Raw genomic sequence first — 43,028 nt, forward strand, 5'->3', positions numbered from 1 at the left:
AGAGACGCTATTTTAACAAAAACCTCTTATCAGGTGTCCTAAATTAGTTGACCACTACAATATCGAAGAGCAAAGCAGTTACGGTGTGGCTTGGAATTTTTCAGATGAATTAAATTCTTCTGATTTACCGAGCAAAAACTCCTTTGGAGAATTTTCCAAGAATTTCCAGCTTTCGATCTATAACGTAGATGGTAAGCGCAAAAACACTTTGCAAGACGCAAAAAATACTTTATCGATCAATGAGGTTAATAACAAACCTTACCTTTCTGTGATTGAAAGTGATTTGGTTTTTACTAACTATCATAGTTGTAGTATTGGAGATAGTATCGCAAAGTGGTCACAAAACCATTGGGTCATTAACGATAATAATCAGCCAGATGAAACCCTAGAACTACGCTTGTATCCAGCAACTTATAAAGGTAAATCGCATTTGTTATTAAAAGATATTGATGATCAGTTTAGGTGGGGGCGTTGTGGTGCGCGAGGATATTTTGACGGTATTATATTAGAGCGTGAATAAGTGAAAAAAATCACTCTATTCTCTCAAAATAAACATAAGCTGAACTGAATATCCAATTTAATAAGTCAAACTTTCCTTCTAAATAAAAAAAGACGGCAAGAGATATCCCTCGCCGTCCATTATTTAACATTCATGCTAAAGAGTTTAGATCTGAGCGGCGACTTCAGCCCCATCACGAATCGCACGTTTAGCATCTAGTTCAGCTGCTAGCTTAGCACCGCCAATTAGGTGATATTGTGCGTCTGGTGCATCACCCACGTTTGGCATCAGCTCAACGACTGATTCTTGACCGGCACAGACAACGACGCTATCGACACGGAGTAGCTGGCTTTGACCTTGCGAGTTGGTAACCCAAATACCTTCATTGGTAATTTTGTCATATTGTACGCCAGCGACTTGGATCACGCCGTGCGATTTGATATGCGCACGATGTACCCAGCCTGAGGTTTTGTTCAGACCACTACCCAGACGGCCTTTGCTACGCTGCATGAGATAAACTTGGCGAATTGGTTTAATCGCTGCTGGTCTGACCAGACCACCATCACTCTGATAGTCGGTATCGTTGGTCACGCCCCACTCTTCGCGCCACTCGCTGATAGACTGCGGCTCAGGGCGATAGCTTGGATCTTTTAGTCCCTCAGGACCGATCTCATCCAGTGACTTACCATGATTGGCTGTCAGATACTCACTTACATCAAAGCCAATACCACCAGCACCGATGACCGCGACTGTATTACCCACTGCTTTTTCGCCAGACAGCAGCTCAGCATAGCTCATGACTTGTGGTAGCTCAGCCCCTTCGAGCTTACCTTCTAGACTTCTAGGTACGACACCCGTTGCCACGATGACATGATGGAACTTGGCTTTTTCAAGCATGTCCTTATCAACTTTGGTGTTCAGTTTAATCTCAACACCCAGATGCTCAAGCTCATTGATATAGTAGCGAATAGTTTCAAAGAACTCTTCTTTACCAGGAATGACTTTGGCGTAGTTAAACTGCCCGCCTAGCACGTCTTTTGCTTCAAACAGAGTTACGTCATGACCACGTAAAGCGGCCACATGAGCGGCTGACATACCAGCGACACCGCCACCGATGACGGCGACTTTTTTCGGTTTTTTGGTTTTCTTATAGACCAGTTCAGTCTCATAACAAGCTTGCGGATTGACCAAACAAGTCGAGCGTTTGTTTTCGAACGTATGGTCGAGGCAGGCTTGGTTACAAGCAATACAGGTGTTAATGCGATCTGTCTGACCGTTTTTGGCTTTATTGACCCAATGCGCATCAGCCAAGAATGGACGCGCCATTTGAATCATATCAGCTTGACCAGTCGCAACGATTTCTTCTGCTGTTTCTGGCATGTTGATACGGTTAGCCGCCATCATCGGGATACTAATGTGCTTTTTGATTTCAGCAGTGAAATCAACGAAAGCGGCTCGTGGTACGCTAGTGACGATAGTCGGCACACGCGCTTCATGCCAGCCGATACCAGTGTTCATGATGGTCACGCCCGCTTCTTCTAGCGCCTTAGCCACGGTGATGACTTCATCCATGACGTTACCGTCTTTGACCAAGTCAATCACTGATAAACGGAATAGAATAATAAAGTCTTCGCCAGTCGCCTCACGTACCGCTTTAACCACATCGACAGCGAACTTCATACGACCATGAATATCACCACCATAGATGTCTTTACGCTTATTCACATGGCTTGATAAAAACTGGTTGAGCAGATAACCCTCAGAACCCATGATTTCGACACCATCATAGCCTGCTTGCTTGGCAAGTTTGGCTGAGCGAGCATAGTCTTTTACCGTTTGCTCGATGTTTTTGATGCTCATCTTGCGTGGCTTAAATGGTGAGATTGGTGACTTGATTGGGCTAGATGATACGGCAAATGGATGATAGCCATAGCGACCACTGTGCAATATCTGCATGATGATTTTGCTGTCGTGCTTGTGCACAGCACGGGTGACGCGCTGGTGATTGATAACGTCAGCTTTAGTATTCATCGTTCCGCCAGCAGGCAACAACCAACCTTCGCGATTGGGCGAGATGCCGCCAGTGATCATCATTGCCACGCCGCCCTTGGCACGTTCTGCAAAATACGCCGCCAACTTGCCATAATTATAAAAACGGTCTTCAAGCCCAGTATGCATTGAGCCCATAACCAGACGGTTTTTTAGCGTAGTAAAGCCCAAATCTAGCGGCTCAAATAGATGCGGATAGTGTTCATTGGTGCTAGCGGTTTGGATCGTGTTGGCACTATGGCTGGCAGACATATCATTTTCCTTATGAATAGTTTATGAGGCTACTTTTTAAAAACGGCTTTTTAGAATTAGTGGGCCAAAGGGGTTTAGCATCATCGATATCGTAACACACCGCGATTATTGTCAGCTATGCAGACAAGCGACTGATGAGTGAGCACTATATTAATTGCTATAACGAGCAGGACGGTGTATCAGGTTGTAATGTGGCATACGGTTAAGCAAACACCACAAAACCCAGCCAACATTTTAGGTAGATTATATACCGTTAGCTTAATGTCACCTAAAAATTAGACTAAGGTATAAATCGATAAATATCGACTTATACCTATAACTTCTATGCTAGATTACTGTACTAAAGAACATACTGACGTTAATGTACTGACGCATTATAGAAATACGATAAAGGACTATCATCATGACAGATTTCCATACAGGTCTTGGCAAAAATGCCGCCAACCATCAACCACTTACACCTATTGATTTTATCATTCGCAGCGCGCAAGTTTATCCTGATAAGACTGCCATCATTTATGACGATCTAGAACACAATAACCTCACTCAGACATGGCAACAGACCTATACTCGCTGTCGTCAACTGGCTGATGGTCTGCGCAAACTGGGTATCGATAAAAATGATACGGTCGCTGTTATGTTGCCAAACACGCCAGCAATGGTCGAATGCGCCTTTGGTGTGCCGATGTCAGGCGGCGTGCTCTGTACTTTGAACACTCGTCTTGATATCAATGCGCTTACCTTTTGTTTACAGCATTCCGAAGCCAAGGTCTTAATCTTAGACAGCGAATTTGCTGAACATGCTGAAATCATCGATGAGACTTTTCCAGACTTAATCGTCATTCATTCAACGGACAAGGCTGTCAATGTCGAGCGTTTTGGGCACATGAGTTATGAAGCATTGATAGCCAGTTCAGACAGCTTGGATAATTGGGAGATGCCGACAGATGAGTGGGACGCCATTGCGCTCAATTATACCTCTGGGACGACAGGCAAGCCCAAAGGCGTGGTCTATCACCATCGTGGTGCAACTCTCAATGCTATCTCTAATATTTTAGATTGGGACATGCCCAAACACCCGATATATCTGTGGACGCTGCCGCTGTTTCACTGCAACGGTTGGTGCTTTCCGTGGACCATCGCCGAGCGTGCTGGGGTCAATGTATGCTTGCGAAAAATTGATGCTGATTTGATATTGCAGCTGATTGCCAAGTATCAAGTTAGCCACTACTGCTCTGCGCCAGTCGTGCACAATATGATTGCTGGCGGCAAACCTGAGTATAAAGACGCTATCACCCATACGGTCAAAGGCTGGGTCGCTGGTGCACCGCCGTCTGAAACCATGCTGGCCGCGATGGAAGCAATGGGCTTTCATATCTCGCACGTCTACGGTCTCACTGAAGTATATGGGCCAGTGACGGTTTGTGCGGAGCAGGAAGAATGGAATGAGCTTGATGTGGCCACCCGTGCCCAAAAGAAATCACGCCAAGGCATGACTTCTCACTTGATGGCAGGGTTTGAAGTATTTAAGCAAGGTACTACCGAGCCAGTCGCCGTTGACGGGGAAGAGATGGGCGAGCTGGCGCTACGTGGCAATATGGTGATGAAAGGCTATCTAAAAAGCCGCAAGGCTACCGAAGAGGCATTCGCTGATGGCTGGTTCCGTACAGGCGATTTGGGTGTTAAATACCCTGACGGCTATATCAAAATAATGGACAGACTAAAAGATATCATCATCTCAGGCGGTGAGAATATCTCTAGTATCGAGGTAGAAAACGTCTTGTATAAACTACCTGCGATTGAGAGCTGTGCCGTCGTTGCCGCGCCACATGATAAATGGGGCGAAGTGCCTGTCGCCTTTATCGAAATTCACGCTGGCAGCACTTTGCAACGTGATACGGTGATGGAGCATTGTAGTCAGCACCTAGCAGGTTTTAAAGTCCCAAAATATATTGTCTTTGCCGAAATCCCAAAGACCAGTACCGGTAAAGTGCAAAAATTTGAGCTACGCCAAGCGGCTAAGTCCTTGGCACACGAAACGCCAAAAGTAACTGCCAGTGCGAAATAAAACGGCAATCTATTAAGTCATATCATCAATTAACATCCATCAAAAAGGTCAGCGATATATAGCTGACCTTTTTTGATGGACGCACGCCTATAGTCAAAGAAGGCTAAAACGGGTACAAGGGCAGCCGACTGCAGATTGTACAAATAGTACGTCTAGGGAGGATAACGCCGTAGCCGCTTAGTAGTTCTCTGACCATATTTATGGAAAATTAACGATATTACCCAAGCTTAGGCTCAAGCCATTGATAAACCAGCATTCCTATAATCATGGCAGGAATAAAGACATAGGCTTGCCATTGACCAGTACCGAGCAACACAATTCCTGGTCCTGGGCAGATACCAACCAGCCCCCAGCCGATACCGAACAACATCGCACCGATAAGTAATTTTTTATTAATGACAGTTTTGCTTGGCATATCAATCGGTGTGCCGATCCAGCTGCTTTGTTGACGCTTTGCTAATCGCACACCGAAGAAAGCGACGATCAGACCACCGCCCATCACCAGTGCAAGGGAGATATCCCATGCACCAAAGATATCCAAAAACCCTTGTACCTTTACAGGATCGGTCATACCTGATACCAGTAGTCCCAGTCCAAACAGTAGTCCTGCCAGCAATCCGATTATATTTTTTAGCATCGTCGTATCTCGCTATTATTATTTTTTATTAACCATCATATGTCGTTCGCGCGTGAGCCCAATTATTAGCATTTATCTGGCAATCTGCCATGAATTCGCTATAGCAGGCCTAATACGTGGCGACCGACATAAACGGTCACAATCCCAAACAGCATAAAGGTGACGGTCGCTGCCAATGACCGTGGAGACAGCCGTGCATTACCACAGATACCATGCCCACTCGTGCATCCTGAACCTAAACGCGTGCCAAAGCCGACCAGTAACCCTGCACCAATCAATAATGGCACGGAAGTACTGATAGCTACCTCAGGTAGTGGTCTTGCCAACTGATATAGCAGTGGTGAGATGACCAAACCCAGTATAAATAGCACCTGCCACATCTCTACACGTTTGGGTTTTAGTAGGCTTGAAAAAATACCACTGATACCTGCTATACGACCGATACCTAGCAGTAAGATAACCGTCGCTACGCCTAGCATTAGACCTCCTACCAAGGAGATCGGCGTAAATGCTTGCCAGTCTATTTGTATGCTCATAACGGACTACCTAATTAAGTTTATTAAATACGTACTTGAGTATTAATTTATAAAAATACATTATATTATAAAATATAATAAAAAGGTAAAAAAATACTGAACCTAGCATGACACTAATGGTTCAGTATTTTTTATAACTGTTAGGACTATACTGTAAAGGCTTTAAAAAGGGCAATGAAAAAGGGCAGTGAAAAAGACTTAATAAGCTATCCTATTAATATCTTTATCAGCCCTCTTAATTGGTATCTTTACTGGCTCAGCACTTTATCGAGTGCCGTTTCAAAACGCTCTACTGTGCCATCGATATCAGTCAATTTATCCAAGCCAAATAGACCTAAACGGAAAGTTTTGAAGTTATCAGGCTCGCCCACTTTCAATGGTACGCCAGCCGCGATTTGCACTCCGATTTCAGCAAACGCGCTACCCTTATGCATGTCATCACGATCAGTATAAGAGACGACAACGCCAGGTGCTTTAAAACCTGCAGCAGCGACGCTCTCAACGCCTTTAGCTTCTAATACTTCACGGATACGTTTGCCAAGTGCCCACTGCGCGTCACACAATTTATCAAAACCGATTGCTTTGGCTTCATTCACAGCATCACGGAACTGACGTAAGCTGTCTGTCGGCATAGTCGCATGGTACGCATGACCGCCATTTTCGTAAGCACGCATGATATTTAACCATTGCTTTAGGTCGATACTAAAACTATCAGATTCAGTACTGTCTACTTTTTTGACAGCAGCATCGCTTAGCATGACCAAACCAGCGCCCGGTGTACTGCTCCAGCCTTTTTGCGGTGCGCTAATCAGCACATCGATGCCCAATGCTTTCATATCTAGCCATACACAGCCTGAAGCGATGCAATCAATGACTAACAGTCCGCCAACGCTATGCACAGCCTCGCTCAGTGATTTAATATAGTCATCTGATAAGATGATACCCGATGAGGTTTCGACATGCGGTGCAAATACCACTGCTGGCTTTTCTTCTTTAATTTTGGCTACGGCAACGTCGATATCGACTGGAGCAAACGGCTTCGGCGACTCACTATCGTCGGCACGATTGGCCGTGAGTACTGTAGATGACTTGGCGATTTTGCCTTTTTCTAAGATTTGCGTCCAACGATAGCTGAACCAGCCATTACGAATGATTAGGCAGTCCTCATCATTTGCCAACTGGCGAGCGACTGCTTCCATACCATAAGTACCAGAACCAGGAACGATCACCACTGCGTCAGCGTTATACACAGATTTTAGGTCACTAGATAGGTCGTTCATCACTTGCTGAAAGGCTTTTGACATATGGTTCAGCGCGCGATCGGTGTAAACCACTGAATACTCTAATAAGCCGTTTGGATCGATATCTTGACGTAATGCTGGCATTGAACACTCCTAGTGTATGGTTAGATAATATGCGACATGGATCAGATAGCACTATAATCAAGTGCTATTATTCGATGGTGAGGTCTTGCGCTGTCTAGAGATGCATTGTCTTTAAACGAACAAAAAACAACGGACACTGATGAGGTCTACTAACATTAAGTTAATATATTTGTAGTCATATTACGAGCAAACACCAGCACATATCTTGACCTAAGCCATCCATGAGAGCTTGATATTAGCACTGATACTGAAGGTTGACAACGATACGCTCAGGCAACGATATGACTTGCGCTATCGAGCATTTATTGGTAGGTATTGGTTGATAAGTTTTGACTTATACAGCCACGATGAAAGCATCAATGCCCTCGATGAGCATCTTGTAGTCCTGACACTACGAAGTCTAGCAACTCACTATCGCCTTCACGTGCGGCTTTGCGCATCAGTTTCGATGGTGCATGGGTCAATGTTTGAGTCAAACGTCGCGATAGCTCAGTGATGATATCTTCTGGACTAACATCGTCCTGTTGCAGCTTAGCAATAGATTCATGCAGCAGCTTATCCACCTGACCTTGAGTACACGCGCGGTATTGCTGAATATCTTTACCAACTTGGCGAACCTGAAAGCGGCGATCTATTTCAACCACCAATTGACTCACTAACAGTTCAGCATCCACTGCGGCTTGGCGACGCTGCTCGATATTACCTGCAATCACATGCTGCAAATCATCGACAGAGTACAGATAAACATCATCAATACGGCTAATGGTCGAATCGATATCGCGCGGTACGGCCAGATCTATCATAAGCATTGGCTGATAACGGCGACGTTTTAGCGCTTGTATGGTCATTGTCTTATCAATCAACAAATCCATACTGCCACTACAACTACTAACGATATCGGCTTCTGCCAATACTTGCGGCAACTCCTGTAAAGGTCTAACGTCTACACGGCGATTAGGGCCACGTAGTTCAGCCGCTAACGCTTCGGCACGTTCGGGATTACGGTTACAGATAATAACTCGTCCGACCCCTAGCCCTGCGATATGGGTGGCAACCAAGCGATTCATCTCGCCTGCGGCAACAACCAGTAGAGTACGACTGGGTAAATCATCAAATATTTGTGTGACCAATTTGGCTGCGGCAAAGCTAAGCGATACGGCTTGGGCGCCAACCTGCGTCTCATTACGCACTCGTTTGGCGGCAGCGAATACTTGATCGATGATCCAGCCTAGCTGATTACTGAGTACTTTTTGGTCTTGAGCCAGATGCACAGAGTTTTTGATTTGACCGAGAATCTGCGGCTCACCCAATATCATAGAGTCGAGACCAGCCGCTACTCTTAACCAATGAGTCAATGCATGAGTATCACGATGTACATAGAGATAAGGATCAATATCAACGAGTGGCAATTGCTTGAAGTCAGCCAGCCACGTTTTGATTTTGGTAATATGCGCACTAATCGCAGCAGACGAGATATTCATGCTACTACTAAAAGCATTATTGGATGACTGTCCTGCGGCTTTGACATCTTGCAAATTGGGTAATTGTGAGTCAGATATTTGGCCGTTAGCATGATGCGACGTTGAAGTGTGCGGCACTAGCGCATAGATTTCGGTGCGGTTACAAGTAGAGACGATCACGCTACCATCAGTAAAGGCTTCTATTTGTTTGAGCGCGACATTTATATCGTCACCCACAAGTGCCAAGCGCTCTCGCAGAGCGACTGGTGCAGTTTTGTGATTGACCCCAATGACCACTAATCTCATTATCGATAGACCATAAACATGACGCTCAGTTGCCCCTTACGCTATCTTATTATTTTTAAAAGACAGTTTTTGACGACAGCGCTAAAAAGGAAGACCCTAAAAACCGCCTATTATATCATTATTGCGGGCTTTAATTAACACTCACCCATCTATGATAACCATATCTCTGTATCTGGTCGCAAATGTAACAAATCAACTACTCATACGATTTATAAAATCAATAGCTGGGTTTTGACTTATGGTCAATAATATAATGTTAAATCATTCGCTTACTCTATCTTAACTTGTTATATTTCTATAATATTCAGTTCGACAGACCTATCTATATTTAATTATCTTCAGTATCGTTCTTTGGCAACGTACTCGCTACTAGTAGCATATTCATACGGTCAGACATGCCACTATCTGAGTAACACGGATGCTATTGTTTATCTCATCGGTCTACTCTTATAATGCTTGTCATGGGTATATATTGCCAATATCTAACGTAAAATGATTAAAACAAACTTGCCTTATCTGTGTAGGTAAACCATGGGCGAATACGGCTATCTATGATTTTTTTTGGGTCATTACTTCGGTCACCACATCCCTATAGCGAATACTCTAGCTTCCGTGCTTTATTGCATGTCGCTATTGAGCGCCTGTGTCAACGATATAAGCTAGCGTTGTCTCTAGCTGTGTGCCTGTGTTTGGCAGCCCCTGTCCATGCCAGCCATCCCGATATATTGCTAGAAGCAAAAATTCCTAAAGTATCCGTTGCTACCGATATTAAAGCAACTGCCGATAAACCAGATAATGATAGTGCTCTGTTCGATACACCTTATAATGAAGACACGCTCACCATAGAAAACGTAAAAAATATTAACGGCCTAGCGCCAGCCAGCCTATGGCAGCCTGAGCTTAGTGAACCAAGCTTGTACGCTCTACTGGATGCCGAGTTTGCTGCTGATCGCGATGACAAACGACGTGCGGTCTCTATTTATAAGCAACAGTCTTTTAAAGAAGATGCGACAGCGGTGTTTGAGAGAGCGCTTAGCCTGTCATTGCGTAACGAAAGGGTTGAGGACTCATTACAGTTTGCCAAGACATGGCAGGACCAAAACCCTGACCACGTACCCGCTTGGTTTTATGTCGCACATTTGGCACTACGTGCCCACGACTATATATTAGCGGGTGAAACGTTAAACCGCATCTTGCGCTATGATCCACGCGCAGACTTAAGCGAAATCCTCATAGGTATTTATCCAAATAATGATGATGACAAACGAGAGCTTCTTGCCGCGTTGCAACCACTAGATAGCGAGCAAAATGCCTCATTGTCAGTGTTAAAAGCGGGTTTACTCTATCAGTTTAACGAACCTGAAGTCGCTATCGTTCATATCAATCGAGCGCTAGATCGTCAGCCAGACTACGTGCCCTTTATTACCTTAAAAGCGGATATATTGCGTAAAATCGTGACCGCAGAGACTGTTATCAATTATGTCAGTCAAGCTCGTCTACGCAACCCTGATAGCAAAAGCTTATATCTATATGAGATTCGCTATCTATTAGATGTAAAGCAAAGCGAACAAGCGTGGAAGTTACTGCTTGAGGCGCATAACCGCTTCAGTGATGATTCTGAGATTACCCTGCTAGCAGCTTTAGTGAGCTTGGATATTGAAGAGTACGCTAGTGCTGATGAGCTACTCAATATGCTTGCCAAGAGTCCAGCTTATCTTGATCAAGCCTATTACTATCTGGGTATCAGTGCTGAGCGTCAGCAGTTGTTCGATCAAGCCAAATACTATCTCAATGGCGTCATGCAAGAGGATTTGGTATTAGAAGCGCGTAGAAAGGTAGTGGCGTTTGAATTACTCGATAACGACGTCGATGGGGCAATCGCGACTTTAGAGAAGCTGCGCAAAGATTTTACGGTATTCGCGCCTGACACTTTTGTCATGCAAGCCGATATTTTGTGGCAACAAAACGAGTCGGATGAAGCACTGCGTTTACTAACCCGTGCCGCTCGTAAATATCCTGACAATGAGATGCTACTCTTTGCACGGGCTCAGCTGTTAGATGATAAAGAAGACTATGTCGTTAAGCGCACCCTGCTCAACCATTTGCAGGCTTTAGATCCTAGCAACTTGTCCTATCAGTTGAGCTATGCACAGTTGCTACTGGCAAATGAGCGCAGCTCAGAGCAAGGACTGGCACTAGCGACAGCGATTATTCAGATTCGCTATGATGATCCACGTTATGATAACGACCTACATCTGCAAGCCTTAAATGTCTTGGCAGGCAATGCATTAGCCAAAGAGAACTATCAGCAGGTCATCGACTACCTACAGACACCTTATGATGTGCTACCAACCTTGCGTTCAGGCACGCTGTTATTGCGCGCCTACCAAGGCTTAGGTAACAATGACAAAGTTGAGGCGTTACTCGCAGATTTGCAGCAGCGCTTCTCATTTGGACAGCACAATATCAATGACCGCATACAGCTGTATTAATAGCGCTGATTTTGGATGTGCTATTCGAGCTTTGCGGTTACAGAGATATGATAATTGACAAGGTCTTTATAAAACCGAAGCATTTATAAATTACAAGGTCGTTATAAGAAGTTAACAGCCGTGCATAACCGAGCAACAAATAACGCTTAAGCTAATATCTTTGTTCATCTTTCCATTTTGAGAAACTATTATGTCAGCATCAACCACTTCTTATAAAACAAATAAATTGGCTTTGTTCACTGCTATAACTGCGGCAATGGTCATTACCTCTGGTTGTCAGTCATTAAAAACGGCCAACGCGACCAACCAACCAACGACCACTGTACAAGGTCAAAACGCTGAGCAACCCAAAAAGCTAGAGAACTTCAATATCACCGGTAAAATTGGGGTCACGACGCCTGCGAATGATTCGACCGGTACCCAAGGTGGTAGTGCGTTTTATGCATGGGGTCAGCAAAACGACCGATTTGCCATTGAGCTGATTGGCGCACTTGGTATCGGTAAAACAAACATTGAATACAATGGTCAGACCGCTATTCTAGTTAGCGAAAAGACAGGTACATTGACCGCTGACGATCCTGAAACTTTGCTAAAGAAAGCCACTGGTTGGCAAGCGCCAATTTCACAAATGCCTTACTGGATTTCTGGTCGCCCGGCACCTTCAGACAGTGCACCACAAATGGATAGTCAGAACCGCTTAGTTAGCTCAGTCAATGGTGAGTGGACAGCCAGCTTTACTTATAAAGGTACGGATAAGCTACCTAGTAAAATTAGTGCCGTACAACCACAAGGCAACAAAGTTGTAATGACGATTAACCATTAATCCATCTTTTATTAACAACAGAAAGCCTGCTAAAAACCATCATTGCTAATTAAGATAGCTGCTTATAACTGCACCTTATGATAAAAAAATATGACTGAAAATATGGCCGAACCATCTGCTTCTATGATTACCCGTTTATCACCTGCAAAACTCAATCTGTTTTTGCACATCACTGGTAAACGAGCCGATGGCTATCATAATTTGCAAACGGTATTTCGCCTGCTTGACTGGGGCGATTACTTGCATTTTTCGGTTAGTAACGATGTCGTAATTTCTACTATAGCTAGTGAATTAAGTGCTAATCAATTCTGTCGTCAGCTACTGATATTGGATGGTGCAGAGGCTATCACTATTAGTATAGAAGATAATTTAATTTTCAAAGCGGCACGCGCATTGCTAGCATCTGCCATACAGTCAAATATTTTACCTGAGCAGTTAGCAAAAGTGAATATCACTTTAGATAAGCATTTGCCAATGGGTGCGGGTCTAGGTGGTGGCTCATCTAATGCAGCAACGGCTATGCTGGTGCTCAATGAGATTTGGCAGCTTAATTTTACCTGTGATGAGCTTATAAAGATTGGCGCGACTGTAGGTGCGGATGTACCGATATTTATCTTTGGCCAAGACGCTATTGCCATGGGAATTGGTGAAGAACTGACTACGATTGAGTTGCCTGACCAGCAATATTTAGTACTGACGCCTAACGCTCATGTAAATACTGCCAAACTATTTGCACATTCCAAACTACAGCGAGATATCGCGCCCCTATCGGTTGCAACTATCCAAAACCAATACGCTGACTATGTACAAACGCTCACTACGCCCTATCATAATGTCTTTACCCCAGTCGTCACAAGCCTCGCTTCTGCTGTTGCAGATGCCTTAAGTTATCTACAGGGGTTAGAAGCGCAAACACTCGGCACAGCACGAATGACTGGCTCTGGTAGTGCCGTGTTTTTACCTCTAGATGCGAGTGTGGCTACTAACAAAAAACTTGTGGCGAAGTGGATTGAAGGTGCGCCTTGTAAAGGATATTTGGTGGGGAGTTTGTAGGATACTATTCAAGAATTAAGGTATGCTTAACGCTCCCTTTTTAAAAATTTCACATTATCTATGTGTTCTAGGCGCACTCTACTCAAACTTTGTTAAGGTGCATATCCTATTATTGACATTCCAGCACACGACTCGTTTGCAATATCGCTATATAAACTTATTAAACTAGCAAAGCTCTCCAATTCATATTTATGAACGCAAAAATTTTGTAAGTCTATCGTTTTGAGAGTATTAACAAAATTTTGAGCACTTTTTTGGTCATTAAATATGTAAGGATTATCACTATAATTCTCTAGCACATGGTGAATCAGATTAGCTAACTCTTCTAAGCCTTCATGCCTAACTATTCTTTCAAATATAGTATCCTCATCAAAGAATATAGCGAATTCATCCATATGCGAATCATTAGCAATGTATTGTGCATCAAATTCTTCATAATCCTCAGGAGTGTGTGGATAAGCTAGGTATAAATGAAACCTTAGTAGTTGTTGTCCTTTGTCATACTCTGTTGTCATATTACTTTTCCATAAATAGTTTGTTAGAAAGCTCATCTAGAATTAATAAAGCATAGAGCATATTTTTAATGAAATATAGCATTAGGCGATTAAATTATCACAAAGTTTCACAATCTTGTGATCTCTACCTTAAGAACAATGAATTCATTACTTTAGTTAATATGTCAGATAAAAAACTTTCCAATTTAATAGAACGATAATGACAACTGACCTCAATCATGACTTTGATTGCGAGTCGATATTTTTTATCAACATCAGTACATCATCAATGAATCCTATAAAAAAGCACAAAATGACTTGCAAAATCTGAAAATTTACTTATAATAGGTCGCCACAATAGGGGTATAGCCAAGTTGGTAAGGCATCAGGTTTTGATCCTGACATCCGTTGGTTCGAGTCCAGCTACCCCTGCCATTTTTTAGTACGAAGCGTTAGAAATACAGTGAGTATAAGCGGTTTATAGACAACCTCTTATGCTATTGTCATTGACAACGTTATCCCAGTTTCGGTATAGTTCGCAATGAACACCGCTAGGGAAAGGTTATGTTTTAAACGGTTTATCCGTTTTTTAGATAACTGACAGGTCATGACACCATGTTAAGAACGACTACTTAGTCGCTATTATATATCGGTTGTTCATAGCCTAGACATTACAGGGGTATAGCCAAGTTGGTAAGGCATCAGGTTTTGATCCTGACATCCGTTGGTTCGAGTCCAGCTACCCCTGCCATTTTTTACTGTAATAGTATACTTCAACACCTTCACCACTCTTTTCTTAATTTGAGCAGTTTGACACTGCTTAGCGGTCGCTGCTTGAGTCAATCAATAGGACTTCTGTCATGCCTTATTTGGCGATTTTTACGGGTAATGCCCACCCAGAATTAGCAAAAACCGTAGCCGATCATCTTCACATACCTCTTGGTAAAGCTGACATCACGCGTTTTTCTGATGGCGAAATTGCCGTGGAAATCAAAGAACACGTACGTGGTAAAGATGTGTTTATCATGCAGCCTACTTGTGCACCGACCAACGACAACTTGATGGAAATCATGATGATGGCTGACGCTTTGCGTCGCTCTAGTGCTGGCCGTATCACAGCTGTCATGCCGTATTTTGGTTATGCTCGTCAGGATCGTCGTCCACGCTCAGCTCGTGTACCTATCTCGGCTAAAGTAGTCGCTGACATGCTAAATATCGTCAGTATCGATCGCGTAATGACTGTTGATTTGCACTCAGATCAGATTCAGGGTTTCTTTGATATCCCTGTAGACAATATCTACGGCACACCTGTATTGCTAAACGACCTACAAAAGCAAGACTATGACAATATCATGGTTGTTTCACCTGACGTAGGCGGTGTGGTTCGTGCACGTGCGATGGCTAAGCAGTTAGGCGATACCGACATGGCAATTATTGATAAGCGCCGTGCTCGCGCCAATGAGTCACAAGTAATGCATATCATTGGTGATGTTCGTGACCGTGATTGCGTTATCGTTGACGATATGGTCGATACTGCAGGTACATTGTGTAAAGCTGCCGAAGCATTGAAAGAAAATGGTGCCCGTCGCGTCTTGGCTTACATCACGCATCCTGTCCTATCAGGTAACGCACTGAAAAACATCAGCGAATCTGCATTGGATGAAGTGGTTGTGACCGATACGATTCCATTATCGGCTGAAGCGAAAGCTTGTAGCAAAATCCGTCAGGTAAGTATTGCACCGATGCTGGCTGAAAGCTTACGCCGTATCAATAACGAAGAATCTATCAGTGCGATGTTTGACGCTTAGGTAACGCTTAAGATTGTCCGTTACTAAAAAATCTGTTAAAAAAATGCCAAGTTTTACGACTTGGCGTTTTTTTTAATCACTTTTCGTTGTTTATTGTATATTCACTTTAAATAGCCATTTCACGTAGGTCTTTATTATTGTTAAAGAATCACGTATAATGCGCGCCTGTATTCATCATTAGCTAACCTTTATTATTTTTAGGTATTTTTATACTTAGCGACATGATTGATACTTTCTAAAGTATTGATTATCCAGTGATAGACTGGTCGCAAGTCTGTTATTACTGGTAGATACTTCACATACTCTCTATAGGATTATATCCATGAGCATTAATCATTTTGAACTAAACGCCATTGATCGTGCTGCTGAACTACAAGGTAAAGGTGCGAGCCGCCGCCTACGTAAGCAGAATCTTGTGCCTGCTATCATCTATGGTGGTAACGAAGAGCCAACAGCGATCTCTATCAAGCTTAACGAGTTGGTAAAATCACTTGAATTCGAAGCCTTCTTCTCGCACATTTTGACCATCAATGTTGACGGCGAAGAGCATCAAGCCGTTATCAAAGACTTGCAGCGCCATCCAGCTAAAGGCTTCCCAATGCATGCTGACTTCCAGCGTATTGTGAAAGGTCAAAAAATCCACATGAATGTTCCTGTGCATTTCACTGGTCGTGAAGATGCGCCGGGTACTGCTGCTGCTGGTGTACTATCAACGCTAGTATCTGATATCGAAATCATCTGCCTACCATCACAGCTACCTGAATACCTAGAAGTAGACGTATCTGGTATGGAAATCGGTGATTTGTTCCGTCTATCAGACATCAAACTTCCTGAAGGCGTTGTTATCCATGAGCTTGAGCTAGAAGACGGTCATGACCGTACTATCGTTAACATGCAGCCACCAACAGTAGAAGAAGTTGATGCTGATGCTGACGTTGATGCTGATGAAGTACCAGCAACTGAGCAAAACGACGGTACTGACGAAAACAAAGACAGCGAGTAATATACTATTTCTAACTAGTGCATTATTTTGTGCTGGTTAGTGATACATTCGTTTAGTCAATAAGACAGCAGGTGATTAAAATCTCCTGCTGTTTTTGTAAGTAAGGTTTGAAAATAAACTGTCTATCAGTACTTCAATCCTTACCCCTATTTATCAAATTCAAGCAGGGTGTTTTTATGGCCATAAAGCTTATTGTCGGTCTTGGTAATCCTGGTCAGCAGTATATGTTTACGCGTCATAATGCAGGATTTTGGTTTGTCCATCATTTGGCTCAGCAGTTTAATATCACGCTCTCCCCTGATAAGAAATTTCATGGAGTGACAGGGCGTGGGCAGATTCATGGATCTGATGTGCGTTTACTTATGCCGCTGACGTTTATGAATAAATCTGGTCAGTCAGTGGTGCCTATGGTAAATTTCTATGGCATCCAAAATGATGAGTTGCTGATTGCCCATGATGAGCTCGATATTCCAGCGGGCAGCATCAAGCTCAAAACCGATGGCGGACATGGTGGTCATAACGGTTTGCGCGATATCACGCCGCATATTGGCAACGACTTTCATCGCCTGCGCGTGGGTATTGGGCATCCGGGACACAAGTCTAAAGTCAGCGGACACGTCCTATCAAAAGCTTCCCCCGATGAGCAAATTGCCATTGATAGCGCCTTGAGCGCCGCGTTTGAAGCTTTGCCCCTGCTGTTAAGTGGTGATATTGAAAAAGCTCGCTCTCAGATTAATAGTTTCAAAGGTCCAGAATAATAGGTCGAATGAATAACAGCGCCTTTTATTTTGGCGATATTGTCCCCATTAACCTCTTGATTTGGTTAATTAATAAGTCAGTTGATATCTCATTTTTCTAATGATAGTTTTTAATAGCAGTCACGCTCATTAATATCAGTTACGCTAAGGAAGCAACCTATGCTACTTAATATGCTTAAATGCAAGTTACACCGTGCCCGTGTTACCCATGCCGAGCTTCATTATGAAGGCTCGTGTGGTATCGATGGTGATTTACTAGATCTGGCTGGTCTACGTGAAAACGAATCTATCGATATCTATAATGTGACCAATGGCAAGCGCTTTCGCACCTATGCTATCCGTGCTGAAGCAGGCTCTGGTATTATTTCGTTAAATGGTGCCGCCGCTCATATGGCCGACTTAGGTGACATCGTCATTATCTGTGCCTATGCGCATTTTGATGAAGTGGAAGCCGAAACTTATCAGCCAAAACTGGTCTATTGCAACGAAGACAACACTGTAAAAGACACTGCAAATATCATTCCTGTACAAGTTGCTTAATATGACAGGATGGTGAGGTTTTGGTAAATTTAAGATAAACACAAAGTTACATCTTTGAATTAGCTGCTATTATTACTAAAAATCTCGATGCTAAAAGGAAAGCTGAATCTAAATCAAGATTCGGCTTTTTTTATACCACTTTTATTTATCAAATTCACATTTTTCATCATATACAAGGAAACATACTGATGTGGTTGGCCGCGCTTGCAATACTGATTGGGTTAGCAATTTTAGTTTGGAGTGCCGATGTCTTCATTGATGGGGCAACAGCACTAGCAAAGAAGTTTAGTGTGCCTAGCTTCTTAATTGGTGTCTTAATATTGGGTATAGGCACGTCAGCGCCTGAGATGGTGGTATCAGTACTAGCAGCAATAGAAGGCAGCCCTGAGCTGGCTCTAGGTAACGCTTATGGCTCAAATATCATCAACATCGCATTGGTACTCGGTGCAACCGTATTGATTAGCCCTATTATCATCCGTAGAGGCATCGTAAAACGCGACTTGCCCTTGCTGCTGCTAATTACTGTCATTGCCGCTTGGCAGCTACGTGATGGGACATTGAGCCAAGTTGATGGTATCGTATTGTTGATTTTGTTGGTCGCCGTTTTAGGGCTACAGATCATAATGAGTATACGCGAAGGCTATCATGAGCACGAAGACGATATAGTCGTGGCTAATGCTGACTCAGCGCACTCAAATAACTTAGAGCACTTAAATAACTCAGAGAGCTTAGAAAAGCTAGAACCAAGTGTAACGCGTGGTCTTGTCAGTTTAATTATCGGTATGCTGATGCTCGTAGCCAGCTCACGCGCTATCGTTTGGGGTGCTGTCGAGTTAGCAACGCTATGGGGTCTTAGTGAGCTCATCATTGGTCTAACGATTGTCGCCGTTGGGACCTCATTACCTGAACTGGTATCGAGCTTGTCAGCAGCTCGTAAAGGCGAGCATGATATGGCGCTCGGCAATATCATCGGCTCTAATATCTTTAATACTTTGGCAGTTGTCGGCTTGGCAACGGTCATTGCTCCTATAGCCGCCGATCCAGTGATTCTGTCACGTGATGTAATGGCAATGGGAGTCTTGACGATATTGCTATTTACCCTATGCGTATTTGCCTTTAAAACAAAACGCCAGTTCGGTCGTACGTCAGGTGCTACGTTGGTACTGTTCTTTATGGGCTACACCGCATGGCTGATTCAAAGCGTTAGTATGTAACTGGTTAGGCTAAAGCAACTGAGCAATGATAAGACTAAATTATTACGTCGATAAAATCAGACTACGGTTTTTTCTTACGATTTTTAAAACCGCGCCATAGCCCTTCATGTGCCACTTTTGGCATCTTTAGGGTGATGGTGTTGGACAGCATATCTTGTACTGCCAAACCGCGAGGGTTGAATAGGCAGAACACATAGTTGAATACCAAACCAAGAAACGCACTGGCCAATAAGGCGGCGCGTGATCCGTCAATAAGACTGCCAATAATGCCGAAAATCAGCGGCATCAAACAAGCGGCCAAAATACGTTTAAACGACTGACCCCACGTTAGCCATTGGCCTGCATCATTAATCGTTTTTAATCGCCACGTCTGCATACCTAATGTCTGACCACCACGGCGCCAAAATATCCCATAGAATGCCACGAGTGTCAGTACAAATGACGGCGTCATAATGGCGTTCTGATACCAGAGCGGTAGCGACTGAGCTTGTGAGGATTCAGTACCCGTCTCCATGGTCAACAGTGTACCCACCACAGTCAATATAGTACCGACCAAAAACAGTAATGCCAAAATCAGCATACCATCATAGAGAATCGCCACGACACGAATCATAGGCTTAGCGATGGTTGGCTCTTCGTTAGGATCTTGCTGTACAGGCGCACTAGATTGAGGCTTTGATTTGCGAGTCGTTTTTGACGGACGTTTAGATGGACTTTTTGACATGGTACAAGCTCATAGCAAGCAGTGAATAGTAACGCTATTGTACCGTAAATGGTGGGGCTATCGTACATTATCCTAGATGACTATTTAACATCGTAGATGGCCTAAAATCGTAGATGGCCGTCCAATATCATAGATTGCTCTCCAATATCGTAGATTGCTTTCTAATATTATTAGTTGGCTATCCAATCATGCTACATACAAGAGATGGTCGAAGAATAAATAAGTAGAAGGGTGAAAGTTACAGACATAAAAAAACCGCCAATTGTCATAAGACAGGCGATTATTTTAATATTTTTTAGCTTAAATTAAGCTATTATGCAAATGGTGCGCCTGGAGAGATTCGAACTCCCGACCCCTTAGTTCGTAGCCAAGTGCTCTATCCAACTGAGCTACAGGCGCGTATTTTGCACTTTATCCACTGCGAAGATAATATCTTTTGCAGTAAATTAGGTTGGTCATTATATAGATAATATCGCTTGTGTCAACATCTTTTTTAATTAAAACAAATTATTTTTTGAATTAATTATTAAAATGTTTAACGCAGTATATTGCGTTATTACTCTAATAACAACTGAATAAATGGCGGTGAAGGAGGGATTCGAACCCTCGATACGCTTACACGTATGGTTCCTTAGCAGGGAACTGGTTTCAGCCACTCACCCACTTCACCTAACGATTCAAGACATTTATAAAAAATCTATAAACATAGTATTGATGCTAACAATACGTCTCATGTCGTGGGCGAGTATTATAACAAAGCCAAAACGAATTGCAAGCGTTGTCTACAGATTTAATGCGGCTTTTATCAAAATTATAGATATAAGTACTTATATTGCATTTTTATAAGGAAAATTGCGACATATCATTGCTAAATATAACGACCAAACTGCTTACTAATATTAGGTCTACTCACTCTACCGTCTTATACCTCATCCATAAGCATAAGCATAAGCATAAGCATAAGCATAAGCATAAGCATAAGCATAAGCATAAGCATAAGACTATGATAGATTTTTTAGTAGTAGGTGGCTATAGTATTTGTCACTTACTTTAAAATATCTCAAAAGGAGCTGTTATGCGACCTGTCGTACTGTGTTTTTCAGGATTGGACCCTTCAGGCGGTGCTGGATTACAAGCGGATATCGAGGCCATTGGACAGTCAGGGGCACATGCAGCCATCGCTTGTACGGCGGTCACTATCCAAAGCTCGCAACAGGTGTTTGGCTTTGAGGCTTGTGCGGCATCGTTGGTAAAAGCCCAAGCTACTGCGGTGCTTGATGACTTGCCTGTTAGTGCTATCAAATCAGGTATGCTCGGCACCATTGATAATATCGCAATGTTGACCAAACTATTTGCTGATCAAGTTATCGATAATGATACGCCATTTGTCTTAGACCCTGTACTAGTCGCAAATAGCGGTGGTAGCTTAGGCGATGAAAAAACTCTGGTTAGCGCCTTTAGACAATTGCTGCCCTACGCCACTTTAATCACTCCAAACACTCATGAGCTACGTGCGCTAAGCGGAGAGCAAGATTTGCATGTCGGTGCACAAAAGCTATGTGCTCAAGGCGCTCATGCTGTACTGGTAAAAACTTCACATGATTTTGATAGCGGTGACATCGAGCAGTACTTATATATACAGGGTGAAATGGTTCATAAAAGCACCTTACCGCGCTTAAACGGTGAGTTCCATGGCTCAGGATGTTCACTCGCCAGCTTCATCGCTGGACGCTTGGCAATGGGTGATGCTCTCATCGACGCGGTAAAAGCGGCCGATAGTTGGATTACCCAGACATTGCGGGCAGCTGATGCACCGCATCCTGACGATACTCAGGCTCAACTCATACCAAATCGCTTTGTTCGTTTTTAGCATACCTAACAAGCTATAGCTTACCCAAGTAGCAGACGCAAAAAAGGCGCTCTATAAAAATATAGAGCGCCTTTTTTATGACAGTTTTTAAATTTAATTAGACTTAACCCAAGGTTGGCAACACACTCGCAGCCAAGCCACCGATGAATATCTCCAGCAAATAAAATGCTAAGAAAGCGACCATGGGCGATAAATCGAGCATACCTAAATTCGGCGTGATACGACGAAACGGGGCTAAAATAGGCTCAGCCAAATTAATGATAATGCCAATAATCGGATGCTCAGATCTGGTGAACACCACAATCCAGCTAACGATGATAGAACCAATCACTAGATAGCGACACATGCGTAAAAAGTCTAATAATAAGCTAGTCGTACCCGTAAAGAATAGCGGTACAGGGGCAATACCTTTATGCGTTAATGCGGCCTTTCCAGAGATATCGATTAGACGAATCAAAAACATCAACACGATAGCGGCAATGCTAATACGACCCTGTGCGACAGTCGGGAAAATGCGCCCAAATACATCGACGATATGCGTTGCTTTATAAGCAGGTGCAATCATCGGATTGCTCGCATCCATTCCTGCAAACTGCAACATAAAACGAATAAACACCAGCATCATAGCGAATGTGGTGACCAAATCAAAAATTTGAAATAACATGTTGTTCATGAAGTGCTACTCAATGTGACATTATTAACAGATTCTAGGATGACAAATGTCATTATCAGATGCTGATGATTACATAAGGTGTGTCGTCAGTGGTGACTCACAACACACCTTGTCAGTGTTTACTTGCTCATTTCTTCACTTAACGCTTGGCTACGATCATAGCAAGCTTGCATGGCCTCGCCGATTTGACGACCAATCTCATTGGCTTGCATTGACTCAACCGCTGCTTGAGTAGTACCGTTCGGTGAAGTGACTTTACGGCGTAACTCAGCTGGTGCATCATCACTATTCATCGCCATTTTTGCAGCACCTAACATGGTCTGCATAGCAAGCGCTGAGGCTTGTTCTTTATCTAGTCCTAATGCAACTGCCCCATCGACCATCGATTCAATGAAGTAAAACATATACGCTGGCGCTGAACCTGATACGGCTGTAACGGCATGCATATGCTCTTCGTCATCGACCCACATGACCAAACCTGATGCTTCCATAACGGCTGTTGCTAGCTGCTTCTGTTCCGCTGAGATATTGTCTGTACCGTAGAGGCCAGTCGCGCCCATCTGAATCATAGAAGGCGTGTTTGGCATTGCACGGACGATATTGCTATAGCCGCCCAACATGTTTGATAAAAGATCAGTCGACAAGCCTGCCGCCACTGAAATGACCAGTTGAGTGTCTAGTACGTCAGCAAAAGCACTTACCACTACTTTCATCATTTGTGGTTTGACTGCTAGCACCACGATATCTGCACCGATCACAGCAGACTTTGGATCAGCCATTGGATCAACAGTATTTAGTCCTTTGGCGGCTAATTGCTCACGTGCATCGCTGCTAGGATCGGCGACCGTGATGAGATTTGGTTTGATGCCGCAACCCACAAGCCCGCTAATGAGCGCTTGTGCCATGTTTCCGCCACCAATAAAACTGATTTTTTTATTATCTAATACCGACATACTTGTCTCCTAGTCACAAAATTCAAAAGGTATTCAACTTAACATACTGATATGTAAAACGACACTCAGTTTATCATACTGCCACTATCGCCGTTTGATAAATTCAAAATGTCGCGCCTGACATCAACCTGATAAAAATCAACGAGTCAGCCAACAGATATTAAACTTTTAACGCTTTCTATTTTAGACTAAGCTCACTTTTGATGTACTCAGCTAATTGATTGCTTTTGGCATCGCTATCTGTCTGCTCAGAACTCAAAAGCCAACTCTCAAATGGTGATGCTAGTAATAGAGGAATATCAGTTTCTATTTCGCTTCCATCTTCAGATTTTTTTATAAGGGTGATGCTGACTACCATTAAGCTTTCTCGTAGCCATAATGGAATCCCAAGCGTTTGATACAGTTTTTTTCCTGCTTGTGGCCGCGCAGCCATCTCGGTCTTTAACCGTTGCTTACGGTCTAACGGTGCTACTTTTAACACTATCTGTTGTGCTACACCGTCCACACTATTTTCTAACAATCGTACCAGCGCATATGGCTTTACTTGTAACTGCCAAGTATAACTATCACTACTACGTACGATGAATGATGTTAAATTATTAGCTGAATGACTAGATGAGTTACTAGATAAAGTCAGTACCTGCTCGGTCAGCGGTACGTTTAGCCAAGACAGCCAATCGCTGCTCATACGATAGAGCTGTTGACGATAGCGCCGAATGGTATAAGATGCCTTACGACCTTGCCAAAACAGTTCTGTTTGATGATCTTGGTTATCACGTTGGCTTAGAGTTAACACATCATCGACGAGTTGCTTAGCAGGTGGTAACGGCTCATCTTGACCGAGCCAATAGTGCAATAATTGACGTTGACGATACATGGGTAGCTTTTGCAACGTATCGATATTTAGCACGCGCTGTGCAGGTAAAAGTTGCAGGTCTGTATTTTCTGTCTGCTGCATATCCTGCATAGCTTGAGCATTGACTGTTTCCTGTGCATCACTTAACAGCTGCGCACTACGAGCAATATTATCGATGACATTGTGATTGTATGTAGCCAGTATTGGCATGATGTCGCGGCGTAGCCCACTACGTACGTTATCGCCGCTGTCATTCGTAGGATCATCTATATAAGGCAACTCTAAGCGCTTGGCGTAGGCGCTAATATTGGCTCGTCGTATCGTGAGCCAAGGTCGCCACAGGATATTGCACTGTACGCCCTGCGTTTGCACTCGCCATGGCTGCATACCAGAGAGACCATTGACTCCAGCACCTTGGATTAGTCGCATCAACACCGTTTCAGCTTGGTCATCAGCGTGATGTGCTAATAGTAATACATCGTCCTGATTGATATGAGCACGCATAATATTATAACGCGCTTGCCGTGCCGCCTGCTCATCATGTCCATTAACTTGTGCCTGTAAAATGCAACAAGGTATCTGCTGCGCTTGCGCCCAATTGGCAACATGCTTAGCCCAGTACTGACTATCCGATTGCAACCCATGATCGACATGTAACAGCTGCGGCAAACATGGCAATTTACCTTGTTGATAGAGCTGCACACACAGCGCCGCAAGTGCCAATGAATCACGTCCACCACTACATGCCAGCCAAAGACGACGACCATGCAACTGATCACTATACTCAGACATACTGCTCAATAGTGCGGTTGCTAGTGTCTCATCAACTGGCAAATCAGCGATTGATTTAATAGGATGTGAGATGATTGCGCTGCTGGTCATAGTCAGCCTTATTTTTCGTTATTTTAGATGCTTCATATAATAACAGCCATAAAAAAACGCACCATTAAATGACACGTTTTTATTTTAGCATTAAGACTCAGACTCTAATATGAAAAGCCTATTATTAATAATAGCGACTTAACAATAAAGGCATTATAACAACCAATTAAGCAGGCAGCATCACTTCTGAATTGAAAGACTTTAGCTTTTCATAACGTAGCTCACAACGCTCTTGAGGATCTAAATTTTTGATTTCATCAAGCTGCTCATTAATCAGTGCTTTTAAGGCGTTCATCACAGGTTGTGGCTGCACATGTGCGCCCTCGCCTTCTTCAATGACAGCGTCAATCAAACCCATTTGATAAAGGTTAATGGCGTTCAATTTTAGCGCTTCACTAGCGTCTTGCGCTTTTTCAGCAGTCTTCCATAGGATAGAAGCACAGCCTTCTGGCGAGATCACTGAGTAAATACTGTTTTGTAGCATATTTACTTTATCACCAACACCAATTGCCAATGCGCCGCCTGAACCGCCTTCACCAATGATAGTCACAATTACAGGCACTTTAAGGCTAGAAAATACAGCAATGCTTTCTGCAATCGCTTGCGCTTGTCCGCGCTCTTCTGCACCAATACCAGGATAAGCACCTTGGGTATCTACAAAGGTCATCACAGGAATATTGAAACGCTCAGCCATTTTGACCAAACGAATCACTTTGCGATAGCCTTCAGGGTTGGCCATACCAAAGTTATGAGCAATACGCTCACGGGTGCTACGACCACGATGCTGACCGATTACCATCACAGGCTGACCGTCAAAACGCGCAAGACCACCAAGTATGGCTTTGTCATCGGCAAAAGCACGGTCGCCATGCAACTCATCAAATTCGGTAAACAGCTGATTAACATAGTCCATAAATAATGGACGCTTGGCGTGTCGTGCAAGCTGCACACTATCCCAGACAGTGCTCATAGACGCTTCCCTTTAATAATTATACTTAATGTATTTATGTTTAAGAATAATATCGTTATCCGTGTTCAGATAATGAAAGTACAGTTGTAAACTCAATAGGAGCTATAGTAGCACATCTTAAATAGCATGACATTATCGACAACGCCGCTTTTGTTACGTTAATCTTTAACTCAATACTTACAATGGTAACTGCTCAACCTCTGGAGTCTCGGCCTCTTGGGCTTCAATCACACTAAGCTGTACGCCCCACTTAGCAAACTGGTCAATCTCAGTACGCAAATCTGCGAGCAAGAAAGCATAATGTTCACTGCTATCCGCCAAGGTAATTTGCCAACTGTTTTCAGCGATTACCCTTAGTTCTAGCTCTGGTAGCGCATAATCACTGCGGCTATGATGCGCCAGTACGGCGAGGCGCAACAGTAAGCAAAGGTAAACCAGCTGATCACCACCAATCTGACAAGTCTGCTCTAACATATCGGCTTTGAGCTTGCGGCGATGGTTAAGCATCAGCTGCGCCATGCGTTTTTGATCGACCTGCGAAAACCCTGGAATATCAGAGTATTCAACCAAATAAGCACTGTGTCTATGATAGCTGCTATGACTAATCGCCAGACCTATTTCGTGCAAAAATGCCGCCCGTCTGAGCAAGTCACCGTCATCATTACTGAGGGTAAGTTTATCTTTTACTTGCTCAAACAAATTGCGACTGGTTTTGACCACTTGTTTGGCTTGTTTTTTGTCGCCTGAATACCGCTTAATCAGTGCCAATACACTACGGTCACGTACATCTTCGCTAGCAAAGCGTCCGAGCATGTCATACATGACGCCTTCACGTAACGCGCCATCCGAGTAAGCAATGGTATCAATACCCAATACTTTCATCACAGCACACAGCACGGCGACACCTGCTGGGAAGATCGCTTTGCGGTGCTCTTTCACCCCTTCTAAATCGATATCGTTAACGTTGCCAATTTTCAGCAGTAATCGCTCAAGCTTTTTGACGCCTGCATAAGTGATGCGTTCTTGTTCATCTGCCCAACCTTTTGACACAAGGACGTTGCGTACCGCTTTAATCGTCCCACTTGAGCCAACCACACTACTCCAGCCGGTTTTTTGATAGCGACCATTAATCGCTAAGACTTCTTTACGTGCACCTGAAATCGCACTATTAAAAGCTTCTTTAGTAATCAGGCCGTCAGCGAAGAATTTTTGGGTAAAAGAAACACAGCCCATTTGTAAGCTTTCAGTCAGTAATGGATCGAAATTTTGACCAATAATAAACTCTGTCGAACCGCCGCCAATATCCATAACCAAGCGTTTATCACTACTCTCGTTGGTATGCGAGACGCCCAAATAAATTAATCGCGCCTCTTCGCGGCCCGCGATAATCTCAATAGGTTTTGGCAGGATTTTATTAGCACGGGAAATAAAGTCGTTGGCGTTTTTGGCTTGACGCAACGCATTGGTCGCCACCACACGTATACGCTCTGGCGGTACTGAATCCAAGCGCGCCACAAAGCGGCTTAAACAATCAAGACCGCGCTGTTCAGCAGCTGCGCTTAGAATATTATTTTCGTCCAGACCAGCGGCGAGCTGTACCTTTTCAGACATCGAGACTACTTTTCGCACTTCCCCATGGTCAAGACGAGCAATAGCTAAATGGAAACTGTTGGAACCAATATCGATGGCTGCCATCATTTCATCATCGCCAATTGGCGGATTCGTAAGGTAGTCAATAGGCATAGGACAAGTCGTCACCGTGTTAGAGAGAGTGGATAGTTTACCAAAATCACGTGCTATATAGTTATAAAATCACATGTATAGAAAAAAGTAGTAACCACAAAAATCAGGGCAATTTTGTCATTAAAGCATTTATGCCAAACACTCGCAAGCAATGCAAAGTTGTAGCAGGGATATCGACGACCACCTTATAAACTGACAGGTATCGGCTCAGCATCTAGCGCTTGTGTTACGCATATCGGTTTGCTACATTGAAAGCTATCAATATCATGATAAAAAACCGTTATTTACAGAATTTTTATCCGTACAATTTACTTCAAAAGCCACCAACTAATCGGTTAAAAACCATCTGCAATTAATAGTTATCAACCTCACCAGCAAGGAAGCTAGTCACATGAATCAGACCATCACAAAAGACGCGACCCAAAATACTGAGACCCCTATCAGTAACTCTAAAAAAGACATGGTAAAAACTGAAAATTCGCCCAAACAGGCATTTTATGATTTTTACTTAGATGAGCATCAAAACATAGCTTGTCGCCGCCTACATTTTGCAGGTAGTAGCTTTGGCTTATTAGGACTGGCAAAGTCTGTCAAAACTGGCTCAGCCAAACCTTTGGTAAAGGGCATCGCTGCTGGATATGCCTGTGCATGGGTTGGACACTTTTTCTTTGAAAAGAACAAACCTGCCTCGTTTAAATTTCCACTAAAAAGTTTTGCTAGTGATTTTCGTATGTATAACGATGTCCTGCGTGGCAATTTGAGCTTGAGAGATCGCAAGTTTGATAAAGCACGATAAAGTGTAGTCGCCATATAAATTAAACGACACACTTTATATTCTTCCCAATACGATTATAAATAAGATATCGATAAACAAAAAAAACCAGCAGAGATCACAGGACGATCTTGCTGGTTTTTTAAGCTTTAACTTTTTAGTTAGATAATAACTTACATGGCTAAACTATGCCTTCGCCATTTCTGCAAATATCTCATCAGCCGCTTTGATTGATGCATCAATATCTTCGTCGCTATGTTTGATAGACATAAAGCCTGCTTCATAAGCTGACGGTGCCAAGTAAATACCGCGATCTAGCATACCGTGGAAGAAAGTATTGAATACGTCCATATCGCACTCTGTCACGTCATCGAAATTCTTTGGTGTTTCAGTTGCGCTGTCTTTAACAAAGAACATGCCAAACATGCCGCCCAATTTATTGGTACGCAGATGAATACCATGTTTGTCAGCCGCCGTTTGAAAACCATCAACGAGCTTATCTACTTTCGCTGCCAATTCATCATAAAAACCCTCTGCCGTTAAGTCTTCAAACATGGCGATACCAGCACGCATTGCCAGTGGGTTACCTGATAACGTACCCGCTTGATAGACACCGCCAAGTGGCGCGATGCAAGACATGATGTCTGTTTTACCACCGAAGGCACCAACTGGCAAGCCTGCACCAATGATTTTACCAAAGCAAGTCAAGTCAGGGTCGATGCCGAAATGCGCTTGTGCGCCACCAAGTCCGACACGAAAGCCCGTCATCACTTCATCAAAGATAAGTACCGCACCATTCGCTGTACACTCTGCACGCAAAGTATCATGGAACTCTTGGGTCGGAATGACCATATTCATGTTGCCAGCAATCGGCTCCAAGATAACGCAGGCAATCTCTTCACCCCATTTTTCAAAGCAATCCTTAATCGCTTGCGGATTATTATAAGGAATCGTAATAGTATGCTTAGCAAAATCCGCTGGTACGCCTTTTGACGTTGGTTCACCAATATCAAGCATGCCCGAACCTGCTTTTACTAGCAGACTGTCTGAATGACCATGGTAGCAGCCTTCAAATTTGACAATTTTGTCACGTTGGGTATAACCACGCGCCAGACGAATGGCACTCATGGTCGCTTCTGTGCCTGAGCTGGTCATACGAATCATCTCAACGCTTGGGACGATTTCGCAAATCTTGTCAGCAACAGTGGTTTCGAACGGCGTTGGTGTACCAAAGCTCAAACCATCATCGGCCGCTTTTTTTACCGCATCGATGACTTTTGGGTGCGCATGACCCAAAATCATTGGGCCCCACGAGCCAACATAATCGATATAGGCATTGTCTTCGGTATCATAAATTTTGCTGCCATTGGCACGATGCATGAAGATTGGCGTACCACCGACCCCTGCAAAGGCGCGAACTGGCGAGTTAACACCACCTGGAATATGTTTACGTGCTTGTGCAAAGAGCTGTTCGTTTTTAGTACTCATAATTATTCTCTACTTATAGCGACATTTATAACAACAATGTTTTGTGATTGAGCGTCTGCTTTATATTTGTTTATTATCGAATCTTTCAAGAAGTTTTTACAATTTAAGCTTTTTTGACCACAGAAGACTTAAGCTTCATTGGGCCATAGCCATCAAGTTTGCAGTCGATATCATGACCGTCAGTAGCATCTGGCAACAGGCGAATGCTTTTTGCTTTTGTCCCTACTTTAATCACAATTGAAGAGCCTTTGACTTTTAGGTCTTTAATGACCGTCACCGCATCGCCGTCCTGTAGCTCATTGCCAACGGCATCACGTATGACTGCGTCTTGGTCTTCAGCTTGTGCTGCATCAGTCTCAGCCGCCGTCCATTCATGAGCACACATAGGACATACCAGTAACGCACCATCTTCGTACGTATATTCAGCATCACATTTAGGGCAATTTGGTAAGCTCATTATTTCCTCGGCAGCCATCGTACATTAGGTTAATTGTAGAGCTGATATTGTACCGTAACTCACCATCTTTAACCAATTTGTACGCTTGAAAATCAAACGCTATGCCCAATTTAACACTTAACTCATCGCTTATTGATGACGTTTTTTATGACAGGGTTTTTTGTGGTACTCTTCTTAGCCTCATTTAGATTTATGTGCACAAATACTGTCAATGATAAAAGCGCCCATATAATTTTTATCACTTCGATTTACCCTCTATATTATTAATAAAAGCTCTCACCAGAAGGATAATAACAATGACTCAGTCTTCCAATCTAGCAGCTGTACCGCAGTTTTCGCAGTTAACTATCCAAGGCGAGGACGCCGAAAAATTCTTGCAAGGGCAATTAACTTGTGACGTTACCAAGCTCGGGCTTAGCTATCAGGCTGCCGCTATCGGTAACCTAAAAGGTCGTATTGAGTTCGGTATCTGGATCAAAAAACAAGCAGATAAATATTATGATGTGGTAATAAGTAGCGACTGTGCTGAGTCTTTGCAGGCGCATCTTAATAAGTACGGAGCGTTTTCTAAATTTGAAACCAGTGCACCAGCAGCGATTTATCCTTGTGTGCTAGCAGATGAGCCAACTTTTAGTCACAAAGACGACCATAATACTGCTGAGGATACACAGGCTTGGATGGCATGCAGCCTAGCTACTGGTAATTATTGGATTGTGGCCGCGACTCAAGGTGAGTTTCAACCGCAAGAGCTGCGTCTACATCAACGCGGCGGCATGGACTATGATAAAGGCTGCTACTTAGGTCAGGAAGTCATCGCTCGCATCTACTTTAAATCTGCACCCAAAGCATTTTTGCACTATGTACAAGGCACCGGTGAGATACCAACTGCAGGTGACAAGATTGATAAAATCCAAGTGGTCAATGCGATGAAAAATGACGATGGCTTTACCGCTTTGGTCGTGGCACGTCCTGAACAATTGGCAGAAAGCGATTTGAGCATACTGGACTTGCCAGCTGCCCTACAAGTAGATGTCGCACGCCCAAAATAAAAGCACATCGAATCATGCAAGCGACACAGCAAAGGTGACGGTCGTTCAATAAAGAGTTACCGTCATGACTAACATGAGCATAGAGAATCCTATGACACATATTGCGGTACTCGGAGCAGGCGTGGTGGGCGTGACCACCGCATGGTATCTACGTCAGGCAGGCTATGATGTGACCGTGATTGAGCGCGAGTCAGCGGCAGGTATGCAGACGTCATTTGCCAACGGCGGTCAAATATCGGTCTCACATGCCACGCCTTGGGCCAACCCTGCGACCCCGATGAAAGCGCTCAAGTGGCTGTTTAAGGAAGATGCTCCGCTACTGTATCGCTTGCGTGCGGATAAAGCGCAGCTCAAATGGGCCATGCAGTTTTTGCAAGAGTGCCGCGCCGATAGAGCCGATGCCAATCTAGTACAAATGGTGCGCTTAGGTCTATATTCAAGAGATACCTTACAGCAGCTGCGTGCGGATATTGGCATCAACTATGAACAGCAAACACGCGGTATCATGCATTTTTATACCAATCAGGCAGAGTTTGATGCGGCTATCGAACCCACTGAACGCATGCAAGCCCTCGGTTGTGAGCGCCATGTGATTGATATCAATAATGCTGTCAACTTAGAACCTGCGCTTTACCCAATTGCGCATAAGCTCACTGGAGCAACCTATACCAGTCGTGATGAGTCTGGCAATGCCCATCTATTTACTCAACGGTTAGCGCAGCGCTGCATCGATGCTGGCGTACAGTTTTTATATGATACTGAAATTTTGGCACTAAATACCGATACAGACTCTTCGCGCCCGCACGTGCACAGTGTCACCATTCGCCCAGCAGGTGAAAATGCCCAAACCTTTACGGCTGATAGTCATGTGGTCGCGCTTGGCAGCTATAGCGTTCCTCTCTTAAAACCACTAGATATTCATGTGCCTATTTTTCCAGCAAAGGGATATTCGGCTACGTATACGGTGAATCCGCGCGCACCCCACTTAGCACCTTTTGTCAGTTTGATTGATGATGAATTTAAGCTGGTCACCTCACGACTGGGTGACAAATTGCGAGTCGCTGGTACCGCTGAATTTAATGGCTATAACCTAGATTTAAATGCCACGCGCTGTGAAGCCATCACTCGGCGTGTGCAGCAGTTATTCCCGAAAGGTATCATCGCAAACTCGGTACAATATTGGACAGGACTGCGCCCGATGACCCCATCGAACGTGCCCCTTATTGGTCGCGCACACTGTGGTCAAGTCAAACATGGTAGTCATAATGCTTCAGCGACTTTTGACAATTTATGGCTCAATACAGGACATGGTACATTAGGGTGGACACACTCTTGCGGCTCTGCAAAAGCCCTTAGTTTGCTAATCCAAGGCGAAACCCCTAGCGTTGATTTTGACTTTATTGGTATAAATGCTTAATCGGATAAGCGATAGATTAAAATTTTGTGCAAAAAAGAAGGCGCTTACCTATAGTAAGCGCCTTCTTTTTATTTTAGGACAATTCTTAAGTGATTACGCTATTCATCAAGGTTTATGATGCGGTAGCCAATGCGTCATCTGTTGCTGATTCAAGCGCTTCCAGTTGTACCGGTACACCATTAACTGCCGCATTGCCACTTAATTGGTCAATTAGGGTTTCATCAGTCAAATCATTAACACTGACACCTGCGTGCGCTTGCGCGATCTTTTGCTTAACCCCTTTGCGGCCGTGACCAAAGCCATGCGGGATGCTGACCACTCCTGGCATCAGCTCATCCGTCACTTCTGCTGCAATGACCACACTACTCACTCGAGAAGTTACTCTGACATCTTGGCCGTCTGCAATGCCATGTTGCGCTGCCGTTTGCGGATGCAACATCAATGTACAGCGAGATTTACCTTTTACCAATCGATGGCTATTGTGCAACCATGAATTGTTACTACGTACATGACGACGACCGATTAGCACAATCTCATTACTGTTGTACTGTTGCACCATCTCTTTAACACGTGCCAAATCTGACTGATAAAAATCGACATGAAGATGAATTTGTTTATCGGCGTGTTTGATTGCCTCTGGCAACATACGATGCAACGGACCCAAATCGATACCATGCGGATTTTCGACTAATGCTTCAAATGTCACCTCTTTATGAGGTCCATACTTTAGGCCTTGCTCTAACAAGAACTTAGGACCAAAGGCTTTTGTCGCGGCACGTTCCTTTTGCGTTGCTTCTGGTGCATCTTTGTCTAAGCGCTCTGCTAATCCTAAATAAATCTCCCAGTCATGCTTGGTATCGTCAGTTTTATCAAACAAAGCAGGCGAATATTTGGCGACATTGTGCACGGCAAAGCCGTTAAAAGTAATGTCATAATGGTCGCGCTCTAATGGCGATACAGGCGGCAGAATAATATTGGCATGGCGACTGGTCTCAGTCACGAAATAATCAAGCGAAACCATAAATTCTAACTGAGATAATGCTTCATCCAACTTTTCACCATTTGGCGTACTCAGAACAGGGTTGCCAGCGACCGTAACGAATCCTTTTAACTGGCCTTCCCCTTCTACCAACATCTCATCTGCCATCGCAACCACTGGATACTCACCATTAAAATCTGGCAAGTTGCTGACGCGGCTATGACGTTTACCTAAATAGCCTGGGCCTGAGCTGTTCACAACATCGACGGCAGGATTCGGGAACATGAGTCCGCCAACCTCATCTAAACGACCCGTGACGATATTGATGACCATAGATAGATATTGGCTTAGCAAACCAAACTCTTGCACCGAGATGCCCATACGGCCATAACAAACTGAGCTTTCCGCTTCACAAAACTCTTTGACGATACGTTTGATCTCGGCTGCGGTAATACCCGTGATATCTGCCACTGACTCAGGTGTGTATTGTTCAGCAAACAAAGCAAGTCGATCTATTTCTGGTGCCAAGGCAGCCACTCTAGTATCGAGCTTTGCGTAGCCTTGCGTATAAATTTCATTTAGCATAGCTAATAACAGCAATACGTCCGTCGCTGGACGAATAAAGTGGTGCTCACTAGCGATATCGGCAGTTTCGGTACGTCTTGGATCAACCACTACTACCTTTCCATCGCGTGCTTTAATATCTTTTAGCTTTTGACGCATATTGGGCGCAGTCATGATACTGCCGTTAGAAGCCAGCGGATTGCCACCGATTATAAGCATGTATTGCGTGTTATTGACATCAGGAACTGGAATGCGCAGCATGTGACCAAACAGATGCATGCTAATAATATGATGTGGCAGCTGGTCGATAGAAGTGGCAGAAAAACGACTGCGTGTCTTTAAGCTGGTAAGCAGTTGTTTGATGGTCAACATACCGCCCATGTTATGTACGTTAGGATTACCCAAATAAACACCCAACGCATTTTGACCATACTTTTGCTGTATGGATTGAATACCTGCAGCAACTTTATCCAACGCTTCTGGCCAACTAATAGATTTCCAACCGTCAGCCGTTCTTTCTACCGGCTGACGCAAACGGTCAGGATCTTCATGCAAATCTTGCAAAGCAGTGGCTTTCGGACAAATATAGCCTTGCGAAAAGGGATCGTTTTTATCCCCTTTAATCGACAAGACTTTTTCGCCATCATGTTTTATTTCGACACCGCACATCGCCTCGCACAATGTACAAGTTCTAAAATGCGTTTGCGCTTCGCCTAACGTTGGTGCAGCCGTGGTTGTGGCCATAGTCACTCTCCCTATTGTGTTTTTTGTTCTAGATTTCATGACAATAATTTTTGCTTATTATCACTACTGACTAGTATTGCTTCCGTGCAAAAAATTGGCGAACAGTGCGTCAAAACTGATACTCAACGTGGCAATCGCTTGTTGTCTTGAGTAACGCTGCTGATGACAGCCCAATATCAACTCATGTACCTGTGCCGCCGCCATATCGACGCATAGATTGACAGCACTACGCTCGCAAGTACGATTGGATAATTGCAATCCTTGAATAAATATCTCTGTCCATTCTGCTTGTATGTCGGTGACTAGATTGCCCAGTCCATTGTTCAATGATGACTGGTTTTCTATATTGGCACTAAACCGTGGACGATCCTCAAGCAAGTGCTGAAACAATGCGATATTCTCAAATGCAGCGTCAAAAATCATCATCAGGCATTGTCGACATTGCTGATTAAACTGACCTTTACTCAACACATCATAATCTTTGAGCATATTGACCCATGCCAGTCGCATGGGTGACAGATAATTGTCTTTTAGTTGGGCGCTCAGCACGTTTTGTAGCGCCTCTAAACTCTCAAAATGATTGTAAAAACTGGGCTGGGCGATACCTGCACCTTTGGCAATTTTATTCATGCTCATGCCCTGAGCGCCCTCCAAGCTATACAACCGCAAGGCACTTTTTAATAACGCACGTCGAGTCTTGGCTTTTGCCAGCTCACGTTTAGATTCTACTGGGACTGTCAAATCTTGCGCTAGTACATTCAATACAGAGGTATTCCTATTCGATAGATAATTATATCGACACACCAGTAATTTACCTTAGGTGCTATTGTGCCAAAAAAATGTGATGATAATGGTCAATTGCCGACAGCGAATATCTTAGCTATAAGGTTATAGTCATTTAAACCATATGTCTATAGCCAAACCCATAGTAGAACTCATGCTTCACAAAACAACTATTTCTAGGCCACTATCATGACATCACCTGTATTCTCCCCTTTAGTGCTGCCTTGTGGCGCTACATTACCCAACCGCTTAGCGAAAGCTGCCATGGAAGAAAACATGGCTGATGTCGGTCAAGTCCCTGGCCCTACACTGCTCCGTCTATATAAGAATTGGGCAGAAGGCGGGACAGGTCTGTTAATCACGGGAAACGTGATGGTGGATGGTCGTGCTATGACAGGGCCTGGTGGTGTCGTATTAGACAAACACAGTGAGATAGCGCCTTTTAGAGCGTGGGCAAATACTGCCAAGCACAACAATACGCAGGTTTGGATGCAGCTCAACCATCCTGGCCGTCAAGTATATGCTGCCATGGGTGGCGATGTGCTATCACCTTCTGACGTGGCAATTGACTTGGGCAAGCACTCTCATCTATTTGGCAAACCTCGTGCGATGACGCAGCAAGATATCGAGCAACTGATACAGCGGTTCGCCGATAGTGCACTAAAAGCAGAACAGTCTGGCTTCGATGGTGTACAAATTCATGCCGCTCACGGCTATCTAATTTCTCAATTTTTATCACCGCTTACCAATAAACGTAAAGATAAATACGGTGGTTCGGTTGAGAATCGTATGCGACTATTGATCGAAGTAATCAAAGCCGTTCGTGCTCAAGTTGCGCCTACCTTCGCAGTCGCTGTTAAGATAAACTCGGCCGATTTCCAGCGCGGAGGATTTGATGCAGATGATGCTAAAGTGGTTATTTCAGCGATGAATGAATTGGCGGTAGATTTAGTTGAGCTATCAGGCGGCAGCTATGAAAGCCCAGCCATGCAAGGCAGCACAGCAGATGGTCGCACGTTGCAACGAGAAGCTTACTTTTTAGACTTTGCAAAGGAGATTGCTCAAATTGCTACCATGCCTATTATGACGACAGGTGGCGTTAGACGATTGGCTGTCGCAGAAGATGTACTGGCGCAAGGGATTGACGTGGTTGGTATGGGAACCGCATTAGCCATGAACCCTGCTCTACCGAATGACTGGAAAAGTGATAGTACGCTTAGTGCTCACAATCCTGTGGTACGCTGGAAAGATAAAACCTTGGTGGTGTATCAAAACCTTAAGTGCGGTTGCTACAATGGCCGTCATCAAGCGACAATTACAACGCATGGGACAAGGGAAATCGCCCAAACCAACTGCCTCGCCAGTTTTCTCATTGATTGCTGATCGTATACGAATAAAAAACTCACCAAACGCTATCATCAGTATTTGAATAAATATTCGACGAGATATAGTCTAATCCAAATAAAACCGATACAATCCTATTAACAATTGCATTTAATGAAATAAACGATGACTTATTCAATAGACTATCGCAAACAGGTACTTTCTAGCATAGCTGATGGTATGACCATAAGAGAAGCTGCGCTATTTTATGGACTTAGCACCAGCACCATTCACAGCTGGCAGAAGAAATTAGCGCCTAAAACAACCAGAAATAAAGCACCGACTAAAATACCTGATGACGCATTGATTGAAGACGTAAAAAGATACCCAGATGATTATAACTATGAAAGAGCTCGTCGCTTGAACTGTAGTAAAACGGGCATCTTTAATGCTTTAAAGCGTCTTGGTATCAGTCAAAAAAAAGACCTTGGAACATCCAAAAGCGTGTCCGATAAAAAGAGCGATATTCCAGAGTAGGCTTGATTGCTTTACTCAGCAAGGCTATCCCATTGTCTATATGGATGAAAGCGGCTTTGAGGCTGAAACCATTCGTTCTCATGGCTATGCACCGATTGGTAAACCCTGTATCGATAGCTACAACTGGCAAGCTTCGAGACGTACTAATGTCATCGGAGCTCTCTATGAAAAAATGCTATTTGCGCTTGATTACTTTGAACACAATATTAACAGCAGCATATTCTACCACTGGTGCAAATACACGCTAATCCCAAGTCTTAAAACTAAATGCGTGATTGTCATGGATAATGCTCGATTTCATAAGAGTAAGCGTATTCAAAAGCTACTTAATAGACATGGTCATCGTATTTTATGGCTGCCGCCGTACAGCCCTGATCTAAACCCTATCGAGAAAAAATGGGCACAGGCTAAGTTTCTACGCCAAGGATGGATGGAGAATAATCTACCTAAACTGTTTCATGATATGGGCTGTATCGATTTTATAAAGACTTAACTATAGTTTTTAATCAATTTTAAAGACAATAAAAAAGCAGCTACTCTATTTTTGAGTATCTGCTTTTTATCTACATAAGTATTTTTGAATAAATAATATTTTTTTTAATATTCATATAAAAAACAAGTTCATAGAAAAAATTATTATCACGCACAATAGACGCAATTTACGTGGCACTACTACAGCAGCCCTGTATATAACACTTAGTAAACGCTCACTATAATTAAGTAACACTATAAACATAGCATATACAGACAGCTGAATTGAAAAGTCCTATATTTGATCTCACAAGATATTTGGAACCAATCATTTATCCTTGTGCAATACAATTAGAATAAAAATTAAATAGTAGTATCAGTAATCAATATCGTGAAATAAGAATCAAAATAGTGATCAAAAAATAAATCAAACACCATAAGTTCAATAAAAGGAATAATACAATGAACGAACATACTCTAAAAGGCGAATGGAACCAAATGAAAGGCTCAGTTAAACAAAAATGGGCTGAGCTAACAGATGATGACCTTACCCATATCGAAGGTAGCCGTGACAAGCTAGTAGGTCGCGTGCAAGAGCGTTACGGTCATGCCAAAGAAGATGCAGAGCGTGAAGTAGATGATTGGCGTGTAGAAAACAAATATTAATATACTCGTTGCATGTTTATTCGCTGCATAGTTACTGTACTGAATAAACTGAAAAACCGCATAGAAATATATGCGTTTTTTTTATGGCAGATTTATACTGTACAGATAAGCTGTTGGAGAAATAAATTACCATTCTCCAGACACGATAAAACCGCATAGCAATCAATTGTTATGCGGTTTTATTGTTAACTATCCATGTTACCTATCACAACTGCTTTTCATGCATCCTTGCACAAATATTCAGTATATTGTAATACTGGGCATCCTGCCCTTTTTACTACACTACAGCTTCAGTATTACTTGCTGCTATCAGCAAAGGGTATGTGTCCTTACTTCAATCGCTATTGTCATCCTGACGCCAGTTATCGAATCATTATCCTTAATGCGGTCAACTCAATCCTTGAGTCACATTCCCTAATGCCGTGTGACTATAATGCCTAACTCTCACTCTTATGTTAAGTCGCGTAAACGTCATTGCGTGTAAGCATATGCTTACAACAATCTATTTTACTTGCCACAATTATTACAACTTATTAACGCAAATGACACCTAGCGCAAAGCTTTGTGCTCTATTATAGATAATGTAAGGAAATATTTCGAAAAATAAATCACTAGAAATACTTATTAACTACGATCTAATTTAATTCGCCAGAATACTTTTAAAATCTTATAGTTATAGCAGATATAGATATTTCCAACATATATCGCCTACTTAATATCATCATAGGATATTGCCTCATGAAAACGATAAAACCCTTCTCTATTAAAGCCACTGTATCTACTGGTCTTGTCGTTGCATTATTGGGTACGACAGTGGGTTGTGCAGTTGTAGGTCCAGGATATGACAATCAGCCTGTCTATCGTGGTGATAATAATAGCCAAAACAATAATTTTAATCGCGTAAGTCAACAGCTTCGACAAGATTTGCGCCGCAAAGGCTATCAAGTTATAGACATCAGAACTGATAGTTACCGTGGCGATCGCGCAATGACAGCTTTTGCCAAAAAGAATAATCAGCTCTATGAGCTAACATATACTTATCCTTCTCTAAGACTCATCAGCTCAAATAAAAGATCATGGTCGAACAATTGGGAAGATAACAAGTATCAAAAAGACAATGACCGCTATAAAAAAGATAAGCATAAAGATAATGGTAAATATAAGAACGACAAGCGCTATAAAAAAGGTGATATAGAGGACAGCATTAAAAGAGAGTCACGTTACCCAGCGATCAAGCGCCGTGCCATCAATAAAGTAAGATCTATGGGTTACCGTGTCGAAGATATCGATCTAGAAGAAAAAAACAAGCGTGGAGTCTTTGACATTGAGGCCAGACGCGGCTCGCAGGAGTATGAGATATTGCTTAGCTATCCAAATTTAGACGTTATTAACGTTAAAAAAGACTGATGACGCTGACACTACTGTCAGTAGAGCAGTTCTACACGCCCCTTTACTGAAATATTAGAAAACTATCTTTAGCCAACGATAATAGATTATGAGGACATTTTTATGAAAGCTTTATCATCTTCAACACTAAAGAATGTAATATCTGGCAGTATTGTCGCCACTTTATTAGCGGTAACTACCGGCTGTGTCACCACACCTGGCGGCTATAACGTATATGACGATATCTACGGAGACGTCTACAAAGATAACAAAGAGCATAAAAAGCACAAAAACAAGCATAAAAAAGCGGATAAAAACGTCTACTCAGCTGCTATCGAGCGTCGAGCCGCCAACAAAGTTAGCAGCATGGGATACCGTGTCAAAGATGTTAAATATAAAAAGGGCGACCGTAAAATCAAGGTCAAAGCTGAGCGTGGTCGCGACGATTATAAAATCGAACTGGGCTATCCAAGCTACAATGTCATTAAGATTAAAAAGGATTAACCGATTATTAGGATCTGATATTCACTGTTAATACTCAGTTGAAATATCAAAAAATTTATAACCAAATAAGTCATCAAGTGGCTTATTTGGTTTTTTTGTGAGAATTCTTACACTCAATAAGCTAATATTTTTCTATATAAAACTAAAAATCCAAGACTTTTATCACATCATACGCTGGTGTTTCATACGGGTGCGCCTCTTTTAACGCGATGACAGCAGCAGTAATAAACGCGTCATCGATGACCATCTCTACTCGCCATTCATTGACCGTTTCTAAACTATCTTGCTTACCGATATGCGGTGCGCTACCTGCTAACGGCATAAACTGTCCTGTTCCTTGCACTTGCCAACAACACTGCTCGTAATCGCCAATACTCCCAGCACCAGCTGCAAATAAAGCGGACTTTACTTGCTCTAATGCCTCATCAGGAATGAAAACCGTCAATTTATACATGAACTTACCTCACAAAATAGGTTTAAATCTCAATCTATTAGTTCTTAGATAAGGAAGGATGATCGGTCCATATATAGCGTAGCAACCAGTCTTTGGCATCACCGGCATAATCAATACCGATACGCGGACGTAATGACACGGGCGGCTGGCAACCATCATCTTCAACCCAAACGCCTGAGTCTGGCGTGATAGGCTTGCCATATAAGTCGCGAGTTATCTGCAAACGCTTGGTCAGCTTACCCGGCCCTGCAAACTGCTTGGGGTGAGTCAGCTGCTTATTTCGGCTGAGTTGTTGCTCATCAATCAGACGGTCGCTATCATCCGTCAAAAACCCAGCGCGTATCAGCACCGACTCAGGCGACTCTACAGAGCCGCTAATCAAATTTAGCATATGATGCACACCGTATGTCAGATAGACATAGAACACACCGCCTTGCTCATACATAATCTCTGTGCGTGCCGTTCGAGTGCCTGCATGTGAGTGGCAAGCGGGATCATCTTGACCAATATAGGCCTCAGTCTCAGAGATACGCATACGTAGCGTTTTTTGCTGTCCATCACTATCGGTTAGCTGTCGACATAAGACTTTACCAATCAGGTCAGCAGCGACCACACAGGTCGGACGAGTGAACCAGTCAGGATCCAAAACGGTTGATGAGGCAGTAGACATTAGCGAAACCTTTTCTTATTTTTATGGTCTAATTGATATGAATAAGTACCAACAAATTAGCATAAAAGTAAGATAAGGTATCGGGGACAGTGTTGGCGCTATGTTTGATTTTTTATACGAGCTAGACTACAAGCCTGTACCTAAAGAGTGATACTGGTTGATAAATGGATAGGAATTGCAGTCTGTTATAAGTGGTTCCATTATGGCAGTCTGTTTTAAGTGGTCTATCAATACGTTTGAAGAGTGAAATAGCTGGTTTCCTTGGGGTATACCTTTTGAGAGAAAATAATTTATTTGTAAAAATTTATACTTGATACCCATTTATTATAGCTCGATCATTTAATAGGCTATAGACTTTTTCAAATAGCTCATCAGCTTTCTCATGACCATCATGATAGTCATGCCAAAAATTTCCATGGAACTCGATTGGTTGTAATCGATAATAGCCCTTAAAACCACTATTCAATTCATACCACTCCCAGTTTTGAGGTATTTGAGAGTCAATCACATCAAAGAGCGCTAAGCTGAAAACACAAGGTGTTCCATCATCATTTCTTCGGATAGTAATTAAAGGTTGTTTTTCATCTGGTCTTATACTAATAGAAATAACGATATAGTTCTTTCCCAGCGTTAAAGAGCTATTATTATCATCCAACTTTGAACCGCCCCGGGATTGTCGGAGACTCAACATTCTGAGAGAATACGACAATGAAAAA

39 protein-coding genes and 4 tRNA genes are annotated in these 43,028 nt (G+C 43.2%); 22 read left to right on the forward strand and 21 right to left on the reverse strand.

The annotated features are described in order from the left end of the window. The first annotated feature begins 85 nt into the window (after positions 1-85). Complete coding sequence (locus tag FQV37_RS10005) at positions 86-520, forward strand: hypothetical protein (RefSeq protein WP_160022751.1); 435 nt, start codon at positions 86-88, stop codon at positions 518-520. Positions 521-664: 144 nt separating this feature from the next. Here the strand turns inward: FQV37_RS10005 and FQV37_RS10010 are convergent, their stop codons facing one another. Continuing rightward, a complete protein-coding gene (locus FQV37_RS10010; RefSeq protein ID WP_160022753.1) occupies positions 665-2,800 on the reverse strand; it encodes an NADPH-dependent 2,4-dienoyl-CoA reductase in 2,136 nt (711 codons plus the stop codon). Positions 2,801-3,203: 403 nt separating this feature from the next. On the opposite strand from FQV37_RS10010, the gene FQV37_RS10015 reads away from it, so the two are divergent. Continuing rightward, positions 3,204-4,868 carry an AMP-binding protein gene (locus tag FQV37_RS10015; RefSeq protein WP_160022755.1) on the forward strand — a complete coding sequence of 555 codons (1,665 nt, stop codon included), beginning with the start codon at positions 3,204-3,206 and terminating at the stop codon, positions 4,866-4,868. A gap of 217 nt (positions 4,869-5,085) precedes the next feature. Here the strand turns inward: FQV37_RS10015 and FQV37_RS10020 are convergent, their stop codons facing one another. From FQV37_RS10020 to hemA, 4 genes are all read right to left on the reverse strand, one after another. Then, on the reverse strand, positions 5,086-5,505 hold the full coding sequence (locus FQV37_RS10020; RefSeq protein ID WP_102090866.1) for a DUF6691 family protein: 420 nt from the start codon (positions 5,503-5,505) through the stop codon (positions 5,086-5,088). A 98-nt stretch (positions 5,506-5,603) separates the two neighbouring features. Further along, a complete protein-coding gene (locus tag FQV37_RS10025) occupies positions 5,604-6,041 on the reverse strand; it encodes a YeeE/YedE family protein (protein ID WP_160022757.1) in 438 nt (145 codons plus the stop codon). A 248-nt stretch (positions 6,042-6,289) separates the two neighbouring features. Continuing rightward, on the reverse strand, positions 6,290-7,426 hold the full coding sequence (locus FQV37_RS10030) for an aminotransferase class V-fold PLP-dependent enzyme (RefSeq protein ID WP_160022759.1): 1,137 nt from the start codon (positions 7,424-7,426) through the stop codon (positions 6,290-6,292). Between the two features lie 356 nt (positions 7,427-7,782). Next, positions 7,783-9,192, reverse strand: coding sequence for a glutamyl-tRNA reductase (gene hemA / locus FQV37_RS10035; RefSeq protein WP_160022761.1), 1,410 nt, complete (start codon positions 9,190-9,192; stop codon positions 7,783-7,785). A 551-nt stretch (positions 9,193-9,743) separates the two neighbouring features. Between hemA and FQV37_RS10040 the strand changes: the two genes are divergently transcribed. The 3 genes from FQV37_RS10040 (at position 9,744) to ispE (ending at position 13,560) form a co-directional block, all read left to right on the forward strand. Further along, positions 9,744-11,684 (forward strand): tetratricopeptide repeat protein, encoded by a 1,941-nt coding sequence (locus tag FQV37_RS10040; protein ID WP_160022763.1) that lies wholly within the window; start codon positions 9,744-9,746, stop codon positions 11,682-11,684. Positions 11,685-11,874: 190 nt separating this feature from the next. Further along, positions 11,875-12,507 (forward strand): lipoprotein insertase outer membrane protein LolB, encoded by a 633-nt coding sequence (gene lolB / locus FQV37_RS10045; protein ID WP_160022765.1) that lies wholly within the window; start codon positions 11,875-11,877, stop codon positions 12,505-12,507. 90 nt (positions 12,508-12,597) lie between these two features. After that, positions 12,598-13,560 (forward strand): 4-(cytidine 5'-diphospho)-2-C-methyl-D-erythritol kinase, encoded by a 963-nt coding sequence (ispE, locus tag FQV37_RS10050; RefSeq protein ID WP_160022767.1) that lies wholly within the window; start codon positions 12,598-12,600, stop codon positions 13,558-13,560. Between the two features lie 92 nt (positions 13,561-13,652). On the opposite strand, the gene FQV37_RS10055 is transcribed toward ispE, so the two are convergent. Continuing rightward, positions 13,653-14,075: a hypothetical protein gene (locus tag FQV37_RS10055; protein WP_160022769.1), complete on the reverse strand. Its 423-nt coding sequence runs from the start codon at positions 14,073-14,075 to the stop codon at positions 13,653-13,655. A gap of 338 nt (positions 14,076-14,413) precedes the next feature. Between FQV37_RS10055 and FQV37_RS10060 the strand changes: the two genes are divergently transcribed. The 7 genes from FQV37_RS10060 to FQV37_RS10090 all read left to right on the forward strand — a co-directional run bounded on the left by FQV37_RS10060 (position 14,414) and on the right by FQV37_RS10090 (position 19,377). After that, positions 14,414-14,489 (forward strand) — tRNA-Gln (locus tag FQV37_RS10060). 240 nt (positions 14,490-14,729) lie between these two features. Then, positions 14,730-14,805 (forward strand) — tRNA-Gln (locus FQV37_RS10065). A 109-nt stretch (positions 14,806-14,914) separates the two neighbouring features. Further along, entirely contained in the window at positions 14,915-15,862 is a 948-nt protein-coding gene (locus FQV37_RS10070; RefSeq protein WP_057758042.1) for a ribose-phosphate pyrophosphokinase, read from the forward strand. Between the two features lie 322 nt (positions 15,863-16,184). Then, the gene (locus FQV37_RS10075; RefSeq protein ID WP_160022771.1) at positions 16,185-16,865 is read left to right on the forward strand and encodes a 50S ribosomal protein L25/general stress protein Ctc; all 681 of its coding nucleotides are present in this window, start codon (positions 16,185-16,187) and stop codon (positions 16,863-16,865) included. 176 nt (positions 16,866-17,041) lie between these two features. Next, entirely contained in the window at positions 17,042-17,623 is a 582-nt protein-coding gene (pth, locus tag FQV37_RS10080; RefSeq protein WP_160022773.1) for an aminoacyl-tRNA hydrolase, read from the forward strand. Positions 17,624-17,782: 159 nt separating this feature from the next. Further along, on the forward strand, positions 17,783-18,163 hold the full coding sequence (gene panD / locus FQV37_RS10085) for an aspartate 1-decarboxylase (RefSeq protein ID WP_025651868.1): 381 nt from the start codon (positions 17,783-17,785) through the stop codon (positions 18,161-18,163). 188 nt (positions 18,164-18,351) lie between these two features. Further along, complete coding sequence (locus FQV37_RS10090; RefSeq protein WP_160022775.1) at positions 18,352-19,377, forward strand: calcium/sodium antiporter; 1,026 nt, start codon at positions 18,352-18,354, stop codon at positions 19,375-19,377. A 61-nt stretch (positions 19,378-19,438) separates the two neighbouring features. Here the strand turns inward: FQV37_RS10090 and FQV37_RS10095 are convergent, their stop codons facing one another. From FQV37_RS10095 to FQV37_RS10105, 3 genes are all read right to left on the reverse strand, one after another. Further along, a complete protein-coding gene (locus tag FQV37_RS10095) occupies positions 19,439-20,101 on the reverse strand; it encodes an RDD family protein (protein ID WP_160022777.1) in 663 nt (220 codons plus the stop codon). A gap of 322 nt (positions 20,102-20,423) precedes the next feature. Next, a tRNA-Arg gene (locus FQV37_RS10100) sits at positions 20,424-20,500 on the reverse strand. Positions 20,501-20,681: 181 nt separating this feature from the next. Beyond that, positions 20,682-20,771, reverse strand: a tRNA-Ser gene (locus FQV37_RS10105). A 405-nt stretch (positions 20,772-21,176) separates the two neighbouring features. Between FQV37_RS10105 and FQV37_RS10110 the strand changes: the two genes are divergently transcribed. Then, positions 21,177-21,971 (forward strand): hydroxymethylpyrimidine/phosphomethylpyrimidine kinase, encoded by a 795-nt coding sequence (locus FQV37_RS10110; protein ID WP_160022779.1) that lies wholly within the window; start codon positions 21,177-21,179, stop codon positions 21,969-21,971. 103 nt (positions 21,972-22,074) lie between these two features. Here FQV37_RS10110 and FQV37_RS10115 read toward each other — a convergent pair whose 3' ends face one another. The 5 genes from FQV37_RS10115 to ppx all read right to left on the reverse strand — a co-directional run bounded on the left by FQV37_RS10115 (position 22,075) and on the right by ppx (position 28,048). Further along, positions 22,075-22,635: a YggT family protein gene (locus tag FQV37_RS10115; protein WP_224737825.1), complete on the reverse strand. Its 561-nt coding sequence runs from the start codon at positions 22,633-22,635 to the stop codon at positions 22,075-22,077. A gap of 128 nt (positions 22,636-22,763) precedes the next feature. Further along, on the reverse strand, positions 22,764-23,597 hold the full coding sequence (proC, locus tag FQV37_RS10120; protein ID WP_102093237.1) for a pyrroline-5-carboxylate reductase: 834 nt from the start codon (positions 23,595-23,597) through the stop codon (positions 22,764-22,766). Between the two features lie 178 nt (positions 23,598-23,775). Then, positions 23,776-25,335, reverse strand: coding sequence for a tRNA lysidine(34) synthetase TilS (tilS, locus tag FQV37_RS10125; protein WP_160022781.1), 1,560 nt, complete (start codon positions 25,333-25,335; stop codon positions 23,776-23,778). 166 nt (positions 25,336-25,501) lie between these two features. Then, entirely contained in the window at positions 25,502-26,305 is an 804-nt protein-coding gene (locus FQV37_RS10130; protein WP_101205149.1) for an acetyl-CoA carboxylase carboxyltransferase subunit alpha, read from the reverse strand. Positions 26,306-26,482: 177 nt separating this feature from the next. Continuing rightward, positions 26,483-28,048 carry an exopolyphosphatase gene (gene ppx, locus FQV37_RS10135; RefSeq protein ID WP_160022783.1) on the reverse strand — a complete coding sequence of 522 codons (1,566 nt, stop codon included), beginning with the start codon at positions 28,046-28,048 and terminating at the stop codon, positions 26,483-26,485. A 460-nt stretch (positions 28,049-28,508) separates the two neighbouring features. On the opposite strand from ppx, the gene FQV37_RS10140 reads away from it, so the two are divergent. Beyond that, positions 28,509-28,844: an Mpo1-like protein gene (locus FQV37_RS10140; protein WP_240991010.1), complete on the forward strand. Its 336-nt coding sequence runs from the start codon at positions 28,509-28,511 to the stop codon at positions 28,842-28,844. A 162-nt stretch (positions 28,845-29,006) separates the two neighbouring features. Here the strand turns inward: FQV37_RS10140 and hemL are convergent, their stop codons facing one another. Then, positions 29,007-30,308: a glutamate-1-semialdehyde 2,1-aminomutase gene (gene hemL, locus FQV37_RS10145; RefSeq protein WP_160022787.1), complete on the reverse strand. Its 1,302-nt coding sequence runs from the start codon at positions 30,306-30,308 to the stop codon at positions 29,007-29,009. Between the two features lie 103 nt (positions 30,309-30,411). Next, positions 30,412-30,765 (reverse strand): zinc ribbon domain-containing protein YjdM, encoded by a 354-nt coding sequence (locus FQV37_RS10150; protein ID WP_057758016.1) that lies wholly within the window; start codon positions 30,763-30,765, stop codon positions 30,412-30,414. Between the two features lie 296 nt (positions 30,766-31,061). Between FQV37_RS10150 and ygfZ the strand changes: the two genes are divergently transcribed. Both ygfZ and FQV37_RS10160 read left to right on the forward strand, forming a co-directional pair. Continuing rightward, complete coding sequence (gene ygfZ / locus FQV37_RS10155; protein WP_160022789.1) at positions 31,062-31,814, forward strand: CAF17-like 4Fe-4S cluster assembly/insertion protein YgfZ; 753 nt, start codon at positions 31,062-31,064, stop codon at positions 31,812-31,814. 64 nt (positions 31,815-31,878) lie between these two features. After that, the gene (locus FQV37_RS10160) at positions 31,879-33,231 is read left to right on the forward strand and encodes a D-amino acid dehydrogenase (RefSeq protein WP_240991007.1); all 1,353 of its coding nucleotides are present in this window, start codon (positions 31,879-31,881) and stop codon (positions 33,229-33,231) included. Positions 33,232-33,343: 112 nt separating this feature from the next. Here the strand turns inward: FQV37_RS10160 and FQV37_RS10165 are convergent, their stop codons facing one another. Then, complete coding sequence (locus FQV37_RS10165) at positions 33,344-35,518, reverse strand: molybdopterin oxidoreductase family protein (protein ID WP_160022791.1); 2,175 nt, start codon at positions 35,516-35,518, stop codon at positions 33,344-33,346. A gap of 63 nt (positions 35,519-35,581) precedes the next feature. After that, complete coding sequence (locus FQV37_RS10170; RefSeq protein WP_160022793.1) at positions 35,582-36,280, reverse strand: TetR/AcrR family transcriptional regulator; 699 nt, start codon at positions 36,278-36,280, stop codon at positions 35,582-35,584. A 210-nt stretch (positions 36,281-36,490) separates the two neighbouring features. On the opposite strand from FQV37_RS10170, the gene FQV37_RS10175 reads away from it, so the two are divergent. The 6 genes from FQV37_RS10175 to FQV37_RS10195 all read left to right on the forward strand — a co-directional run bounded on the left by FQV37_RS10175 (position 36,491) and on the right by FQV37_RS10195 (position 41,188). Then, positions 36,491-37,684 carry an NADH:flavin oxidoreductase/NADH oxidase family protein gene (locus FQV37_RS10175; RefSeq protein WP_240991008.1) on the forward strand — a complete coding sequence of 398 codons (1,194 nt, stop codon included), beginning with the start codon at positions 36,491-36,493 and terminating at the stop codon, positions 37,682-37,684. Between the two features lie 126 nt (positions 37,685-37,810). Next, entirely contained in the window at positions 37,811-38,161 is a 351-nt protein-coding gene (locus FQV37_RS14250) for an IS630 transposase-related protein (protein WP_240991009.1), read from the forward strand. Then, positions 38,112-38,654: an IS630 family transposase gene (locus FQV37_RS14255; protein WP_420877006.1), complete on the forward strand. Its 543-nt coding sequence runs from the start codon at positions 38,112-38,114 to the stop codon at positions 38,652-38,654. The genes FQV37_RS14250 and FQV37_RS14255 overlap by 50 nt, the downstream gene beginning before the upstream one ends. A 440-nt stretch (positions 38,655-39,094) precedes the next feature. Beyond that, positions 39,095-39,298 (forward strand): CsbD family protein, encoded by a 204-nt coding sequence (locus tag FQV37_RS10185; protein WP_057758006.1) that lies wholly within the window; start codon positions 39,095-39,097, stop codon positions 39,296-39,298. Positions 39,299-40,036: 738 nt separating this feature from the next. Next, positions 40,037-40,705 (forward strand): hypothetical protein, encoded by a 669-nt coding sequence (locus FQV37_RS10190; protein WP_160022795.1) that lies wholly within the window; start codon positions 40,037-40,039, stop codon positions 40,703-40,705. A gap of 102 nt (positions 40,706-40,807) precedes the next feature. Further along, positions 40,808-41,188 carry a hypothetical protein gene (locus tag FQV37_RS10195; protein ID WP_160022797.1) on the forward strand — a complete coding sequence of 127 codons (381 nt, stop codon included), beginning with the start codon at positions 40,808-40,810 and terminating at the stop codon, positions 41,186-41,188. 142 nt (positions 41,189-41,330) lie between these two features. On the opposite strand, the gene FQV37_RS10200 is transcribed toward FQV37_RS10195, so the two are convergent. From FQV37_RS10200 to FQV37_RS10210, 3 genes are all read right to left on the reverse strand, one after another. Continuing rightward, positions 41,331-41,642 carry a YqfO family protein gene (locus FQV37_RS10200; protein ID WP_160022799.1) on the reverse strand — a complete coding sequence of 104 codons (312 nt, stop codon included), beginning with the start codon at positions 41,640-41,642 and terminating at the stop codon, positions 41,331-41,333. A gap of 37 nt (positions 41,643-41,679) precedes the next feature. Then, positions 41,680-42,312: a DNA-3-methyladenine glycosylase gene (locus FQV37_RS10205; RefSeq protein WP_160022801.1), complete on the reverse strand. Its 633-nt coding sequence runs from the start codon at positions 42,310-42,312 to the stop codon at positions 41,680-41,682. A gap of 304 nt (positions 42,313-42,616) precedes the next feature. Beyond that, on the reverse strand, positions 42,617-43,028 hold a 412-nt coding region (locus tag FQV37_RS10210; protein WP_205962082.1), incomplete at its 5' end, for a hypothetical protein.

The sequence above is a fragment of the Psychrobacter nivimaris genome (assembly GCF_009812035.1).
In the GTDB taxonomy this organism is placed as follows: domain Bacteria; phylum Pseudomonadota; class Gammaproteobacteria; order Pseudomonadales; family Moraxellaceae; genus Psychrobacter; species Psychrobacter nivimaris.

Excerpts from the sequence above, each read along its gene's own strand:
- FQV37_RS10010 (WP_160022753.1), bottom strand. The coding sequence starts at position 2,800 with ATGTCTGCCAGCCATAGTGCCAACACGATCCAAACCGCTAGCACCAAT.
- FQV37_RS10015 (WP_160022755.1), top strand. The coding sequence starts at position 3,204 with ATGACAGATTTCCATACAGGTCTTGGCAAAAATGCCGCCAACCATCAA.
- FQV37_RS10020 (WP_102090866.1), bottom strand. The coding sequence starts at position 5,505 with ATGCTAAAAAATATAATCGGATTGCTGGCAGGACTACTGTTTGGACTG.
- FQV37_RS10025 (WP_160022757.1), bottom strand. The coding sequence starts at position 6,041 with ATGAGCATACAAATAGACTGGCAAGCATTTACGCCGATCTCCTTGGTA.
- FQV37_RS10030 (WP_160022759.1), bottom strand. The coding sequence starts at position 7,426 with ATGCCAGCATTACGTCAAGATATCGATCCAAACGGCTTATTAGAGTAT.
- hemA (WP_160022761.1), bottom strand. The coding sequence starts at position 9,192 with ATGAGATTAGTGGTCATTGGGGTCAATCACAAAACTGCACCAGTCGCT.
- FQV37_RS10040 (WP_160022763.1), top strand. The coding sequence starts at position 9,744 with ATGATTTTTTTTGGGTCATTACTTCGGTCACCACATCCCTATAGCGAA.
- lolB (WP_160022765.1), top strand. The coding sequence starts at position 11,875 with ATGTCAGCATCAACCACTTCTTATAAAACAAATAAATTGGCTTTGTTC.
- ispE (WP_160022767.1), top strand. The coding sequence starts at position 12,598 with ATGACTGAAAATATGGCCGAACCATCTGCTTCTATGATTACCCGTTTA.
- FQV37_RS10055 (WP_160022769.1), bottom strand. The coding sequence starts at position 14,075 with ATGACAACAGAGTATGACAAAGGACAACAACTACTAAGGTTTCATTTA.
- FQV37_RS10070 (WP_057758042.1), top strand. The coding sequence starts at position 14,915 with ATGCCTTATTTGGCGATTTTTACGGGTAATGCCCACCCAGAATTAGCA.
- FQV37_RS10075 (WP_160022771.1), top strand. The coding sequence starts at position 16,185 with ATGAGCATTAATCATTTTGAACTAAACGCCATTGATCGTGCTGCTGAA.
- pth (WP_160022773.1), top strand. The coding sequence starts at position 17,042 with ATGGCCATAAAGCTTATTGTCGGTCTTGGTAATCCTGGTCAGCAGTAT.
- panD (WP_025651868.1), top strand. The coding sequence starts at position 17,783 with ATGCTACTTAATATGCTTAAATGCAAGTTACACCGTGCCCGTGTTACC.
- FQV37_RS10090 (WP_160022775.1), top strand. The coding sequence starts at position 18,352 with ATGTGGTTGGCCGCGCTTGCAATACTGATTGGGTTAGCAATTTTAGTT.
- FQV37_RS10095 (WP_160022777.1), bottom strand. The coding sequence starts at position 20,101 with ATGTCAAAAAGTCCATCTAAACGTCCGTCAAAAACGACTCGCAAATCA.
- FQV37_RS10110 (WP_160022779.1), top strand. The coding sequence starts at position 21,177 with ATGCGACCTGTCGTACTGTGTTTTTCAGGATTGGACCCTTCAGGCGGT.
- FQV37_RS10115 (WP_224737825.1), bottom strand. The coding sequence starts at position 22,635 with ATGTTATTTCAAATTTTTGATTTGGTCACCACATTCGCTATGATGCTG.
- proC (WP_102093237.1), bottom strand. The coding sequence starts at position 23,597 with ATGTCGGTATTAGATAATAAAAAAATCAGTTTTATTGGTGGCGGAAAC.
- tilS (WP_160022781.1), bottom strand. The coding sequence starts at position 25,335 with ATGACCAGCAGCGCAATCATCTCACATCCTATTAAATCAATCGCTGAT.
- FQV37_RS10130 (WP_101205149.1), bottom strand. The coding sequence starts at position 26,305 with ATGAGCACTGTCTGGGATAGTGTGCAGCTTGCACGACACGCCAAGCGT.
- ppx (WP_160022783.1), bottom strand. The coding sequence starts at position 28,048 with ATGCCTATTGACTACCTTACGAATCCGCCAATTGGCGATGATGAAATG.
- FQV37_RS10140 (WP_240991010.1), top strand. The coding sequence starts at position 28,509 with ATGGTAAAAACTGAAAATTCGCCCAAACAGGCATTTTATGATTTTTAC.
- hemL (WP_160022787.1), bottom strand. The coding sequence starts at position 30,308 with ATGAGTACTAAAAACGAACAGCTCTTTGCACAAGCACGTAAACATATT.
- FQV37_RS10150 (WP_057758016.1), bottom strand. The coding sequence starts at position 30,765 with ATGAGCTTACCAAATTGCCCTAAATGTGATGCTGAATATACGTACGAA.
- ygfZ (WP_160022789.1), top strand. The coding sequence starts at position 31,062 with ATGACTCAGTCTTCCAATCTAGCAGCTGTACCGCAGTTTTCGCAGTTA.
- FQV37_RS10160 (WP_240991007.1), top strand. The coding sequence starts at position 31,879 with ATGACTAACATGAGCATAGAGAATCCTATGACACATATTGCGGTACTC.
- FQV37_RS10165 (WP_160022791.1), bottom strand. The coding sequence starts at position 35,518 with ATGGCCACAACCACGGCTGCACCAACGTTAGGCGAAGCGCAAACGCAT.
- FQV37_RS10175 (WP_240991008.1), top strand. The coding sequence starts at position 36,491 with ATGACATCACCTGTATTCTCCCCTTTAGTGCTGCCTTGTGGCGCTACA.
- FQV37_RS14250 (WP_240991009.1), top strand. The coding sequence starts at position 37,811 with ATGACTTATTCAATAGACTATCGCAAACAGGTACTTTCTAGCATAGCT.
- FQV37_RS10185 (WP_057758006.1), top strand. The coding sequence starts at position 39,095 with ATGAACGAACATACTCTAAAAGGCGAATGGAACCAAATGAAAGGCTCA.
- FQV37_RS10190 (WP_160022795.1), top strand. The coding sequence starts at position 40,037 with ATGAAAACGATAAAACCCTTCTCTATTAAAGCCACTGTATCTACTGGT.
- FQV37_RS10195 (WP_160022797.1), top strand. The coding sequence starts at position 40,808 with ATGAAAGCTTTATCATCTTCAACACTAAAGAATGTAATATCTGGCAGT.
- FQV37_RS10200 (WP_160022799.1), bottom strand. The coding sequence starts at position 41,642 with ATGTATAAATTGACGGTTTTCATTCCTGATGAGGCATTAGAGCAAGTA.
- FQV37_RS10205 (WP_160022801.1), bottom strand. The coding sequence starts at position 42,312 with ATGTCTACTGCCTCATCAACCGTTTTGGATCCTGACTGGTTCACTCGT.